Annotated in this window: 53 protein-coding genes (2 of these 53 running past the window's edge); 8 read left to right on the top strand and 45 right to left on the bottom strand. The window is 67.7% G+C overall.

All coding sequences use genetic code 11. From position 1 onward, the window contains the following. The 8 genes from era to rpoE form a co-directional block, all read right to left on the bottom strand. Nucleotides 1–532: the 5' portion of a GTPase Era gene (gene era / locus HOP52_RS08990; RefSeq protein WP_238977040.1), read on the bottom strand. The gene continues 368 nt to the left of window position 1, outside the view; 532 of the gene's 900 nt are visible here — the first part of the coding sequence; the start codon lies at nt 530–532; its stop codon lies off the left edge, out of view. Continuing rightward, nucleotides 529–1,236, bottom strand: coding sequence for a ribonuclease III (rnc, locus tag HOP52_RS08985; protein WP_238977039.1), 708 nt, complete (start codon nt 1,234–1,236; stop codon nt 529–531). Before rnc ends, era begins: the two co-directional genes overlap by 4 nt. A gap of 123 nt (nt 1,237–1,359) precedes the next feature. Further along, nucleotides 1,360–2,163 (bottom strand): signal peptidase I, encoded by an 804-nt coding sequence (gene lepB / locus HOP52_RS08980; RefSeq protein ID WP_238977038.1) that lies wholly within the window; start codon nt 2,161–2,163, stop codon nt 1,360–1,362. Nucleotides 2,164–2,177: 14 nt separating this feature from the next. Further along, nucleotides 2,178–3,995, bottom strand: a complete 1,818-nt coding sequence (lepA, locus tag HOP52_RS08975; RefSeq protein ID WP_238977037.1) for a translation elongation factor 4 — start codon at nt 3,993–3,995, stop codon at nt 2,178–2,180. A 212-nt stretch (nt 3,996–4,207) separates the two neighbouring features. After that, nucleotides 4,208–5,617: a DegQ family serine endoprotease gene (locus tag HOP52_RS08970; RefSeq protein WP_238977036.1), complete on the bottom strand. Its 1,410-nt coding sequence runs from the start codon at nt 5,615–5,617 to the stop codon at nt 4,208–4,210. A 115-nt stretch (nt 5,618–5,732) separates the two neighbouring features. Further along, nucleotides 5,733–6,710, bottom strand: coding sequence for a MucB/RseB C-terminal domain-containing protein (locus HOP52_RS08965; RefSeq protein ID WP_238977035.1), 978 nt, complete (start codon nt 6,708–6,710; stop codon nt 5,733–5,735). Then, the gene (locus HOP52_RS08960; protein WP_238977034.1) at nt 6,710–7,432 is read right to left on the bottom strand and encodes a sigma-E factor negative regulatory protein; all 723 of its coding nucleotides are present in this window, start codon (nt 7,430–7,432) and stop codon (nt 6,710–6,712) included. The genes HOP52_RS08965 and HOP52_RS08960 overlap by 1 nt, the downstream gene beginning before the upstream one ends. Nucleotides 7,433–7,600: 168 nt before the next feature. Continuing rightward, on the bottom strand, nt 7,601–8,215 hold the full coding sequence (rpoE, locus tag HOP52_RS08955; RefSeq protein WP_238977033.1) for an RNA polymerase sigma factor RpoE: 615 nt from the start codon (nt 8,213–8,215) through the stop codon (nt 7,601–7,603). A gap of 314 nt (nt 8,216–8,529) precedes the next feature. On the opposite strand from rpoE, the gene HOP52_RS08950 reads away from it, so the two are divergent. Then, nucleotides 8,530–9,603, top strand: coding sequence for a 3-deoxy-7-phosphoheptulonate synthase (locus HOP52_RS08950; protein ID WP_238977032.1), 1,074 nt, complete (start codon nt 8,530–8,532; stop codon nt 9,601–9,603). 73 nt (nt 9,604–9,676) lie between these two features. Here HOP52_RS08950 and dinG read toward each other — a convergent pair whose 3' ends face one another. Next, nucleotides 9,677–11,812 (bottom strand): ATP-dependent DNA helicase DinG, encoded by a 2,136-nt coding sequence (gene dinG / locus HOP52_RS08945; RefSeq protein ID WP_238977031.1) that lies wholly within the window; start codon nt 11,810–11,812, stop codon nt 9,677–9,679. 284 nt (nt 11,813–12,096) lie between these two features. After that, the gene (gene rhlB, locus HOP52_RS08940) at nt 12,097–13,371 is read right to left on the bottom strand and encodes an ATP-dependent RNA helicase RhlB (protein WP_238977030.1); all 1,275 of its coding nucleotides are present in this window, start codon (nt 13,369–13,371) and stop codon (nt 12,097–12,099) included. 147 nt (nt 13,372–13,518) lie between these two features. Between rhlB and HOP52_RS08935 the strand changes: the two genes are divergently transcribed. Both HOP52_RS08935 and xthA read left to right on the top strand, forming a co-directional pair. Then, entirely contained in the window at nt 13,519–13,770 is a 252-nt protein-coding gene (locus HOP52_RS08935; RefSeq protein ID WP_238977029.1) for a hypothetical protein, read from the top strand. Then, a complete protein-coding gene (gene xthA, locus HOP52_RS08930; protein ID WP_238977028.1) occupies nt 13,770–14,597 on the top strand; it encodes an exodeoxyribonuclease III in 828 nt (275 codons plus the stop codon). The genes HOP52_RS08935 and xthA overlap by 1 nt, the downstream gene beginning before the upstream one ends. A gap of 100 nt (nt 14,598–14,697) precedes the next feature. Here xthA and HOP52_RS08925 read toward each other — a convergent pair whose 3' ends face one another. The 7 genes from HOP52_RS08925 to HOP52_RS08895 form a co-directional block, all read right to left on the bottom strand. After that, nucleotides 14,698–15,078, bottom strand: coding sequence for a DUF6746 family protein (locus tag HOP52_RS08925; protein ID WP_238977027.1), 381 nt, complete (start codon nt 15,076–15,078; stop codon nt 14,698–14,700). Nucleotides 15,079–15,203: 125 nt separating this feature from the next. Next, complete coding sequence (locus tag HOP52_RS08920; RefSeq protein WP_238977026.1) at nt 15,204–16,337, bottom strand: tetratricopeptide repeat protein; 1,134 nt, start codon at nt 16,335–16,337, stop codon at nt 15,204–15,206. 4 nt (nt 16,338–16,341) lie between these two features. Further along, on the bottom strand, nt 16,342–17,079 hold the full coding sequence (locus tag HOP52_RS08915; protein WP_238977025.1) for an energy transducer TonB: 738 nt from the start codon (nt 17,077–17,079) through the stop codon (nt 16,342–16,344). Continuing rightward, nucleotides 17,076–17,483, bottom strand: coding sequence for an ExbD/TolR family protein (locus tag HOP52_RS08910; protein ID WP_238977024.1), 408 nt, complete (start codon nt 17,481–17,483; stop codon nt 17,076–17,078). The genes HOP52_RS08915 and HOP52_RS08910 overlap by 4 nt, the downstream gene beginning before the upstream one ends. Continuing rightward, nucleotides 17,476–18,009: a MotA/TolQ/ExbB proton channel family protein gene (locus HOP52_RS08905; RefSeq protein WP_238977023.1), complete on the bottom strand. Its 534-nt coding sequence runs from the start codon at nt 18,007–18,009 to the stop codon at nt 17,476–17,478. Before HOP52_RS08905 ends, HOP52_RS08910 begins: the two co-directional genes overlap by 8 nt. Next, nucleotides 17,993–19,366: a MotA/TolQ/ExbB proton channel family protein gene (locus HOP52_RS08900; RefSeq protein WP_238977022.1), complete on the bottom strand. Its 1,374-nt coding sequence runs from the start codon at nt 19,364–19,366 to the stop codon at nt 17,993–17,995. Before HOP52_RS08900 ends, HOP52_RS08905 begins: the two co-directional genes overlap by 17 nt. After that, nucleotides 19,363–20,145 carry a DUF3450 domain-containing protein gene (locus tag HOP52_RS08895; RefSeq protein ID WP_238977021.1) on the bottom strand — a complete coding sequence of 261 codons (783 nt, stop codon included), beginning with the start codon at nt 20,143–20,145 and terminating at the stop codon, nt 19,363–19,365. Before HOP52_RS08895 ends, HOP52_RS08900 begins: the two co-directional genes overlap by 4 nt. Before the next feature lie 249 nt (nt 20,146–20,394). Between HOP52_RS08895 and HOP52_RS08890 the strand changes: the two genes are divergently transcribed. Further along, entirely contained in the window at nt 20,395–22,521 is a 2,127-nt protein-coding gene (locus tag HOP52_RS08890) for a TonB-dependent receptor domain-containing protein (RefSeq protein WP_238977020.1), read from the top strand. Nucleotides 22,522–22,690: 169 nt separating this feature from the next. Continuing rightward, a complete protein-coding gene (locus tag HOP52_RS08885) occupies nt 22,691–23,155 on the top strand; it encodes a hypothetical protein (protein WP_238977019.1) in 465 nt (154 codons plus the stop codon). A gap of 9 nt (nt 23,156–23,164) precedes the next feature. Here the strand turns inward: HOP52_RS08885 and HOP52_RS08880 are convergent, their stop codons facing one another. From HOP52_RS08880 to HOP52_RS08850, 7 genes are all read right to left on the bottom strand, one after another. Further along, a complete protein-coding gene (locus HOP52_RS08880) occupies nt 23,165–24,058 on the bottom strand; it encodes a DUF7281 domain-containing protein (protein ID WP_238977018.1) in 894 nt (297 codons plus the stop codon). Further along, entirely contained in the window at nt 24,055–25,311 is a 1,257-nt protein-coding gene (locus HOP52_RS08875; protein WP_238977017.1) for a hypothetical protein, read from the bottom strand. Before HOP52_RS08875 ends, HOP52_RS08880 begins: the two co-directional genes overlap by 4 nt. Next, on the bottom strand, nt 25,308–25,934 hold the full coding sequence (locus HOP52_RS08870) for a condensin complex protein MksE (protein WP_422677702.1): 627 nt from the start codon (nt 25,932–25,934) through the stop codon (nt 25,308–25,310). Before HOP52_RS08870 ends, HOP52_RS08875 begins: the two co-directional genes overlap by 4 nt. A gap of 26 nt (nt 25,935–25,960) precedes the next feature. Continuing rightward, complete coding sequence (locus HOP52_RS08865) at nt 25,961–29,641, bottom strand: ATP-binding protein (protein ID WP_238977015.1); 3,681 nt, start codon at nt 29,639–29,641, stop codon at nt 25,961–25,963. 203 nt (nt 29,642–29,844) lie between these two features. Continuing rightward, a complete protein-coding gene (locus tag HOP52_RS08860; RefSeq protein ID WP_238977014.1) occupies nt 29,845–30,456 on the bottom strand; it encodes a superoxide dismutase in 612 nt (203 codons plus the stop codon). A gap of 212 nt (nt 30,457–30,668) precedes the next feature. Beyond that, nucleotides 30,669–31,595 (bottom strand): electron transfer flavoprotein subunit alpha/FixB family protein, encoded by a 927-nt coding sequence (locus HOP52_RS08855; RefSeq protein ID WP_238977013.1) that lies wholly within the window; start codon nt 31,593–31,595, stop codon nt 30,669–30,671. Continuing rightward, nucleotides 31,592–32,344 carry an electron transfer flavoprotein subunit beta/FixA family protein gene (locus tag HOP52_RS08850; RefSeq protein ID WP_238977012.1) on the bottom strand — a complete coding sequence of 251 codons (753 nt, stop codon included), beginning with the start codon at nt 32,342–32,344 and terminating at the stop codon, nt 31,592–31,594. The genes HOP52_RS08855 and HOP52_RS08850 overlap by 4 nt, the downstream gene beginning before the upstream one ends. Before the next feature lie 363 nt (nt 32,345–32,707). Between HOP52_RS08850 and HOP52_RS08845 the strand changes: the two genes are divergently transcribed. After that, complete coding sequence (locus HOP52_RS08845) at nt 32,708–34,393, top strand: electron transfer flavoprotein-ubiquinone oxidoreductase (RefSeq protein WP_238977011.1); 1,686 nt, start codon at nt 32,708–32,710, stop codon at nt 34,391–34,393. Between the two features lie 47 nt (nt 34,394–34,440). On the opposite strand, the gene HOP52_RS08840 is transcribed toward HOP52_RS08845, so the two are convergent. The 18 genes from HOP52_RS08840 to HOP52_RS08755 all read right to left on the bottom strand — a co-directional run bounded on the left by HOP52_RS08840 (nt 34,441) and on the right by HOP52_RS08755 (nt 50,395). After that, complete coding sequence (locus tag HOP52_RS08840; protein ID WP_238977010.1) at nt 34,441–35,562, bottom strand: DegT/DnrJ/EryC1/StrS family aminotransferase; 1,122 nt, start codon at nt 35,560–35,562, stop codon at nt 34,441–34,443. Nucleotides 35,563–35,575: 13 nt separating this feature from the next. Next, on the bottom strand, nt 35,576–36,535 hold the full coding sequence (locus HOP52_RS08835; RefSeq protein WP_238977009.1) for a Gfo/Idh/MocA family oxidoreductase: 960 nt from the start codon (nt 36,533–36,535) through the stop codon (nt 35,576–35,578). A 54-nt stretch (nt 36,536–36,589) separates the two neighbouring features. Beyond that, on the bottom strand, nt 36,590–37,423 hold the full coding sequence (locus tag HOP52_RS08830; RefSeq protein WP_238977008.1) for a sulfurtransferase: 834 nt from the start codon (nt 37,421–37,423) through the stop codon (nt 36,590–36,592). Nucleotides 37,424–37,455: 32 nt separating this feature from the next. Continuing rightward, a complete protein-coding gene (locus HOP52_RS08825; protein WP_238977007.1) occupies nt 37,456–39,672 on the bottom strand; it encodes an ATP-dependent helicase in 2,217 nt (738 codons plus the stop codon). Further along, nucleotides 39,669–40,223 (bottom strand): DUF1285 domain-containing protein, encoded by a 555-nt coding sequence (locus HOP52_RS08820; RefSeq protein WP_238977006.1) that lies wholly within the window; start codon nt 40,221–40,223, stop codon nt 39,669–39,671. The genes HOP52_RS08825 and HOP52_RS08820 overlap by 4 nt, the downstream gene beginning before the upstream one ends. 35 nt (nt 40,224–40,258) lie before the next feature. Beyond that, a complete protein-coding gene (locus tag HOP52_RS08815) occupies nt 40,259–41,104 on the bottom strand; it encodes a TatD family hydrolase (RefSeq protein ID WP_238977005.1) in 846 nt (281 codons plus the stop codon). A gap of 49 nt (nt 41,105–41,153) precedes the next feature. After that, the gene (locus HOP52_RS08810; protein ID WP_238977004.1) at nt 41,154–41,489 is read right to left on the bottom strand and encodes a PilZ domain-containing protein; all 336 of its coding nucleotides are present in this window, start codon (nt 41,487–41,489) and stop codon (nt 41,154–41,156) included. A 26-nt stretch (nt 41,490–41,515) separates the two neighbouring features. Continuing rightward, on the bottom strand, nt 41,516–42,532 hold the full coding sequence (locus HOP52_RS08805) for a DNA polymerase III subunit delta' (protein ID WP_238977003.1): 1,017 nt from the start codon (nt 42,530–42,532) through the stop codon (nt 41,516–41,518). Continuing rightward, the gene (gene tmk / locus HOP52_RS08800) at nt 42,523–43,176 is read right to left on the bottom strand and encodes a dTMP kinase (RefSeq protein ID WP_238977002.1); all 654 of its coding nucleotides are present in this window, start codon (nt 43,174–43,176) and stop codon (nt 42,523–42,525) included. Before tmk ends, HOP52_RS08805 begins: the two co-directional genes overlap by 10 nt. A 10-nt stretch (nt 43,177–43,186) precedes the next feature. Beyond that, a complete protein-coding gene (gene mltG / locus HOP52_RS08795) occupies nt 43,187–44,194 on the bottom strand; it encodes an endolytic transglycosylase MltG (protein ID WP_238977001.1) in 1,008 nt (335 codons plus the stop codon). Between the two features lie 12 nt (nt 44,195–44,206). Continuing rightward, entirely contained in the window at nt 44,207–45,034 is an 828-nt protein-coding gene (gene pabC / locus HOP52_RS08790) for an aminodeoxychorismate lyase (RefSeq protein WP_238977000.1), read from the bottom strand. Then, nucleotides 45,034–46,272, bottom strand: coding sequence for a beta-ketoacyl-ACP synthase II (gene fabF / locus HOP52_RS08785; protein WP_422677701.1), 1,239 nt, complete (start codon nt 46,270–46,272; stop codon nt 45,034–45,036). The genes pabC and fabF overlap by 1 nt, the downstream gene beginning before the upstream one ends. Before the next feature lie 186 nt (nt 46,273–46,458). Next, nucleotides 46,459–46,692 (bottom strand): acyl carrier protein, encoded by a 234-nt coding sequence (gene acpP / locus HOP52_RS08780; RefSeq protein ID WP_008956801.1) that lies wholly within the window; start codon nt 46,690–46,692, stop codon nt 46,459–46,461. Between the two features lie 123 nt (nt 46,693–46,815). Then, on the bottom strand, nt 46,816–47,559 hold the full coding sequence (gene fabG / locus HOP52_RS08775; protein ID WP_238976998.1) for a 3-oxoacyl-ACP reductase FabG: 744 nt from the start codon (nt 47,557–47,559) through the stop codon (nt 46,816–46,818). Between the two features lie 49 nt (nt 47,560–47,608). Continuing rightward, the gene (gene fabD, locus HOP52_RS08770) at nt 47,609–48,562 is read right to left on the bottom strand and encodes an ACP S-malonyltransferase (protein WP_238976997.1); all 954 of its coding nucleotides are present in this window, start codon (nt 48,560–48,562) and stop codon (nt 47,609–47,611) included. A gap of 1 nt (nt 48,563) precedes the next feature. Further along, nucleotides 48,564–49,628, bottom strand: coding sequence for a phosphate acyltransferase PlsX (gene plsX, locus HOP52_RS08765; protein WP_238976996.1), 1,065 nt, complete (start codon nt 49,626–49,628; stop codon nt 48,564–48,566). Nucleotides 49,629–49,664: 36 nt separating this feature from the next. Beyond that, a complete protein-coding gene (gene rpmF, locus HOP52_RS08760) occupies nt 49,665–49,835 on the bottom strand; it encodes a 50S ribosomal protein L32 (RefSeq protein WP_021820795.1) in 171 nt (56 codons plus the stop codon). A 32-nt stretch (nt 49,836–49,867) separates the two neighbouring features. Continuing rightward, complete coding sequence (locus HOP52_RS08755) at nt 49,868–50,395, bottom strand: YceD family protein (RefSeq protein WP_238976995.1); 528 nt, start codon at nt 50,393–50,395, stop codon at nt 49,868–49,870. A gap of 142 nt (nt 50,396–50,537) precedes the next feature. Between HOP52_RS08755 and HOP52_RS08750 the strand changes: the two genes are divergently transcribed. Further along, a complete protein-coding gene (locus tag HOP52_RS08750) occupies nt 50,538–51,122 on the top strand; it encodes a Maf family protein (protein ID WP_238976994.1) in 585 nt (194 codons plus the stop codon). 14 nt (nt 51,123–51,136) lie between these two features. On the opposite strand, the gene sppA is transcribed toward HOP52_RS08750, so the two are convergent. The 3 genes from sppA to HOP52_RS08735 form a co-directional block, all read right to left on the bottom strand. Beyond that, nucleotides 51,137–52,219 (bottom strand): signal peptide peptidase SppA, encoded by a 1,083-nt coding sequence (gene sppA, locus HOP52_RS08745; protein WP_238976993.1) that lies wholly within the window; start codon nt 52,217–52,219, stop codon nt 51,137–51,139. Between the two features lie 70 nt (nt 52,220–52,289). Next, nucleotides 52,290–52,940 carry an HAD family hydrolase gene (locus tag HOP52_RS08740; protein ID WP_238976992.1) on the bottom strand — a complete coding sequence of 217 codons (651 nt, stop codon included), beginning with the start codon at nt 52,938–52,940 and terminating at the stop codon, nt 52,290–52,292. Between the two features lie 25 nt (nt 52,941–52,965). Beyond that, complete coding sequence (locus HOP52_RS08735; RefSeq protein WP_238976991.1) at nt 52,966–53,913, bottom strand: RluA family pseudouridine synthase; 948 nt, start codon at nt 53,911–53,913, stop codon at nt 52,966–52,968. Between the two features lie 635 nt (nt 53,914–54,548). Here HOP52_RS08735 and rne point away from each other — a divergent pair. Then, nucleotides 54,549–56,415: the 5' portion of a ribonuclease E gene (rne, locus tag HOP52_RS08730; protein WP_238976990.1), read on the top strand. 1,337 nt of this gene lie beyond the right edge of the window; 1,867 of the gene's 3,204 nt are visible here — the first part of the coding sequence; its start codon is at nt 54,549–54,551; its stop codon lies off the right edge, out of view.

Raw genomic sequence — 56,415 nt, 5'->3', positions numbered from 1 at the left:
GAACGCCCTCTGGCAGGTGCTTGGCCACCTCGGTCTCGAGCTCCGGCACGTTGCTGCCGTGCTTGGCAGAAATCGGAATGATGGCGGCAAAGTCGCGCCGGGCACCCACGTCGGCCAGCCAGGGCAGCAGGCTGGCCTTGTCCTGCAGGCGGTCGACTTTGTTGACCGCCAGGATCACCGGCGCCTTCACGTGTTCGAGGCGCTGCAGCACGACCTGGTCCTCATCGCTCCAGCGGGTGCGGTCGATGATGAAGACCACGCAGTCCACGTCGCGCAGGGCCTGGGTCGCCGCCTGATTCATGAAGCGGTTGATCGCCTTGCTGCGATCCTTGGACATGATGTGGATACCGGGGGTGTCGACGTAGATGAACTGCGCCTCCCCCTCGGTCTTGATGCCCATCACCTGGTGGCGGGTGGTCTGGGGGCGCCGCGAGGTGATCGAGATCTTCTGGCCGAGGATGCGATTCATCAGGGTCGACTTGCCCACGTTGGGACGGCCGACAATGGCCACAAAGCCGCAGGTCTGGGTCATGAGCTACGCCCCTCCCGGGGTTCGAGCTGGGCCAGCGCCGTCTGGGCGGCCTGCTGTTCGGCATGGCGACGGCTGGAGCCGGTGCCCAGGGTGTGGGTCTCGAGCAGCTCGACGTGACACTCCACGGTGAAGGTCTGGTCGTGGGCTTCGCCTTCCACCGTGACCACCTCGTAGCGCGGCAGCGGCACCTGTCGCGACTGCAGGAACTCCTGCAGCCGCGTCTTGGGATCCTTCTGGGTGTCCTGCAGGTCGATCGCCTCCAGCCGCTCGGCGTACCAGGCCAACACCCGGGCCCGCGCGGTCTGCATACCGGCATCCAGGTAGATGGCGCCGATCACCGCCTCGACGGCATCGGCCAGGATCGATTCGCGGCGATGCCCGCCGCTCTTCATCTCGCCGGAGCCCAGGCGCAGGCACTCGCCGAAGGCCATCTCGCGAGCCAGTTCGGCCAGGGTCTGGCCGCGCACCAGCCGCGCGCGCAGCCGCGATAGGTGGCCCTCACGCGCCTCGGGGAAGCGCTGGTAGAGTGCCTCGGCGATCACGAAGTTGACGATCGAGTCACCGAGAAACTCGAGCCGTTCATTGTTTTGCCCGCCATAGCTGCGATGGGTCATGGCCAGCTCCAGCAGCACGATATCGCCGAACGTGTGGCCGATGCGCCGACTGAAGGCATCAAGGATGCGGGCGTTGGAAGAGTTGCTCACGAAGCTCCTGCTTGTTGACTAGCGACGATCAATTGGGTTGGCGGCGGCCCGGAAAAACGGACGACCCGTGCGGCGGGGACAGTCGTCACCCGCCGCACGCCGGTGCCTCGAGGCGGCCCGGCGTCAGTGGATACGACGGACTTCGGAAAAGCTCGGCAGGCCGCCGTCCCACTGCATCCATACGGCGAAGGCGCGACCGACGATATTCTCCTCCGGCACGAAGCCCCAGTAGCGGCTGTCGTTGGAGTGGTCTCGATTGTCGCCCAGGGTGAAGTAGTGCCCTTCCGGCACCACCAGTTCCCGCACCCGCGGGCCGGGGTCACGGGGATTATTGTAGATCCGGTGGCTCCGCTCGCCCAGCAGCTCCTCCAGCAGCAGCTCGCCCCGCGCACCGTCGGGGGACTCCTCCAGCAGCCGCTTGGGCACCGGTTCGCCGTTGACGTAGAGCTGCTTGTCTTCGTAGCGCAGGGTGTCGCCCGGCAGACCCACCACGCGCTTGATGAAGTTCACCGAGGGCTCGTTGGGAAAGCGGAACACCATCACATCGCCGCGCTGGGGCTCACCCAGCTCGACGAAACGGGTATGGGTCACCGGCAGGCGCAGGCCGTAGGCATACTTGTTGACCAGGATGAAGTCGCCCACTTCCAGGGTCGGGCGCATGGAGCCCGAGGGAATCTGGAAAGGCTCGACCAGAAAGCTTCTCAGCAGCAGCACCACCAGCAGCACCGGGAAGAAGGAGCGCGCATAGTCGACCGGCCACGGCTCCTTGAGCACCTTGGCCTTTGCCTCCGGGCCGAGTCCCTCGGTAGTAGCCGCCTCGGCGGCGGCCAGACGGCGGCGACGTGCCGGCCGCCACCAGACCAGATCCATGAGCCAGATGAGGCCGGACACCACCACGGCCACCACCAGCAGAAGAGAGAAATCCATGTTGTCGTCGACCCCTAGTCATTCACCTTGAGTACGGCCAGGAACGCATCCTGCGGAATCTCCACCCGGCCGACCTGCTTCATGCGCTTCTTGCCCGCTTTCTGCTTCTCGAGCAGCTTCTTCTTGCGGGTGACATCGCCGCCATAGCACTTGGCGGTGACGTTCTTGCGCAGCGCCTTGACGGTGGAGCGCGCCACCACCTGGCCGCCGATGGCCGCCTGGATCGCCACGTCGAACATCTGGCGCGGGATCAGCTCCTTCATCTTCTCGACCAGCACGCGCCCCCGGCTGTGGGCGTGGTCGCGGTGAATGATCACGGCCAGAGCATCGACCTTGTCACCGTTGATCAGCACGTCGAGGCGCACCAGCTTGGCCGCCTGGAAGCGCTCGAAGTTGTACTCCAGCGACGCATACCCCTTGGAGATGGACTTCAGCCGGTCGAAGAAGTCCATCACCACCTCGGACATCGGCAGCTCGTAGGTAAGCTGGATCTGGCTGCCGAGGAACTGCATGTCGAGCTGGCTGCCACGCCGCTGCTCGCACTCGGTGATGACGTTGCCGACGAACTCCTGGGGCACCAGGATGCTGGCCCGCACGATGGGCTCGCGCATCTCCTCCACGTCGGCCATGTCGGGCAGCTTGGAGGGGTTGGCCACGTACTTCACGTCGCCGTTCTTCATCGCCAGCTCATAGACCACCGTCGGCGCCGTGGTGAGCAGGTCCAGGTCGTACTCGCGCTCGAGCCGCTCCTGGATGATCTCCATGTGCAAGGTGCCGAGGAAGCCAACCCGGAAGCCGAACCCCAGGGCGTCGGAGTTCTCCGGCTCGTACTCCAGCGAGGCGTCGTTGAGCGCCAGCTTCTCCAGGGCGTCGCGGAAGTCTTCATAGTCGTCGGCGCTGACCGGGAACATGCCGGCATAGACCTGGGGCTTGACCTTCTGGAAGCCGGGCAGACGCTCGACGTCCGGGGTCTTGGCGTGGGTGATGGTATCGCCCACCGGAGCCCCCTGGATCTCCTTGATGCCGGCGACGATGAACCCCACCTCGCCGGCCCGCAGGACACCGGTCTCCTTGCGCAGCGGCGTGAAGATGCCCACTTCGTTGGCCTGCCAGTCGCGACCGGTGGACTTGATGCGAATCTTCTCGCCCTTCTTGAGGGTGCCGTCGAACAGCCGCACCAGCGAGACCACCCCCAGGTAGTTGTCGAACCAGGAGTCGATGATCAGCGCCTGAAGCGGCGCTTGCGGGTCGCCCTTGGGCGGCGGAATATCGCGCACCAGGCGCTCGAGCAAGGCATCGATGCCCAGCCCGCTCTTGGCCGACACCTGGCAGGCATCGGTGGCGTCCAGCCCGATGATCTCCTCGATCTCATGGGCGACCTTGTCGGGGTCGGCCTGGGGCAGGTCCATCTTGTTGAGCACCGGCAGCACCTCGAGGCCCTGCTCGATGGCGGTGTAGCAGTTGGCTACCGACTGCGCCTCGACCCCCTGGCCGGCATCCACCACCAGCAGCGCACCCTCGCAGGCGTAGAGCGAGCGCGAGACCTCGTAGGAGAAATCGACGTGGCCGGGGGTGTCGATGAAGTTGAGCTGATAGGTATTGCCGTCCTGGGCATGGTAATCCAGGGTGACCGACTGGGCCTTGATGGTGATGCCGCGCTCACGCTCGAGGTCCATGGAGTCGAGCACCTGCTCCTTGAGCTCGCGCTCGGAGAGGCCGCCGCAGGTCTGGATCAGGCGATCGGCCAGGGTCGACTTGCCGTGATCGATGTGGGCGATGATCGAGAAGTTACGAATATGCTTCAGCTTGTCGTTGCGTGCGTCGTTGCTCATCTAGCCCGGTCCGGTGTTCGTCGCGGGCGGAAGCGGCGACATCGTCCGCGCCCGGCCACGTCGTATGAATTCAATGGCGGGTATTGTACCGGCATGGCGGGGGGTTGGACAGCGCGGCCGCCAGAAGCGGCCGCGCCATAGGCGCCCCACGCGGGGAGTGAGAGGCGCCGGGGCAGGTCAGCGAATGGGGGCAAGGCCCTCGGGGAGCCGCGCTATTCCCCCAGTCTCAGCGCCACGAACAGCGAGCGGCCATCGCGGTAGAGACGCACCGGCAGCGCGCGCTCAGCCGACAGCGTCTTGGCCAGCTCGGCCAGCTGTGCCGGGCTCTCCACCCGCTGGTGATCGATACTGACGATGATGTCGCCCGGGCGGATCCCGGCCTCGGCTGCCGCCCCCTGGCTCTCGACCTGGCGCACCTGCACGCCCGACTCGATGCCCAGCCGCTCGCGCTCGGCGGCCTCGAGTTCGGCCACTACCATGCCCAGGCGCTCGTAGCCGCTAGGCTCAGTGGGGCGCTCGGCGCGCTCCCCCGTTTCGGGCCAGTCGGCAATGGTCACCGTCTCGGTGGTCCGCTCTCCGTCACGCATCAGGGTCAGCTCGACGGCATTGCCGGGCACCACGCGACCGATCAGGCGCGGCAGGGTGCTGGAGCGTTCGACCTCTTCACCGTCAACCTCGAGAATGATATCGCCGGCCCGCAGGCCATCGCGAGCGGCCGGCCCTTCCGGGTCGAGGTCGGCGATCAGCGCCCCACTGGGGCTGTCCATGCCGAACGACTCGGCCAGATCACGGGAGACCGGCTGGATCATCACCCCCAGCCAGCCGCGGCGCACCCGTCCGTCGTCGCGGATCTGGTCGGCCACCCCCATGGCCACGTTGATGGGAATGGCAAAGGAGAGCCCCATGAAGCCGCCGCTGCGGGTGAAGATCTGGGCATTGATACCGACCACTTCCCCGTCGAGATTGAACAGCGGCCCGCCCGAGTTGCCCGGGTTGATGGCCACGTCGGTCTGGATGAAGGGCACATAGGCGTCACGCGGCAGCGTGCGGTTGATGGCGCTGATGATCCCGGCGGTCACCGAGTGCTCGAAGCCGAAGGGAGAACCGATGGCGGCAACCCATTCGCCGACCTTCAGCTCGTCGGAGTCGCCGATCGCCAGGGTCGGCAGATCATCCGCCTCCACCTTGAGCAGGGCCACGTCGGTCTGGCTGTCGGCGCCAATCAGCTCGGCCTCCAGCTCGCGCCGGTCGGCAAGGCGCACGATAATCTCGTCGGCGCCTTCGACCACATGGGCGTTGGTCAGGATGTAGCCATCGGCGCTGATGATGAAGCCTGAGCCCAGCGACTGGCGCTCCTCGCTGCGGCCACCGCCGCCCGGCGGCTGCGGAAACCGATCGCCGAAGAAGTGGCGGAAGATATCGGGAATCTCCTGCCCCCCGAACCCCTGGAAGGGATCGCGCCGCTCCACCACCCGGGTCGACGCGATGTTGACCACCCCCGGGGCGGCCTGCTCGACCAGTTCGGTGAAGTCCGGCAGGTCGCGGGCCATGGCCGACTGCCAGGCCATCATCAGCGCGGCCATGACCGCCCAGAGGGAAAGGTGTCGCATCATTGGCTTCATGAAATGCTCCTGCGTCCGCTTGCTTGTTCTCGACATGTGGTGATCTGGCATGAACGGCTCACTCGCACTGATCGGCAGCGCCACCGTAGCGGCGCACCCCCTCCTCTCGTATCGACTATTGGGCGACGTCCTCCCATATCAGGTTCTCGGCAACCTGCACCAGCACCCGCGGCGGCAGCTCGCCCATGACCACCAGCTGCATCAGCTGGTCTTCCAGCGTCAGGTGACGCACCACGGCCAGTGAGATCCCCAGCCGATGCAGGCCGGGTATCAGCCGTTCGCGCCCCTCCTCGAGCGGCTCGACAAACAGGCTCAGGGTGGAGAGGCCATCGCTGTAGATGCGATGCCCAACCCGGTCACTGTGCCAGCGGCTGCGGGTATCGACGGGCTGGGCGATGAAGCCCTCGGGCAGCCAGCCCGGCTGCCACGGCAGCACAGGCGGTTCCCGGCGGGCATCGAGCACCACGCTGCCCTCATAGAGGCGCGGCTGCTCGAGTTCGGTCAGCTGGAAGGTTTCCACCACCCGCCCCTGCTCGTCGATCAGCTCCTGCTTCATCGGCAGGGCGGTCTGCTGATCGAGCCAGAGCCGATGACCGAAGCGCAGGTTGTCCAGGGGCTCGATGTCCAGCCGCACCACCCGCCGGCTCGCGATGCGCTCCTCACCGCCCAGCGTGAGGCGATAGTGCTGATCGAGATGCCGGGCGATCCCTTCCGGCGAGGCAGGCACCTCGCCTTCACCGTCGGACCAGCTCAGCCGGCCGATCCGTCCACGGCGCTCGAAGACCACTGCCGGCCCATCGAGGAAGCGCGCCACTTCGCGCTCGACGCCGTCCTGAATATCGTGAGACAGCGCCAGGGTACGGACACCGTCGATGCCGATCCGCACGGCGCGGGCCTGAAACACATAGCAGTGGTTGGCCCAGAGACTGCGTTCGAACCACGCCTGGGCCGTCTTCGGCGCCGGCCAGTCGGCCAGCTGTTGACAGTCGAAATGCTCATCCTCCTCGGTGGCCACCGCCCCGGCGGCGGCCATGAGGGGCAGACCTACCAGGGCCAGCAGCACCAGACGCCACCCTGTGCGCCGGGCGGCCATTAGCGCTGCCCCAGTGTCTCGCTACCGGATGCGCGCAGCAGCGGCATCCAGGCATCGCCGCTGGGATAGGCGGCTCCCTCGGCGTGGCGGTCAAGGTAGGACTGCAACAGCCGCGCCTGTTCCTGGTCGGCACGCAGCGACTGGCGCGGGTTGGGTGCCATGAACAGCGGACCGTCGAAGCCGGCACCGACCGGCATGATACCGGAGGGCCTGCCGCCGCTGGGGGCAAACAGCGGCGAGCTGGACGCGGCCAGCTGCCCGCCGCCGCCAAAGGCGGAAGACTCCGGCATGCGCTGATCCGCCGCCGGCGCTGACGATGCGTCACCGCCGCCGGCCACCTCGGACGGACTACCCGCGAACTGTCCATCCCCAAAATAGCCGCTGCCGTTGTAGAACTGCACGCCGGTGATCACCATCAGCGACACCGCGGCCGCAATGCCCGCACTGCGGGCAAACGATGGCGCACGGGTCGCCCGACGCACCCCGGTCTCTGCCACCGGCGCCGGCTCCTCTTCGAGGCGCGCCATGATACCGGCAGAGAGATCCGTGCTGACATCGATGTCATGATCCCGTCGCATCAGGCTGCGCATCAGGTGGTAGCGCCGCCAGGCGTCGGCCGCATCGGGCTCGTCTTCCAGAGACTTCAGCACCCGACGCAGCTCGAGATCATCACCTTCGTTGTCCATCAGGGCAGAAAGCGATTCCCGTGCGTTCTGACTCATTTTTTCACACCCTCTACTCTCAAGGCGCCCGCCTTGCATTCAATGTAATCCCGGCATTCCCCGCTGCGGCTGGGTCCTGGTGGGAATGCCGACACACTCCTCGTACATCGGTCACAGCTTCTGACGCCAACGGCGCCCGACAGTTCAGCACCGTGGCGAAAACCCTGCTTAGCTCCCGCCTTCAGTTACCGACTCGCGGGTTCTATGGGTGGTGACCAGGGGCTGAATATGCTGATCGACCGCCTCTCGTGCGCGAAAGATCCGCGAGCGCACCGTCCCCACCGGACACTGCATGATATTGGCAATATCCTCGTAGGAGAGCCCGTCGAGTTCGCGCAGGGTTATCGCCGTGCGCAGATCGTCGGGCAGATTCTCGATGGCCTCGAACACCGCCGCCTCGAGCTGATCGCGCGCCATGGCGGCCTCGGGTGTCTCGATATCGGCCAGCCGTCCGCTGTGGTCGACCACCTCGGCATCGACGATATCCAGGTCGCTGCCGGGGGGGCGGCGCCCCCGGGAGACCAGGTGATTCTTGGCGGTATTGATGGCAATACGATACATCCAGGTGTAGAAGGCGCTTTCCGCCCGAAACTTGCCCAGCGCCCGATAGGCCTTGATGAACGCCTCCTGGGCCACATCCTGCACCTCGGCATGATCCTGCACATAGCGCCCGATCAGGCCAATGATCTTGTGCTGATACTTCCTGACCAGCAGGTCGAAAGCACGATTATCCCCCTGCTGGGCGCGCTCCACGAGCTGCTGATCGGTTTCCCGGTTGCCCATTCACACCCTCCCCGACCGGGAGAGCCCCTGTTGAATGGCGGGTAAGTGAAACGTCGAAACGGTGTCTGAATGCATGGTGTCAACCTGGTGCCAGTCGGCAGCTGATATCCCTAAAAATGGTGTACCTGTCGAAGACAGGCCAGTGTTCCTGTTTCTTGCCCGTGCATCAAGCCGGCTACCCCGAGCGCGCCGGGGCCCGCGTTGTGACAGGATGCGCCGCACGCGGGTTCCCGCGGCAATTGATTTTTTCCTGGCCCCGGGGTGATAGTAGGATATCGTCCTTGCCTTCAACGCTTCACGATACAGGTATCACAATGTCCGATCAGCAGGTCAGCAACCTCAATGTCCTCTCCCAGGATGTCCTGATCACCCCCGAGACGCTCAAGCAGGAAATTCCGCTAAGCGAAGCCGCAGAACGCACCGTGATCGAAGGGCGCGAGACGATCCAGAACATCCTCGACGGCTCCGACCCGCGGCTGCTGGTGGTGATCGGGCCCTGCTCCATTCATGACGTGGATGCGGCCCTGGACTATGCGCGCCGCCTTCGGCGCCTGGCCGATGAGGTCAAGGATAGTGTATTCGTGGTGATGCGGGTCTACTTCGAGAAACCCCGTACCACCGTGGGCTGGAAGGGGCTGATCAACGACCCCCATCTGAACGGCTCCTTCGAGATCGAGGAAGGCCTGCACATCGCCCGCCGGCTGCTGGTGGAGCTCTCCGAGCTGGGCCTGCCGCTGGCCACCGAGGCGCTGGACCCGATCTCGCCGCAGTACCTGCAGGACTGCATCAGCTGGTCGGCCATCGGCGCTCGCACCACCGAATCCCAGACCCACCGCGAGATGTCCTCGGGCCTCTCCAGCCCCGTGGGCTTCAAGAACGGCACCGACGGCAGCCTCGACGTGGCGATCAACGCCCTGCAGTCGGTGTCGCATCCGCATAACTTCCTGGGCATCAACCAGAGCGGCCAGGTGGCGATCATCCGCACCCGCGGCAACCGCTATGCCCACGTGGTGCTGCGCGGCGGCAACGGCAAGCCCAACTACGACAGCGTCAGCGTGGCGCTGGCCGAGCAGGAGCTGCGCAAGGCCGGCATCCAGGCCAACATCATGATCGACTGCTCCCACGCCAACTCCAACAAGGACCCGGGGCTGCAGCCGCTGGTGATGGAGAACGTCACCAACCAGATCCTCGAAGGCAACCAGTCGATCATGGGCCTGATGGTGGAGTCCAATATCGGCTGGGGCAACCAGAAGATCACCGACGACCACAGCCAGATGCAGTACGGCGTCTCCGTCACCGACGCCTGCATCGACTGGGATACCACCGAGGAGGCCATGAAGCGAATGGCCCAGAAGCTCGCCCCGGTGCTGCCCAAGCGCAAGGCGTGACCGCTCGCTCCCGTCGGTAGTGCATCGGGCCCGCCAACGGCGGGCCCGATGCATTGGGACCTCGTCCAGCTGCCTAGCCGCCGTCGATCTCGCGAACGAAGGGCGGCAAGGCATCGAGCAGCGCCCGCCCGTAGCGGCGCGTCAAGACGCGGCGATCCAGCAGGGTGATCCGCCCCCGGTCGGCCTCCTTGCGAATCAGCCGACCGCAGGCCTGCACCAGCTTGATCGAGGCGTCCGGTACGCTGATCCGCATGAAGGGGTTGCCCCCCTGGCTCTCGATCCACTCGGCCAGGGTCGCCCCCACCGGGTCGTCGGGCACCGCGAACGGCAGGCGGGTAATCACCACGTGGGTCAGGTAGTCGCCGGGCAGGTCGATGCCCTCGGCGAAGCTGGCCAGGCCGAAGATGATGCTGCCTTCCCCTTCGTCCACCCGCCCCCGGTGGCGCTCGATCAGCTCGCGCTTGGGCAGCCGATCCTGGGCCAGCACCCGCTGACGACAGGCCGGCGACAGCGCCTTCTCCACCGCACGCAGCTGCGCCCGCGACGAAAACAGCACCAGCACCGCCTCATCCTCACCGAGCGATTCGACGAAGTCGACGATGGCCCGCTCGTGCCCATCGCGGTCGGCGGGATCGCAGGCCTCGCGGGGCACGCTGAGCACCGCCCGAGAGTAGTCGAAGGGGCTTGGCAGGCGCTGGTAGCGATAGCGATTGGCCAGCCCGGCACGCTCCTGGAGCCGCTCGAAGCGACCCAGCGCGGTCAGGGTGGCCGAGGTGACCACCGCCCCGTAGCAGCCCCCCCACAGGGTCTTGGCCAGGGTCGGCGCCGCCGAGACCGGGCTGGCGGCAAAGGTCAGCTCCGGCTCACCGCTGATACGCTCCAGCATCAGCCAGCGGGCCTGCGGGGCCTCGCCCCCCTCGTCCTGGGCGGCGTAGGCCTGCCACAGGGCGTGGGCTTCCAGGGCCCTGCCGTGCAGCAGCGCCACCAGCGGCAGCCAGGCTTCGGCCTGCTCCCGGGCAAGCCCGGTGTGCTTGTCCGGGTCGAGGCTCTCGCGCAGGATATCGCTCATGCTCTCCAGGGTCCGCGCCAGCTCGGCGAACCCCACCAGCAGGGTCGCGGCGTGGTCGCGCAGCGCCTCGGGCACCCGCCCCATCGCGAAGCGATGCTGGCGGCTCTCCTCGTCCTCGCCCAGCCCCTGGGGGCAGCCGGCCAGCTGATGCCCCAGGGCGAAGGCCTCGCCCAGCCGGGGCTCCAGTGCCCCGACGGTCTCGGGCAGGGTTGCCAGCAGGCGCGCCAGGGCCGGCTGCACCGCCAGCGCCTGGTTTAGCTCGGTCAGCGACTTCTTCAGGCTGCCCAGCCAACGCAGCGCCCCCGCCACGCCAACCCGGTGGGTGAAGTGATTGAGCGCCTTGTCGGGCAGGTGGTGCCCTTCGTCGAAGATATAGATGCAGTCGCCGGGAGGCGGCAGCACCACCCCGCCGCCCAGCGAGAGGTCGGCCAGCACCAGGTCGTGATTGGCGACGATGATGTCGGCACTCTCCAGGTCTCGCCTGGCACGAAAAAAGGCGCAGGCGGCAAAGTGGCCGCAGCGACGATTGGTGCACTGGCGATGGTCGATGGTCAGGCGCCGCCAATCGGTATCCGGGACGGCCTCGGGCCAGCTTTCGCGATCCCCTTCCCAGCGGCCGCTGCCGTATGCCTCGGCCATCTCGGTCACCAGGGCCTTGAAGCCATCGCCGGCCTCCTGCACCAGGCTCTGCTCGAACAGCGACAGGGTGGGATTACCGGTGACACCGTCGAGGGCCTGCTCGAGACGCGCCACGCACAGGTAGCGCCCGCGCCCCTTGGCCAGGGCGTAGGCAAAGTCCAGGCCGCTATGGGCCTTGAGCGATGGGAGGTCCTGGTGCAGCACCTGCTCCTGCAGCGCCACGGTGGCGGTGGCGATCACCAGCCGCTTGCCACGCGCCTTGGCCACCGGCAGCGCCGCCAGCAGGTAGGCCAGGGTCTTGCCGGTGCCGGTGCCCGCCTCGAGCACGCAGACGTGCTCGTCGGAGAGGCGCTTGCCGGCGTCATCGGCCTCGATGGCGCTGAGCGTCCGGGCGATCTCGGCGATCATCAGCCGCTGGCCGTAGCGCGGCGTCAGCCCCTGGGCCTCCAGTACGCGGCGGTAGGCGGCCTGTATCTCGCCCTTGAGGGCCTCGTCCAGCATGGCCTCACTCTCTAGAGAACTTAAGGGGAATGGCTTACCTGAGGGAGCCGGGGACAGGTTGAAGAGGAGGTCTTTTGCCATGGGTGAGGAGCACTGCTCCGAACGGGCTGGCCATGGATGGCCAGCCCCGGTCCTGCAAGCGGAGCAGGATGCGAGAGCGAAGCAGGGCAAAAGTAGCGCCCAGGGAAGGGTTCACAGCGCCTCCTCGTAAACCTGTCGACGGCTCCGAAGCCACCAGCAACGCCCAGATGCTCCCCAGTCAGCCGCCGCTGGGGAACAAGGCGTTACAGCAGCCCCTCGGGCGGATGCTCGCAGGGCAGCTTGTCGTTGATGTAGCGCTCGATCTCCGGCAGCGAGAAGGCGTCCTCCTCACCGACGAAACTGATCGACACCCCGGCGGCCCCGGCACGGCCGGTACGCCCGATACGGTGGACGTAGTCCTCCGGGTCTTCCGGCAGGGTGTAGTTGATCACATGGCTGACATCCTCGATATGGATGCCACGGCCGGCGACATCGGTGGCCACCAGCACCTGGATCTCGCCCTCGCGGAAGCTCTCCAGGGTCTTAATGCGCTGGGCCTGGGGGACGTCGCCGGAGAGCATGGCGGCGTTGATGCCGGCCTTCTTCAGCAGCTCATCGAGCTTGCGCACCAGGTCGCGGCGATTGCCGAAGACCATCACCCGGTCGAAGCTCTCCTGCTGCAGCAGATTCACCAGCAGGCGCTGCTTGTCCTCGTCGCTGACCAGGTAGACCCGCTGATCGATATTGGCGGAGTTCTCCACCGTGACTTCGATCTCGACATGGGTCGGCTGATGGGTCCACTGGCTGGCCAGGTTGAGGATGTCCTGGGAGAAGGTGGCCGAGAACAGGAAGGTCTGGCGCTCCTCCTTCTTGGGCGTATGGCGGATGATGCGCTTGACGTCGGGAATGAACCCCATCGACAGCATGCGGTCCGCCTCGTCGAGCACCAGCACCTCGACCTGGGTCAGGTCCACGTCGCGCTTCTCGTGGAAGTCGAGCAGCCGCCCCGGGGTCGCTACCAGGATATCGAGCTTCTTGCCCAGGTTGTCGCGCTGCTTTTGATAGTCCATGCCGCCGACCACGCTGGCCACGTTGAGGTCGGTGAAGCGCGCCAACGCCTTGGCGTCCTTCTCGATCTGCAGCGCCAGCTCGCGGGTCGGCGCCACGATCAGCGCCCGCGGGGCCCCGGGCTTCTGGCCGTCGGGCGCCTCCTCCTCGAGGAAGTAGGCCAGAATCGAGATCAAGAAGGCGGCCGTCTTGCCGGTACCGGTCTGCGCCTTGCCGACCACGTCGCCGCCCAGCAGGGTGTGGGTCAGCGCCTCCGCCTGGATCGGGGTGCAGTACTCAAACCCCAGGGCATGAATGGCCCGCATCAGCGGCAGCGGCAGGTCAAAGTCGTGAAAACGCCACTTGCCCGCCTCGACAGGCACCTGAAACTGGCGCAGATCCCAGTTCGACTGGCGGCGCCGCGGCTTGCGACGACGACGCTTGGGCTTGCGGTTCTGGGCCGGGGCTGTGGTCTGTTCCGACTCGCTCATAGGCTGTATGTCTGTCCGTAGCAGTGGATGGGAAGCCTCGTTCAGTCGGCCATTGTAACAGCCTCCGGCGACGAGGGCGCGCCTGCCGCATCGGGCTGGTAGAATAGGGCGCAATCCGCCATTCCATACCCGAGGGAGTTCGGCCCGATGACACGCCGCAAGAAGACCCGCTCGCTGGCCGACAAGGTGACCATCCGCACCGGCCGGCGCAAGGACTATAAACAGTGGCGCCACGAGAACCCCGACCAGGTGACCTCGTCGCGCCGCTTCACCCAGAAGAAACGCCAGCAGCGCAAGCTGCAGGCCGCCCGCAAGCAGGCCCGCCAGGAAGAGGGCCAGCCGATCGCCATTCATCCCGATGGCCCGGCCCCGTCCGAGTCCGAGGAGTCGACGGAGTGATGCGCCTGGTCTCCTTCAACATCAACGGTATCCGCGCCCGCCCGCATCAGCTCGAGGCCCTGACCCGGAGCCACCGGCCGGCGGTGATCGGCCTGCAGGAAACCAAGGTCCAGGACAGCGAGTTCCCCCGTGAGGCCGTCGAGGCGCTGGGCTATCGGGTAGTCTTCCATGGCCAGAAGGGCCACTACGGGGTGGCGCTGATGGTCGACACCGCCCAGTGCGGCGAGCCCGAGGCGGTCCACTACGGCTTCCCCGACGACACCGAGGAAGCCCAGCGGCGCATGATCGGCGTCCGCCTGCGCGGCAATGACGGCCAGCCGCTGACGGTGTGGAACGGCTACTTTCCCCAGGGCGAGAACCTGGCCCACCCCACCAAGTTCCCCCACAAGCGGCAGTTCTACTCGCAGCTGGCGCGGCTGCTGGAGGAGAGGCACCGTCCGGATGAGCGCCTGGCGATAATGGGCGACTTCAATATCTCCCCCGAGGACCGCGATATCGGCATCGGCGAGGCCAACCGCAAGCGCTGGCTGCGCGAAGGCAAGACCAGCTTCCAGCCGGAAGAGCGCGAGTGGCTCGAGGGCATCAAGCGCTGGGGGCTCGTCGACAGCTACCGGCTGCGCTACCCCGAGGTCGACGACCGCTTCAGCTGGTTCGACTATCGCTCCAAAGGCTTCGACCGCGAGCCCCGGCGCGGCCTGCGCATCGACTACATCCTGGTCAGCGAGTCGCTGGCGGCCAAGGTCCAGGACGCCGGCATCGACTACGACCTGCGCGGCATGGAGAAGCCCTCCGACCACGCCCCGGTGTGGACCGAACTGGCGATCTGAGCCCCCACCACTCGACTCGGCGTAACGCAACAGACGAAACCCAGCGCGGCCGCCTCCGGGGCGGCCGCGCTGCACTCTGGCGCTTTTCTCTGGGTTCGCGTTATCGAATCACGGTCCAGGCAGTCTTCAGGTAGGCCTCACCATTGGCCCTGACGCCGTCGACATCACCGGTTTCGGACGCAATATGCACCTCTTCCAGGGTATCGGCCAGGGCCGCCAGGTCAGTGTGGAGCTTCTCCAGCGCCACTTCCAGCGTGTAGGTCAACTCATGGACGGCATTGAGGTCATCCATGCTGAGCGTCTCCTGCTCCAGGATCGCGGCCAGGTGGGCATTGTGGGAGGTGAAATTGGCCACCGCCTGCACCAGCGTCTCCGAGGGCAGGGCTTCGAAGTGATCGATACGCGAATGCTCATCGGCCAAGGCGAAAGGCGCGGCGGCGAGCAGGCCCGAAAAGGCAATAGCGATCAGCGGCTTGTGCATGTGTCATCCCCTACTGTTCATGGAGTATCAAAGCGATGGAAAGCGGCAGCCCAAGGCCGCCAAGGCGATATAACGCTACCAATGAACAGAGTTAATGTAAACGATTATCATTGCACCCAATCAACTCAAGGGACCGGGGTCAGGTTTTGGTGCCAGACATTCGGTTCTTTCTCAACCGAGCGCAGCGCCGCAAGCCAGCGTTCGGCCTGCTCGGCGCCTAACGCCTTCGCGGTCTCCAGCGCGCTCTCGGCCACTTCGTCTCGCCCCCAGCCATGGGCAAGCTGGCCGAGGCGCAGCCAGTCCTCGGCGGCCTGGCTGCGCCGCGCCATGGCCTCCCAGGCGGCGAGTGCCCGGTCGCGGTCACGGGCGGCCTGCCAGGCCCGGGCCAGCAGCCGGCGATGTTCCAGGCTGTCGTCGAGCGCCTGCTCCTCCAGCGCGGCCTGGAGATACTCCGCGGCCCGCGCCGGCGTTCCCGCCACGAGGTGTAGCTCGATGCGCTGCCGCAGATCCGCCTCGCCGGCCAGCACCCCCAGGCGCCAGCCGGCTTCCCATAGCGCCGTGGCTCGCTCGGGATCGCCCAGCCGCTGGGCCAGCGCCGCGGCGCGGCGCCAGGCCTGGGGATCGGACGCCGCATCCAGCCCTGCCTCCAGGCGCGCCAAGGCGTCTCCCCCGCGATCGACTCGCTGGTAGACCGCTGCCGCCAGGGCCTGGCGCCCGGCATCCGGGGCGTCGTCCACCGCCAGCGCCCGGTCGACCCAGCGCGCGGCTTCCTGCCAGCGCTCCAGCTCCGCCAGGGCGCGCCCCAGCCGCCAGCGGTCATCGGCGCCGCCCGCATGACGCTCGTGCCACTCCAGTAGCAGCGCCACGGCCGCCTCCCGTTGCCCCGCCGCCAGGCGCAATCCTGCCTCCTCCTTCAGCCAGCGGTCGCGCTGAGACGACGGGGCCTCTTGAACGCGGCGGGCCTGGGCCAGGTGATCGGCGGCCACTTCGCGCCGCCCCGCCCTGGCCTCGGCCCCGGCCGCCAGCTGGCGATACAGGGCGCTGGCCCAGCGATCGGCGGCATTACCCCCCTCCAGGCGCCCGGCCTGGGCGCGAGCGCGCTCACCGACCCGGTCGTGTTCACCCTGCTGCAGCTCACGCTGCATCCGCTCCAGGTCGGCGATGATATCGCCGGGCAGCGCCGGGGGGGCGGCCGCCACCGACCCGGCCAGAAGCAGCCAGGCGGCGGCAAACAGCGTGACGACAAGATGGCGGTTCATGGTGTCACCTCAGTTGGAATTCCAGGCGCTGCCGGGCCCGGCGCACTCCCGAGGCGGGCTCGAACTGCCAGCGGGCCACGGCCTGCTCAGCGGCCGAATCGAAGACATTGCGCGGCTGCGACTCGACGACGCGAATGGATGAGCGATCGACGCTGCCATCGGGGCGGATCAGGAACTGCAGCTCGACATGTCCTTCCAACCCGCGCCGCTGGGCTCGCGCCGGGTACTCCGGCGGCACCCGGCTGGTCGGGGCGATCTCGCCGACATCCACCGGCCCCGACTCGGCCGGAGCCGCCTGATCGGTCGTCGGCCCCTCCTGGGCGGCACTGGGCGCCGACGGTGACGGGCTCGGCTCGGCAGCAGGCTCGGGGGGCGGTTCCGGAGCGGGCTCGGGGGGCGGCTCAGGCCGCGCCTCGCTGAGCTCCGGCAGGCGGCTGTCGAGTTCGGGCGACTCCATCTCCTCCGGCGGCAGCTCGGGCTCCGGCATGGCGATCGGGCTCTCCAGCGGGGGCAATGGCTCGGGCCGCGGTGGCGGACTGGCTTCAACCTGGGGCGGTGGTTCGGGGCTGGGTTCGGCCACTTCTTCCTGCACCGGTTCGGGAGCCTCGACCATGCTCATGCTCATGCTGACGTCGAGCACGTCGAACTCCTCCTCCGGTGGCGTCACCAGCAGCGCCAGCAGCCAGAACAGCAGCAGCGCCAGGGCCACCCCACCCAGCGTGGAAAAGGGAATACGCGTCACGACCGACTCCGGCTGGCCGCCACCGCGACCTGCGCCACGCCGGCCTCGCGAATGCGGTCCATCACCTCGATCAGCAAGCCCGTCGTGGAATCGCGATCGGCCTGGATCACCACCGAGCCGTCATTGCTCACCAGGCCGGCCACCTCGTCACCCACCCGGTGCAGGTCGATGGGCTGGCCATCCACCCAGACAGCGCCCTCGGGGGTGATCGCCACCATCACCTGCGCCTCCGGCTGCGGGCTCGCCGCGCTGGACTCAGGGCGCTGGATCTCGATCCCGCTCTCCTTGATGAAGCTGGTGGTCACGATAAAGAAGATCAGCATGATGAAGACCACGTCCAGCATCGGCGTCAAGTTGACCTCGCCGGCATCGCCGGCGTCACTGCCGCTGCGGCGTCTACGCATGGGATTCCTCCACGGCGCGGGCCAGGCGGTCGTGCAGCCGCTGATCCTCGCGTCGAATGATTTGCTCCAGACGGCTGGTAAAGAGTAGCCCCACCACCGCCACGGCCATGCCGGTGAGCGTCGGCAGGGTCGCCCGCGCCACGCCATCGGCCATGGAGCGGGCCTGGCTGGTATCGCTCAGCGCCAGGCTGTCGAACACCGCGATCATGCCGGTGACCGTGCCCAGCAGGCCCAGCAGCGGACACAGCGCCACCAGCAGCTTGAGCCAGGGCAGCGGACGGCGCAGCCGGGCGATCAGCGCCCGCGTCCAGGCCTCGCGCAGCGTCAAGGCGCTCCAGCTCAGGTGATCGGGGCGTGCCGTCCAGCGATCGATCAGCTGGCGGCGGGCGCGACGATAGGTGATGCGAAAGTACCAGACCCGCTCCAGCGCCAGGCTGAACAGCAGCATGGCCACCAGGGCGATGACCACCAGGATCGCCCCTCCCGCCTCGACCAGGCGCTCCAGAGGCTCAAGCCAGAGCGGCATCACGGGCCTCGCTCCCCAGGGGTGCCTTTGCCGGCGAGCTGCGCCGCTCGAGCTGCTCGGCGAGGGCCGCGCTGGCCTGCCCTTCCATCAGCCCCGCCAGATAGCGACTGCGACCGGCCAGGGCGGTATGGGCGAACAGCAGCGGTACCGCGGTGATCAACCCCAGCACGGTGGTCACCAGCGCCTGGCTGATGCCGCCGGCCATCAGCTGAGGGTCGCCGGTGCCGAACACGGTGATCGCCTGGAAGGTAACGATCATGCCGGTGACGGTCCCCAGCAGCCCGAGCAGCGGCGCGACGGCGGCCAGCAGCTTGACCAACGGCTGGCCGCGCTCGAGTCTTGGCAGTTCGGCCAGCACCGCCTCGTCGAGCCGAGCCTCCAGCGCTTCGGGCACCGGATTGGCATCGAGCGAGCGAAAGCGCTGCAAGACTCGCCCGAGCGGATTGTCATCCCGCAGCCGGCTCAGATCGCGCACCTGGCGGCGCATGGTCAGGCTGACGCGCAGCAGATAACCGTACTGCAGCAGCGCCACCAGCAGCCCGATGCCGCCCAGGGTGACCACCACGTAGCCCACGGCACCGCCCTGATGAAAGCGCTCGATCAGGCTCGGTCGCTGGGCCAACGCCGAAATGACCTGGCCACGGGTCGGGTCGAGGGCCAGCGTGCGCGATTCTCCGCCGTGGAAGGCCACCAGGCTGGCGGCCACATCGGGCGGCGTGCGCTCGACCACCGACAGCGTCTGGTCGTCGGCACCTCGACGCAGCAGCTCACCGTCGGTAAAGGCTGCGAAATCACCCAGTCGAATCACCTCGCGGGATGCAATCTGACCATCGGCGGCAGCCACCGGCGCCTCGAAGCGCACCGCTCTGCCGGTATCGACGGTGAGTGCCATCAGGCGGTCGACGAACGCCTCCAGCTGGCCAAGCTCGAGCACCTCGGCATCGTTCAGCCGCGGCGGTAGCTCGGCCCCGGCCAGCGTGAGCCAGCTGTCACCCAGGGTATCGCGCAGCTCACCGCTGTGGCGGACGAGCGAAGCCAGCACGGCTTCGAGATCGTCGCCCTGCTCCTGGCGGCGGGCTTCGAGCTCGGCCTGGCGCTCGCTCAAGGCCTGCGCCTCGGCCTGCAGCTCGGCATTCAGGGCTTCCGCCTGCTCATGGGCGGCGCGAGCCTCCTCGAGGGCGGCTTCCAGCGCATCGCGATCCTCGAGCAGTTCGGTCAGTCGCGCCCGATCGCGAGCCTCGGCGGCCTCGCGCTCGGCGCGCAGCGAACTCAGCGGCTCAGACTGGGCCTGCGCCAAGACCGGCACCGCCAGAAAAGCGGCAATCAGCACCACAATCAGGAGTCTCAGCGATCTCATGTGTCGCCCTCCCCGGCCGGCTCGAGCAGCGGCGAGATGGGCAGCGTGAGCAGCTCCGGAGCACGCTGGTCACGCGCGATGCGCAGCCCGCTGCGCACCTCCCGGCGCTGGGCCTCGCCAAGCGATGCCCATGCCTGGGACGCCTCTTGCCAGACACCGCCGTCGCGGCCGTCAGGGGTCAGGTAATAGAAACCGACGCGCCCCAGTCGCAGAAAATCCACCTCACGGCGCTCCTCACCCTCACCGAGATAGCCGCGCCAGGCGTCGAACTCGCGGCCGTAGGCCAGCTCGGCTCGCCATGCACCGACGATGCGCTCCCAGCGCTCGGCGGTGGAAAGCTCCCCACTCTGGGCATTCAAACTGGCCACTCGCGCCTGGCGCGCTTCGCGCAGGAACGGCATGTCATTGTCGATCCATTGGCCGAGCCGCTCGACCAGGCGCTGCTGGAGCAGCGGCAGGGCTTCACGGGTTTGCTCCAGGGTATCCAGCGCCGCCTCGCGACGGTCGAGCGTCTCGGCCAGGCGCGCGTTGCGCGGGGCGAGCCCGGCGTTCTCCTGCGTCAGACGACGCGCGCCGCGCTCCAACTCGCGCAACTCCTCGAGCATGGCGCGCGACTCATCATCGGCGGCATCGATGCGCGACTGCAGCTCGGCCTGGCTGCGCTGCGCCTCTCTCGCCTCCTGCTGAAGCGTGCTATCGCCAAGCGCCGGCAGCGCCACCAGCGCACCGCTGAGCAGCAGCCAGCCAAGGCGTCGGAATTGAGTCGGGGTGTCACACACGTGGCTTCTCCAGGACCCGCCTCCTCGGCAGGTGTTGTCGACGACTCGCGTCGCCTCGATGTTTCGCACTCTTGCCACCGGCCTTGCCCCAGCGGGGCGCGGCACAGGCATCGAATACAAATGATTATCTATTGCATATCAAGGTGGATCGCTATAGGGTACCACTATAAAAACAAATGACAATCTCTATCGTTTGCATAAGAAACTCTTTCACATCAAGAGACTTCACATCAGAGACAAGGGACTTTCATGATGCCTCACTTGCACCATGCGCTGCGGCGCACCCCGCTGGTCGCCGCCCTCTCCGCCGTTATGGCACTGCCCGCCCAAGCCGAGGAGCTGGACACCCTGGTGATCTCGGCCAGCGGCTTCGAGCAGACCATCGAACTGGCCCCGGCGAGCATCTCGATCATCACGCGAGAGGAGCTCGAGGAGCGCCACGTCACCAACCTGGCCGAGGCTGTACGCGGCATCGAGGGGGTCAACAGCCGCCCGCTGGACGCCCGTTCCGGCAAGACCGGCAATCAGACCGTGAGCCTGCGCGGGCTGCCCAGCGAGTACACCCTGGTGCTGATCGACGGAGTGCGCCAGAACGTCTCGGCCACGGTGGCACCCAACGCCTTCAACGACTCTCAGTCGACCTTCATCCCGCCGATTGCTGCCATCGAGCGTATCGAAGTGGTCCGCGGCCCCATGTCGACGCTGTACGGCTCCGATGCCATCGGCGGGGTGATCAACATCATCACCCGCCGGCCCGGCAACGAATGGCGTGGCGCGGGCTCCATCGCCACCGAGCACTTTTCCGACGCCGACTTCGGTGGCACCACGATCACCGAGGGCTACGTCAGCGGCCCGATCTCCGAGCACCTGGGCCTTCAGCTCTACGGTCGCCTGCTGGAGCGCGCGGCGTCCTCCATCGACATTCCCGGCACCGAGCCCAGCCTGACCGATAACCGCACCATGGGCCAGAATCCTACCAAGGCCAACGTCGAGACTTTCGGCGGCGAGCTGGTGCTGACGCCCCATGATAGCCATGACATCAGCCTGCGCTTTGATACCACGCAACAAACCCTGAATAACCGATTCGGCCAGGTGGGCCGCTTTACCGGTACCGGCAACGCGCCGGAGGATTTCGAACGCGGCTACTCACGTGAGCTGGTCTTTGAGCGCGATCAGTTCCGCTTGAGCCATCGCGGCGATTTTGCGTTCGGTCAGTTGGACACCTCCCTGACCCGGGATATCGTCGAAACCAAGGGACGCACCATCAATGCCGGCGCGGTACCCGATGCCGACCGCTTCGGCACGGCGCGCCAGCTCAAGCTGACCACCGATATCCTCGACACCCGGCTGACCAACGTCTTCGGCGATCACCTGGTCACCCTGGGCGGTCAGTATCTGGACGCCACCTTCAAGGACGGCTTCCTGCCGGAGGATGTCACCCGCGACCAGTACAGCCTCTTTGCCGAGAACGAGTGGCAGGCCACCCAGCGCCTGGCACTGACCGGCGGGCTGCGCTATGACAAGTATGCCGGCATCAGCGGCGAGTTCACCCCCCGCGCCTACGCGGTGTTCGAGGCCACCGACGAGTGGACCCTCAAGGGTGGCGCCGGCCAGGGCTTCCGCGCCCCGCTGATGGAGCAGACCTTCGACGGCATCGTGGGCTTCGGCGACGGCGGCAGCGTGCCGCTGTTCGGCGACCCCGACCTCAAACCTGAGCGCAGCACCAACTACGAGGTGTCGGCCCGCTATGACAACCGCCGGGGCTTCATGACCCAGGTCACTGCCTTCCATAACACCCTGAAGGACAAGATCGAGCGCGCCACCGGCGCCAGCGATCGCACCAACGACAATATCGGTGAGTCGCGCATCCAGGGCATCGAACTGGCCTCCTCCTATGCCTTCACCGATACCGTCACCCTATCGGGCAACTACACCTATACCGACAGCGAGCTGAAGGAGGGCGCCACCGCGGCCAGCCTGGTCGGCGACCCCCTGGTCAGCGTGCCGGAGCATATGCTCAACCTGCGCCTCGACTGGCAGGCCACCCCGCAGCTCAACGCCTTCCTGGGTGCCGAGTATCGCAGCAGCGCCTTCCGCCCGCGCAACTTCCACGAGCCGCAGAACGGTGGCAGATCCCAGGGCGCCTATGATGCGCTGGGCGACTTCAGGAGCACTACGATGGTCAACCTGGGAGGTCGCTACCGGGTCAGCGAGCATGTCTCGGTCAACGGCGTGGTCAACAACCTGCTCGACCGCGACTTCAAGGACTATCGTCCCTATGTGCGCGAAGACAACGGCAACATCGCCTACAGCAATGTCTACAACAACCTCTATGGGCCTCGCTCTCTGATGGTGTCACTCAACGTGGACTTCTGACGCCACCTTTACCGGAACTGTATCGATCGCTTTGAGCCAGCCCCGCGCTGGCTCTTTTTCGCGGACCCCCATCAGTGCACCCTGGACGAGCGCGGGTTGCGTCGCCGCAGACGCTGTTCGAGGAGAGAAGCCGACGAGCGTGGGTGGGAGTCACGCTTTAGCATTTGACATGACCGCCACCGAACACCAGAATGAAAATCAGTCTCATCTTGATGACTTATGGTGCCCTATGAACACGGAACGCTCCCAGCTCTATTACACCTGTGTCTTTCTTCACGTCTCCTTCCAGGCCATCCAGAACTCGGTGGCAACCTCTCCAAGGAGAGATGACACGCCCTGCTGGCTCGATGCTCAAACGCTGCGGATGCTGCTCAGTGAATTGCAGCGTTGCCGCCAGGAGGCGGCGCCTTTCAATGAGGTCTGCCAGGCGCTGGATACTGCGATCTACCACTGCGGCCTGTTGATGGCACAGTGCCCCGCCGCCCTCAACCGCCAACTCTGCCAGCACCACCTCGAAGCCATCATGGCGCCGCTCAAGGAAGCCACCTCACAGCTTTCCGGCACTGCCAACCGCGCATCAGCCAGACGTGCATCATCGCCCAGCCAGCGGCTGCGTGGCTGGCTGGGGTGGTAAGAGGTGCCCCTAAGCGCCGACCACATCTCGTCCCAGCGATACCCTTACCAGCCGTTCGGCGAACCACTGCTGGCGAAGTCCCCGCTGCTCATCGAGAATGAGCGCCAGATGCTCTCGTAAGGGGTGGCCATCTGGCAGCGTATCCCGGTGGTCGCGCAATCCCGCCTGTGCCGTCATCTGCGCGGCCGGCAGGTGATCGGGGGTGGCGTGCTGTTCAAGCCACTCCCGGGGCGGCAGCAGCAGATGGGTGGCCCGGCTGGCGAGGGCGAATCCCACCCCGGAAGCGTCGAAATCGCCCAGGTAGCAGTGCGGTTTCGCCGTTGCCGCCCAGGCCTCGGCCAGGGCGGCGAACCCCCCGCCGTAGTGCGTGTCGCCACGATAGACCACCAGCGGATTCCGCCAGCGGGCGCCAGCCACACTGTCGGGGTCGAAGGCGTAGAAGCCGTCGAGGTTTTCCACCTGGATCAGCGCATCAAAGGCCCCCAGGTCGAGCGAGCGCCGGTCGAGGTCGCGATACTCGCGAGTCTCGGCGACCAGGCCGGGCCGCGGTGCGCCGGCAGCCAGGCTCACCAGCACCCGCCTGGCGCGGGGGCTTTCACGCACGCTCTTGGCTTCGAGACTTCCCCGACCGGCCTGTTCGCCGCTGGTCAGGCCGCTGAGGTCAACGTCGATCGCCGGCTGACCCAGCGCGGCCAGGGTGTCATCGATCTGGGTGAGCAGCTCGCGGTCAAAGCGCAGCGCCTTGGTGGAGCGGCGGACACCAAGCTCAATGTCATGCTCGGCGCACCAGGCCTCGATCTCCGCCACAACCTTGCCGCTGCGCGGCTTTTCCACCCCGGGCGCGCGGCGCAGCCGCTCCCGAATCCCGCGCAGCAGCTTGTAGGCGCCGGGCGAGAGGCTCATGCCGGCAGCGCCAGCTGCAGATGAACGTCATGGATCAGACGCAGATGGTTGAAAGGGCTCGCCTGGCTCTCCTCCTGGTGCAGACGAAAGGCGCACTGCTCGCCTCTCGGCAGCCCCTGAAATTCGGCGATCACCTGGAACAGCCAGATCTCGTCGGTCCACGCCATGTCGCTGGCCCGCAGGTAGGCCAGGGCGCTCAGCGCCTCGCCGTCGTGGTCGATCACGGTCAGGTAGAAGCGCTCCACGTCCTGCTTGAGCGCCTGCTGACGGGCGGCCACCAGGCTCGCCTCCTGGGCCTCGGCAGGGCCCGCAGCGGTGACCGTCTGCGGCTTGTGCGGCGGCGCGGGCAGGCGGTGGAGCAGCTCGGTGAGGACCTTGACGTCCAGGTGGCGATCCAGCGCCGGTGCCGCGGCGGCGGTCAGGGGCGTAGCGCGGTTGACCAGTGCCGGTACCTCGCTGCGCCGAGCGTAGTTGCCGGGCACGAAGCCGGGGTGCTCGCGCAGGAAGGCGGCCATGCCCGCCACCAAGCGACTGCGCGACTGCTGCTGACGGAAGCGTGCCATCAGCTCGATGAGCCGCCGCTGCACCTCGCGCAGGCCAGTGTAGTGCTGGCTGAGCTGCTGCTGGAGCTGGCTGATCAGCAGCTTGCGCAGGGCGCCGTCGCTGCCCACCAGCTCGATCAGTTCGTCGAAGTCGATCAGCGCCAGGCCGTCGAGCAGGCGCACGATCTGCTTCTGGGCACGGTCGTTCTCGCGGATCTTGTCGTTCAGGCGGCTGACGAAGCCGAAGTCGCTGTTGAGGCGTTGCCAGAGGCTGTCGATGGCATCGGCGAAGCGCCCGTTGAGGTCGTCCACCTCCTGGCGCAGGCGCAGCAGGTGCTGCTCCTGGCGCCAGTGCTCGCCCAGGTCGCGGGCCTCGCGGTAACTCTGCACCAGGCTGCGCAGCAGTTCCAGGGTCTCCGCCACGTCGGCATTGACGTGACGGCGGCTCTCGTCGGCGAGCATCTCGGCGATCAGCTCGCGCACCTTGGGGGCGAGCTTCACGCCGCCCTGCTCGTCCGGCCGCCACAGGATCCGCGCCGCCAGCAGCTTGCGCAGGGCCGCCTCGCTCAACGCCGCCAGCGGCACCTCGTCCCGGGTGTAGCCGGCCATCAGCGCCTCGGCGTGCTTGCCAAGCAGCGCCAGTCGCTCGGCGCCGGTGCTGACCAGGCGGCTCTCCAGGGCATGGGGATCATGCGTATCGGCCCCGATCACAGCAGCGCCTCCTGGGTGGCGGCCCCCTCCTCCTCGACGGGCAGGTTCTCCTCGTCGCGGATGAAGCGCACCAGGTCGATCAGGTAGTCGATCTTGCCGGTGACCAGGTAGACCTGGCGCTCGGCATGGGGCTGGAGCAGGTAGCCGTGCTCTCTGAGGCGCTTGAAGACCTGCTTGATCTGGGCGTCGAGCTGCTCGCTCTGGGAACCGAAGAAGCCGTCGGTGGCCAGCCGCTCCAGGCGCTCGCGCAGGCTCTGGTTGTCCTCGCACCTGGCGCTGATCTCGGCGGGTTTGAGCACGTCGCCGGGGGCGATCAGGGCGTCGCGCCCCAGCGCCTCCTGCACCAGCTGCAGCCACTCCAGCAGCGGCAGCAGGCTGTTGACGGTGTCGCCGAGCTGGCGGGAGAGCTGCTCCCGGGCATCGTCGCTCAGCTGGCGCCAGGCCAGGAAATAGACGCTGCCTTCGGGGTTGGCGGCCAGCCGACGATTGAGCGGGCGCAGGTAGGTGTCGATCTGCTCGCGGGTCGCTTCATCCTCCAGGTGACGAAAGGCGCTCTCGTCGCTCACCGCGCAGATGAACTCCCCGGCCAGCAGGCGCTCCAGCAGTGGGCCCAACGCCACCATGGCGTGCTCGACCATTGAGCGTTCGATCATGCGGACACCTCCTCGGCGCTACGCGCCTGCAGCCGCTCGGCCAGGCGGCTCAGGCGCGGCTCGATGCGCTTGAGACGGCGGCAGTTGGGGTCGGCCTCGTCGCGGTCGATCAAGTAGCGATTGTGGAACAGCAGCAGCACGTCCGACTCCGGGTTGGGAAAGGCACCGACGATATGGATGCGGTTGCTGTCGCAGGCATCGAAGAGCTTCTCGACGTTGTGGTAGGCCAGGGTGCCGATCTCGTCGATGGGCCAGTGGATGGCGATCTGGGCCTGGCCGCGCAGCAGCCGCGTGAAGGCGAGCAGGAACTTGCACAGAATCAGATAGGCCATGCCGTGGCTGGAGGACTCCAGCAGCTGGCGGTCGTTCTTGATCACCAGATCGGTGCCGCCTTCGTTGAGGTGCAGCTCCAGGCGCAGCAGGCTTTCGAAGCTGTACTGCTGGTCGCTGCGCAACAGCTCCACCACGTCGGCCAGGGCATCGAGGTAGTCGTCGCTGGGCAGCGGCTGCCCCGATTCCCGCCACTCCCGGTAGCGCTGGGCGAACAGCTTGAGCGGCTCCCAGAAGCCCAGCTCGTCGATGGTGGACTGGATCTTCACCTCGGCCTTGCCGATGCCTTCCAGCTTCAGGTCGTCGGCGACCTCCTCGGAGAGGCGGCGGCTCTGGGCGCTGATGCGGCGGTTGAGGTCGCGAAAGACGGTGAAGAACTTGTCCAGATCATCGCTGAGATTGCGCCCCTGCTGCACCAGCTGCAGCTGCTGGTCCTCCAGCAGTTGCAGCATGCCGCGCAGCAGCGGCAGCAGCCGCCGCGGTGAGTCGCCGGTCAACTTGCCGCGCTCGGCTTCCAGGGCGTCGACGAAGCCGCTACTGGCTCCCTTGATCAGCTCGCCCTCCACCTGCTCGCAGCCCTTGCGCAGGGTCTCCAGCTCGCGGCTGCGGCCGATCAACGCCTGGCGGGCGCGCTCGATGCGCTCGTGCACATCGCCGGGGGCTTCGCTGAGCGGCTCGGCCGCCGGGCTGAGCGCCAGGCTCTCCACCTGGGTCAGCAGCGGCGCGAGGGCGTCCATCACCTCCTGCTCGGCGTGGCGCTTGGCCTTCAGCTCGCTGACCGCCTGCTGATGGGCCGACTTGGCCGCCTGGAAGTCGCCACGCAGCTGCTCGCGCTCGCGCTCGGCCGCCTGACGCTCGCGGGTCAGCGTCGCCTCCTTCTCCACCAGCCGCGGCTTGCGCTCGCCCCACTCGACGCGCATGAAGCGCCGATAGGCCGCCAGCTCCTCCTGGCGGGCCGCGGTGAGGCGCATGCGCTCCTCCAGCGCCGCCAGTCGTGACTTGGTCTCTTTGAGGGTGACCGGATCGACCCCTTGCGCCTCCAGCTCCTGGTTGAAGGCGGCTTCCAGCTCCTCCCGCTGGCGTCGATGCTCCGCCTTCAGGTCGCCAAGCTGGCGTTTGTGCTGGCGGATCTGCTCATCCAGGCTATCCAGCTGGCTCTGAGCGTCGGCCTTCAGCTCGAGCAGCTGCGCCTGATGCGTGTCGGCAAGCGCTTCGAGCGCCTCGCGCTTTTCATCGCGCAGCGCCTGCTGCAACGCCTCCTGTTCGGCCAGCGCCGCCTCACCGTCGGCCCGCCGCGCCTGCTGCTGCCTGGCATGGCGCTCCTGCTGCTGACGGCGTGCCTCCAGGGCGTACTCCACCTCCGTATCGGCGCGCTTGAGGGCGATGCGCGCCTGCCCCAGGGTAGTCTCGGCGCCCTGCACCCGCTCGTGGTGGGCCCTGAGGCGTTTTTCGGCGGCCTGAACGTCCGCTTCGGCACGGGTCAGGGCCACCTCGGCCGCCTCGATGGCGGCCAGCAGGCCCGCCTCATCCTGGGCATAGTCGGGCAGCGCGATCGCGGCCAGGTCGAGGGCCACGCCGAAGAGGTCGTCGCTGGGCGTGTCCTTGACCTGGGGCGCCAGGTCGCGGCGCTCCAGCAGCTCGGGGGCGATCACCTTGCCCAGCGTCTGCTCCCACCCCGGGCGGTGGTAGCGCAGGAAGTGGCGCAGGCTCCCCTGGGCGGGGTCGCGCTGCTGATAAAGAGCTGCGCAGCGGTGCTCCGCCCGTGAGCGCTGCTGCCGCGCCTGCTCGAGCTCTCGCTCGGCAGCGTCACGCTCGCCCTTCCAGGTCTCATGCTCGCGACGCAGCCCCTCCAGGGTGGTGGCGGCCGCACTGCGGTCGCTCTGGGCCTGATCCAGGCGCGCCTGCGCCAGCTCGGCCTCCTGGACCTCTTCGGGGGTCTGGGTGTGGGTCTGCTGCGCCTTGAGCTCGGCCAGGCGCTCGATGCCCTGCTCCAGACGCGCCTGGTAGCTGGCGTCCAGGTCACTCCGCTCGGCCTGATAGCGCGCCTCGAGGGTGCGCTGCGCCTCCCAGTGCCGCTCACGGCGGGCCTCCTTCTCGTCGCCCAGGGCGTCGATGAGCGCCTGGGCTTCATCGGTCTGCCGGGCCAGGGTATCGGCCAGCTCACGCAGCCGCCCTTCCAGCTTCGCCTGGCTGGCCTGCACGGCCTGCTGCATGAATTCCAGGTGGTCGCGCAGCTGTTGATGCTGTTCACGCCACTGGGGCAGGGACTCGAGATCACGCTCCAGGGCCGGCATGTCCGCCTCGGCGTACTGCTCGTACTGGCGCTGCAGGTCATTCAGGTCGCGCTGGGTATGATCCAGCTCGCTACTCAGCTCGCTCGTGCGGTCGTTGAGGGCGTCCCGGGCCTGCTCGTAGTCGCGCTCGCGCGCCTGGAACTCGCACTGGTGCCGGTTCAGCTGCGACGCCAGATCGGCCAGGGTGCGCTCGCCGCGATGGCGGTCGGCCTCCAGCTGGGGTCTCAACTGCCACAGCGTGGTCTCGAGATCGGCGATCTCCCGATCCACCTCCCCCAGACGCCCCAGCGCCTGCTGCAGGGGCTCCAGCCGCATCGACTGGCGCATCTGCGCGATCCACTCACGGGCCTTGGTGTTGCGGATCCGGGTCACCGGCAGCTCGACGCCATCCTCCTCGAAGATCGCCGCCAGCATGGTCTTGAGGGTGTCCATCTTGCCCTCCTTGGCGTGCACCGCCGAGACCAGTTTCTCGATATGGCGAATGCGTCGCTCGGGCTTGACCAGGCTGAACTGGGCGGCGATCTGGCGCAGCTTGAGGCCGTCACGGCTGTTGCCCCGGGGCTGGGAGGCGCCAAACTGGGTAAAGTCGTTCTGGATCACCGAGCGGTACTCGGAGGTGGCGCCCAGCTTGGCCGACACGCTGATCCCTTCGCGACGCAGCCCGTTGGCCCACTGGGCGTAGTCCAGGGCCGCGACCCCGGCATCGCTCTCTACCAGGTAATCCTCGGGCCGGTAGGGCGAGCCGACGAAGCGATACTCCACTCCCCCCTCGCTCTTGCGGGTCAGCACCGCCTGGCAGACGTTGCCCGCTTCACGGCGATACTCGTAGACCAGGTAGCTGTTGCGATGCGGCAGGTAGAAGGCATCGAACTTCATCCGTGTCTTGGGCACCACCTTGTTGGGCAGCTCGCCATAAAACACCGGCACCAGGCGCTGCAGAGTGGTCTTGCCCGAGGCATTGGTGCCGCAGATATTGGTGTGGCCGTCCACACTGAGCTCGACCACCCCCTCGAGATGGCCGTGAATCATCACGATGCGTAGCAGGTGAGCCATGCCGCGTCCTTGATCCGTTGACGTTCGAAGCGCCTATCTTGCCAGAGAGCGGGCGCAGCGGCATTCACTCGTCGGACCCGGCCGCGACGGCGACATGCTGGGCACCCCCTCCGTTCCCACCAATGCTCGTCCCCGCAAACGATATCGCCGCGACCCTTAGGCCGCGGCGATATCGAGTGCCGAGATGGGATTGGCCTACGCCATCAGGAGACTGCGGCCTGGTAGCGCCGCTCCACGTCATCCCAGTTGATCACATTGAAGAAGGCGGCCACGTAGTCCGGGCGCTTGTTCTGGTACTTCAGGTAGTAGGCATGTTCCCAGACATCCAGGCCCAGCACCGGGGTATTGCCGTGCATCAGCGGGCTGTCCTGGTTGAGGGTGTTCTCCACCACCAGGGTCTTTTCCGGGGTGACGCTGAGCCAGGCCCAGCCACTGCCGAAGCGGCCCAACGCCGCCTTGGTGAAGGCATCCTTGAAGGCGTCGAAGCCACCCAGCTCGCTGTCGATGGCCTGGGCCACCTTGCCCTGGGGCTGGCCGCCGCCTTTCGGCGACATCATCTGCCAGAACTTGGAGTGATTGGAGTGGCCGCCACCGTTGTTGATGACCGCCTGGCGCTTATCCTCGGGCACCCGGTCGAGGTTGGCGAGCAGCTCGTCCACCGGCATCTCCTCGAGGCCGGTTCCCTCCAGGGCGCCGTTGAGGTTGTTGACATAGGTCTGATGGTGGCGGCCGTGGTGAATTTCCATGGTCGTGGCGTCGATATACGGCTCCAGCGCATCGAAAGCATAGGGAAGGTCGGGCAGTGTATGCGGCATAGTGACTCCTCCATGAAGGGTGGCAAAGGGGGCTTGCCCCCGACTTCATTCCCAAGGATGGCAGAACATCGATTGTCACGCTAATAGAAATCGTTATCAACTTATATAGCCTTCGGCAATATGCCTCCCCTACCCAATGCCACACGGCCAAACGACAGCGGGCCGACCCTGTGAGGGCCGGCCCGCTGTCGTTGGTGACGCCGGGTCGATTGTTAGAGCTTCTGCTCGAGTTCCGGCAGCGCCTCGAACAAGTCGGCGACGAGGCCATAGTCCGCGACCTGGAAAATCGGCGCCTCCTCGTCCTTGTTGATCGCGACGATCACCTTGGAGTCCTTCATGCCCGCCAGGTGCTGGATGGCACCCGAGATACCCACGGCGATGTAGAGCTCCGGGGCGACGATCTTGCCGGTCTGGCCCACCTGCATGTCGTTGGGCACGAAGCCGGCGTCCACCGCGGCACGCGACGCACCGATGGCCGCGCCCAGCTTGTCGGCGATGCCCTCGAGCAGCTTGAAGTTCTCTCCGTTGCCCATGCCGCGGCCGCCGGAGATCACCACCTTGGCCGCCCCCAGCTCGGGACGATCGGACTGGGCCAGCTCCTCCTTGATGAAGGTGGACTGGGCGTTGTCGGCGACGAACTCGACGGCTTCCACGCTGGCGGAGCCGCCCTCGCCTACCGCATCGAAACCGGTGGGGCGCACGGTGATCACCTTGAGGGCGTCCTCGCTCTGCACGGTGGCGATGGCGTTGCCCGCGTAGATCGGGCGCTTGAAAGTGTCCGGAGACTCGACGGCGATGATCTCGGAGATCTGCGAGACGTCCTTGAGCGCGGCCACCCGGGGCAGCACGTTCTTGCCGGTGGTGGAAGCGGCCGCCAGCACGTGGCTGTAGTCGCCGGCCAACTCCGCGATCAGCGCCGCGGTGGGCTCGGCCAGCAGGTGAGCGTAGGCGGCGTGGTCGGCCAGGCGCACCTTGGCCACGCCGTCGAGCTTGGCCGCGGCCTCGGCCACGGCGGCGACGTTCTCGCCGGCCACCAGGACGTCGATGTCGCCGCCGATGGCCTGCGCCGCCGCGACCACGTGAGCGGTGGCGCCAGCCAGGGCGCCGTCGTGATGTTCGGCGAGTACCAGAATGCTCATGAAATCACCTTGGCTTCGTTCTTGAGTTTGTCCACGAGCTCGTCCACGGAGCCCACCTTGATGCCACCCTGGCGCTCGGCCGGCGGCTCGACCTTGAGCAGCTTGACCTTGGAGGCCACCTCGACGCCGAGGTCGGACGGGCTCTTGACGTCCATCGGCTTCTTCTTGGCCTTCATGATGTCGGGCAGCTTGGCGTAGCGCGGCTCGTTGAGGCGCAGGTCGGTGGTGACGATGGCCGGCAGCGTGAGTTCGATGGTCTGCAGGCCGCCGTCGATCTCGCGAGTCACCTGAGCCTTGTCATTCTCGATCACCACCTCGGAGGCAAAGGTGCCCTGGGGCAGGCCGGTCAGGGCAGCGAGCATCTGGCCGGTCTGGTTGTTGTCGGTGTCGATGGCCTGCTTGCCCAGGATCACCAGACCCGGCTGCTCGGCCTCGACCACCTTGGCCAGCGCCTTGGCGGCGCCCAGCGACTCGACACGCTCGTCGGTCTCGACATGAATGGCACGGTCGGCGCCCAGCGCCAGAGCGGTGCGCAGCTGCTCCTGGGCGGCCTTGGGGCCGATGGTCACGGCGACAATCTCGGTGGCCACGCCTTTTTCCTTCAGGCGCACCGCCTCTTCCACGGCGATCTCGCAGAAGGGGTTCATGGCCATCTTGACGTTGGTGAGGTCGACGTCGGAGTTGTCCGGCTTGACCCGGATCTTGACGTTGTAGTCGATGACGCGTTTGACCGCGACGAGTACTTTCATGGTGTCCTCGCTTGGTTCAGTCTAGGAACCGTCTGGTTAGGGAGCGCCGATCCGCCCGGTTCGCACCGGGCTTGCCGGCGTTTCCTTAGAACCGGCTGACAGGCCCTTATGTGTTTCATGCAAGCGTTTGATAGGCGCCGCAGCCCAAAACCCTTCCAATGTGCCACAAGCTGGCCCGCGGCAACAATCCCGGTCGGTCGAGCTTCAGGCGGCTCCCACCGCACATTGCCCATCGTAGGGGTGACCTGAGTCGTCTATTATGCCTATCATGGAGAATATCGAGAAGCAAACGACCGTTTAAAATTCTTTCGACGTTGGTGGTAGACCGTCGCCATAGCGTCGATGACGAGGGGGAGCAACCGGATGTCAGAGCAAGTAGAGCGTGATTCGATGGAATTCGACGTGGTCATCGTCGGTGCCGGGCCTGCGGGCCTGTCGGCGGCCTGCCGCCTTATGCAGCAGGCGGGTGAGGCCGAGCAGGAGCTCTCGGTGTGCGTGGTGGAGAAGGGCTCCGAAGTGGGCGCCCACATCCTCTCCGGGGCGGTCTTCGAGCCCCGCGCCCTGGCCGAACTCTTCCCCGACTGGGAAGAGCGTGGCGCCCCGCTGACCACGCCGGCGACCCGCGACGAGGTCTACCTGCTCAAGGATGCCGAAAAGGCCCAGAAGCTGCCCAACGCCCTGGTGCCCAAGTCCATGCACAACACCGGCGGCGATCTCACACGCTACGTGATCAGCGCCGGCAACCTGTGCCGCTGGCTGGCCGAGCAGGCCGAGAGTCTCGGCGTCGAGATCTTCCCCGGCTTTGCCGCCCAGGAGACGATCGTCGAGGAGGGCGTGGTCAAGGGTATCCTGATCGGGGATATGGGCGTGGCCGCCGATGGGACGCCCAAGGACGGCCATATGCCGGGCATGGAACTGCGCGCCAAGTACACCCTCTTCGCCGAGGGCTGCCGCGGCCACCTGGGCAAGCGGCTGATCGACCAGTTCAAGCTCGACGAGGGCAAGGACCCGCAGCACTACGGCATCGGCCTGAAGGAGCTGTGGGACATCCCCGCCGAGAAGCACGAGCCCGGCCTGGTGCTGCACGGTTCCGGCTGGCCGCTGGACAAGAAGACCCACGGCGGCTGGTTCCTCTACCACGCCGAAAACCAACAGGTGGTAGTGGGCCTGATCATGGATCTCTCCTATCAGAATCCGTGGCTCTCGCCCTTCGACGAATTCCAGCGCATGAAGCACCATCCGGTGCTCAAGCAACACCTGGAAGGCGCCAAGCGCGTTGCCTACGGCGCCCGGGCCATCACCAAGGGCGGGCTCAACTGCCTGCCCAAGATGACCTTCCCCGGCGGCCTGCTGATCGGCTGCGACGCCGGCACCCTTAATTTCGCCAAGATCAAGGGCCTGCATACCGCCATGAAGTCCGGCCTGGTGGCGGCCGAGGCGGTCTTCGAGGCGCTGAGCGATCGTGACGAAACGGGGGGCGGTGACGAGGGCGGCGCCGAGCTCACCGCCTTTACCGAGAAGTGGGAGGCCAGCTGGGCCTACGCCGAACTCAAGGAGAGCGCCAGCTTCGGCCCGGCGATCCACAAGTACGGCACCGTGGGCGGCGGGGCCTACAACTTCGTCAACCAGCTGCTGGGCGGCAAGCTGCCCAACATCCACGACACCACCCCGGACCACGCAACGCTCAAGCCGGCCAGCGAGTTCGAGAAGATCGACTATCCCAAGCCCGACGGCAAGCTCTCCTTCGACAAGCTCTCCTCGGTGTTCCTGTCGAATACCAACCACGAGGAGGACCAGCCCTGCCACCTGAAGCTGGCCGACCCGGAGCTGCCGATCCGCGACAACCTGCCGACATACGCCGAACCGGCCCAGCGCTACTGCCCGGCGGGGGTCTATGAGGTCGTGGAAGACGACGAGGGCAAGCCGCAGTTCCAGATCAACTTCCAGAACTGCGTGCACTGCAAGACCTGTGACATCAAGGACCCGGCACAGAACATCACCTGGGTGGCGCCGGAGGGCGGCGGCGGGCCGAACTACCCCAATATGTAAGACCCCGCTCGCCAGCTCGGGGCCTGCAACCGCAGGCCCCGTCCTGTTCAGGCGGCGCCTGTCCCCCCACCTTCCCCCTCACCTGCCAGGGCCGCGGCCAGCGCCTCCACCACCCGCTCCTGCTGCTCGGCCTCCAGATAGGGGTGCATGGGCAGGCTGAGGATCGCCTCGCAGACGGCATCGGTCACCGGTAGCCGGCTGTCCGGTTCCGCCAGCGCCGGCTGGCGGTTGAGCGGCACCGGGTAGTGCACGGCGGTGGGAATGCCGGCCTCGGCAAGCCGCTGCTGCACCGCCTCGCGGTTCGCCACGCGAATGCTGTACTGGGCATAGACGCTGGTGTTGCCGGGGGCGAGCACTGGCGCGGCGGCGATCCCCGCCTGCCCGAGCAGCCGGTCGTAGCGCTGGGCCGCCGCCTGGCGCAGCGCCACCTCCTCGTCGAAGAGATCCAGCTTGGCCAGCAGCACGGCGGCCTGCAGGGTGTCCAGCCGGCTGTTCATGCCCAGGCGCACGTGGTGGTAGCGCTTCGCCTCGCCGTGCCGTGCCACCAGGCGAATTGCCTCGGCCAGCTCGGGGTCGTCGGTGAACAGGGCGCCGCCGTCTCCGTAGGCTCCCAGGGGCTTGCTGGGAAAAAAGCTGGTGGTCGCGACTCGGCTCAGGCTGCCCGAGCGCCAGCCGTGCTGGGTGGCGCCGAAACTCTGGGCGGCGTCTTCCACCACCGCCAGGCCGTGGCGGCTGGCCACCTCGCCAATGGCCGCCATGTCGGCGCACTGCCCGAACATCGACACCGGCATGATGGCCCGCGTGCGCGGCGTAATGGCCGCCTCCAGCAGCGCCGGGTCGAGCAGGTAGGTGTGCGGATCGATGTCCACGTAGACGGGCCTGGCGCCAACCAGCGCCACGCTCTCCGCCGAGGCGACGAAGGTGAAGCCGGGCACGATTACCTCGTCGCCCGGGCCGATATCGAGCGCCATCAGGGCGATCTGCAATGCATCGGTGCCGTTGGCACAGCCGATGCAGTGAGCCACGCCGACATAGTCGGCCAGGCGCTGCTCGAGCGCCTCCACCTCGGGACCCAGGACGTAGCGGCCGTGGGCCAGCACTCGGGCAATGGCCGCATCGAGCTGCGGCTTGATGCGCGCCTGCTGGGCGGCCAGGTCGATGAACTGCATGGGTCTCGCCTCCCTATACACTGGTTGCCAGGCCGAGTTCCAGCATCCGCGGGTGCCCCTCGCCCCGGCGCGGTGACTCGGGCGTGGCCGCACGAATCGCCGTCACGGTTTCCAGGCAGTGGCGCACGGTGTCGATATCGAAGCCACGCCCCGACAGGATCTCGCGATAGCTGACGGTGTGCAGGTCGGTGAAACCGGTGGAGAACTCGAACTGCTCCTCATCGCAGGTGATGCTGCGATAGGTCGACTGGCGCCCGCGCACCGAATCCGGCAGGTCCTGCTCATCGATAGACAGGAACCAGCGCACCCGCGCCTTCTCGTACTCCAGGTAGCCGGCGGCCTTGTGGTCGTCGCTGTAGTGCAGCACCTGGTGTTCGAGCTCGCCGAAGATCTGATGCAGCATGTCGAAGAAGTGGATGCCGATCTCGGCCACCACCCCGAACGACTTGCGGGGGTCCCCCTTCCAACTGGCCAGGTACCAGGGGCCACGAGCGGTGATATAGGTGAGCTCGACCTCATACTTGGTGTCGCGCTGCTCGGCGATCACCTTGTCGCGCAGCTCATGGATCGCCGGATGATGGCGCAGCTGCATGATGCTGTAGACCTGGCGACCGGTCTCCTGCTCCACCAGGCGCAGCTCGTCGAGCTGTTCGGACGTGGGCACCAACGGCTTCTCGCAGATCACGTCGCAGCCCAGCTGCAGGCCGGCGACGATATGGGCGCTGTGCAGGTGGTTGGGGGAACAGACCACCATGTAGTCCAGCGCCCCCTCGCCCTTGCGCCGCAGCCGCCAGGCGTGTTCGAGGAAATACTCGAATTCGGTGAAAAAAGCGCAGTTGGTCGAGATGGAGTCGATGATGCCCACCGAGTCGTTGATGTCATAGGCCGCTACCAGCGAGTGGCCGGTCTCCTTGATGGCCTGCATATGACGCGGCGCAATATAGCCGGCGGCGCCGATCAGCGCGAAATTCATGTCCCTCTCCCTTGGCCGTTGCGGGGTTGTCATCCTCGTAATAAGGGGTCAAGCCTACTTCGCTTGGTCGCCGCGCGCCACTGGGCGCGCCGGGTCGCGAATCCACTCGCTCCAGGAGCCGGGATAAAGGCGCGGCAGGGGGCGACCGGCGACGGCATAGGCCAGGATGTTATGGCAGGCGGTGACCCCGGAGCCGCAGTAGGCGATGATCTCCGCCGCCTCCGGCAGTTCGGCATCCAGCGTAGCCGGCGACTTGAAGCGGCCATCCTCATCCAGGTTGGCGGCGCTGGGCCGACAGCGGGCGCCGGGAATATGTCCCGCCACCGGATCGATGGGCTCGACCTCGCCGCGAAAACGCTCGGGGCTGCGGGCATCGACTTTCAGCTCGCGCCCGGAAAAGACCCGATCGGCATCGACCCAAGCGGTCTCGGCGAAGCGCGGCCGCCAGGCGCTGGGCGCAGTAGTGTTCTTGCTCCCTAGCGGCAGCTCGCCGCCATGCGCCTGCCAGGCACGCAGGCCACCGTCCAGCACCCGCACATCGGGATGCCCGGCCCAGCAGGCCAGCATCCACCAGGCTCGGGCTGCGGCCAGCTGGCCGCCCATGTCGTCATAGACCACCACCGGAAGCTCGGGAGTAATGCCGAGACGCTGTAGCACGGCAGTGAACGCCTCGCGAGTCGGCAGCGGGTGGCGTCCGCCCTCCCCCGGCGCACCGGCCAGGTCGCGATCCAGGTCCAGGTGCAGGCTGCCGGGCACATGCCCGGCCTGCCACAGCCGCCGTCCGGCATCCGGCTCGCCGAGCCGCGCCCGACAGTCCAGCACCCGGGGCGGACGCGCGCTCCGCAGGGCCTCGGCCAGCTGCGCCGCGCTCATCAGCACTTGCGACATCGTCACTCTCCTCTTCACAAGAATTGCCCGGCTCAGGGCTTTACTGGCGAGGGGGCGTCACTCAGCCGCTCAATGGGGGCGCGCTTCGCCAGCAGGCGCCGGCGACCGGACTGCCGGAAGCACACCTCGATCACCGGGTCGGCCGGGTCCCCCTCCACCACGGCGACCTCACCTTCGCCAAATACCGCATGGCGCAGGCGCTGGCCGGGGCGGTACTCCTCGAGTGGCGCCTCCCCGACGGCCCCGGGCGCCGCCTCGGCCACCAGCGGCCTGAGCGGCAGCTCGCGGCCCAGCGCCTGCAGGTAGCCGGCGACCCGGGCTGGCGCACCCACCGCCAGCGGCGCCTGGGGATCGCCCTCCCCGTCCAGGCGCGCCGCCACCCGCAGACAGTCCTGCCAGGCCGTCTCGCCGATAAAGCGGCTCGGACGGTGCTCGCCGCCGTCGTGCAGGATCAGCAGGCGCTCGCGGGCACGAGTGATGGCCACGTAGAACAGCCTTCGCTCCTCCTCGAGCCGGTCGGCGGTCAGCGGGTTGTCACGGCCGTAGTGGGGGAAATCCTCCTCATTGACGCCCCCCAGGGCCACCAGCGGCCACTCCAGCCCCTTGGCGCCGTGCACGGTGGTGATCAGTACCCCGTCGGCATGGTTCTCCACCGGGCGCTCCAGCAGTTCGATGAAGGCCTCGATATCGCTGAGTTCAGCGGCCTGCTCGACCAGCACATCGAGCAGGCGCACGTCCTCCTCCCCCTTCTCGCGACGGGCGGCGGCCCGCTTGAGCACCTTCTCGGCGTCCAGGCTGTCGACCACGTGGGTCAGCAGCCGTACCGGCGACCAGCCCGCCAGCCGCGGCAGCTCGCAGAGCAGCGCCCAGCGACGCGACAGGTTGCGCCGCTGGATCGGCTTGAGGCCCGCCAGCAGGGGGTCATGGCGCTCGGGGAAGGTCTGGGTATCGGCCAGCCGCCGGGCCAGGGCCGCCAGGCGTTCACGGGCCACGAAAGGGGTCGGCTGTTCCAGCAGCCGCTGCAGCAGCGCCGGGTCGCGCAGCAGCCCGGGGCTCAGCGCCAGGCGCAGGTAGCCGGCCAGGGCCTGCACCAGCGGCAGTCGGAATACGAAGCGATCCTCCCGCGAGAGACGAAAAGGAATGCCGGCCTGCAGCAGCTGCAGCTGAAACACCACCGACAGCGCCCAGCTGCGCACCAGCAGGCAGACCTCGTCGAGATGCCGCCCCGCCCGCTGCCAGGCGGCCAGCTCGGCGAGCAGCGCCCCGGGGCCGCGGTCCACCGCCAGCGAGGTGAAGGGGGTACCGGGGGCCGCCAGACACAGCTGGTCGGGCCGACGACGGTTGGCCGCGATGGCGTGGTTGGCCGCCAACGCCAGGGCATGACCGTGGCGAAAGGTGGTGGAGAGCGGGTAGTCGGTGGCCGGACCGAAGGTGGCGGAGAAGTGCTCGCGCATGGTGTCGGGATGGGCGCCGCGCCACTCGTAGATGCACTGATTGGCATCGCCCACCGCCATCACCGCGGCGTCGCGTCCGGCCAGGGTGGCCAGCAGGCGCAGCTGGGCCTGATTGATGTCCTGATACTCGTCGATGATCACTTGGTCGAGAAAGCCCTGCACGCGGCCGGTCAGTGCGGGGTCGGCCTCCAGGGCGCGCAGCGGGCGATAGAGCAGGTCCGAATAGGTCATCAGGCCGTGCTCGGCAAGCAGCTCCTCGAGGCGCTGGAAGGCGTCCACGAAGTGGCGTGTCTCCTCGGCGAAATCGAGGCGCTGATAGAGTGCCGCCGGCGACGCCATCTCGGCCTTCACCAGGCCACAGAAGTGGGCCAGGGCATCGAGGGTGTCGGCTTCCAGGGCGTTCTCGCGGCGCTCCGGGTCATCACCCAGCACCTCCAGGGAGGCCTGGCGCAGCAGGCGCTCCACCTGCCAGTCGGCCGACAGCAGCCGGCGCGGCGACAGCGCTCCCCAGCGCGTCAGGCTCCCGGTCAGGCGATGCCCAAGCGAATGGAAGGTGCGCACGTCGGGCAGCCGCTGGCCGGGCGGCGCCAGCGCGGCCAGCCGGGCCTGGAAGTCCTCGCGGGCCGAGCGGTTGAACATCAGCACCAGGATGCGCGCCGCCGGCACGCCCCGCTCGAGCAGCTGCAGCACCCGCGCCACCAGGGTGGTGGTCTTGCCGGAGCCGGCCACCGCGGCGACCCGGGCATGGCCGTCGCCATGCTCGACCACGGCCCGCTGCTCGGCGGTGAGCCTCACGATGCCTCGGCGGGCAGCTCGCCGAGCGGCTGCCAGACCCCGGCGCTGATCAGCCCCAGCGCGAGGCGGCCGTCATCGCCCCGGCGCTGCTCGGCGGCCTCGATCAGCCGATAGTAGACATTGCGCCCCAGCCGCGCGGCGAGCCCGAAGCGCACCGGCACCTCGGGCACCGGCACACCCTCGGGGGTCTCGGTAACCCGCAGGCGATGCTCGCCGTCCAGGCTCAGGCGGTCACCGACATTGGTAGTCAACCACCAGCGGCCATGCGCATCCGGTTCGGCATCCACGACCACGAAGGGGTGGTCGATGACGCGAATGCGCTGCTTCTCGGCCGGGGTGACCAGATAGACATGGCCGTCGTCGTCACGGCGCAGGATGGTGGACAGCAGCCGCACCAGGCGTGGCCGGGCGATCACGCCCCCTTCGTGGACCCAGCGGCCGTCGGCTTCGATTACCAGGTCCATCTCACCCACCCGCTCGGGGTGCCAGCGGTCCACGGGGGGGATCTCGCCCGTCGGGTCAACATGCTCGATCAGCAGGTCCAGGTTCATGGCGGCGGTCTCCGACACGGCGCGTTGCTATCAGTCTATACCAGGCCCGCCTGGGCCAGCGCCTCGCGCACCTCGGCGGGGGCCTCCGGCGCGGCGGCACGAAACAGGCGATAGAAGTTGGCGGTGGTCTGCATCGCCACCTCATCGACGCTGATGTCCCGCTCGGCGGCGATGCATTCGGCCACCTCCACCACCCAGGCCGGCTCATTGGGCTTGCCGCGGTGGGGGACCGGTGCCAGGTAGGGGCTGTCGGTCTCGATCAGCAGCCGATCCAGCGGCACGCGCCGGGCCACCTCGCGCAATGACTCGGCGTTGCGGAAGGTGACGATCCCCGACAGCGAGATGAAGAAACCGTGACGCACCGCCTCCCGGGCCATGTCCAGGTCCTCGGTGAAGCAGTGCAGCACACCGCCGATGGCCGGGTCGGTGTGCTCGCGGATCAGCGCCAGGGTCTCCTCGCGGGCCTCGCGGGTATGCACGATGACCGGCAGTTCCAGCTCGGTGGCGGCGATCAACTGGCGGCGGAAGCGCTCGAGCTGCACCTCCCGGGGCGGCACCGTCTGGGGCGACTTCTCCAGGTAATGGTAGTCGAGGCCGCACTCGCCGATGGCCACGACCCCGAAGCGCTCGGCGGCCTCCTTGATCGACTCGACGCTCGGCTCCTCGGCCACGCGATGCAGCGGGTGCACCCCGGCGGAGATCACCACGTCCTGGTGGGCGCGGGCGATGGCGGCGATCCCCGGGAGCTCCTCCAGGGTCACGGCGATGGCCAGGAACTGGTGCACGCCGCGCTCACGGGCGGCGGCGAGGGTCGCGGCGAGATCCCCGTCGTGGGTCCTGGGGTCGAGGCGGTCGAGATGGCAGTGGGAATCGACAAACATGCAGAATCAGGGCTCAAGGGTTAATGACAGGGGAAGCGGCTGGTGCCGTTCAGAGGGTGTAGGTCGGCGTCCCGGTGTTCAGCTGGCCGGCCAGCAGGGTTTCGATACGGTCGCGAACCGCCTGATCCTCGGGGCTGAAGTGGATGCCGATTCCCGGCACCCGACGGCCGGCCACGCCATCCGGCGAAACCCATACCACCTGGCCGGTCACCGGCACCCGCTCCTGGTCGCCGGGTAGGGTCAGCAGCAGGTACACCTCCTGGCCCAGCTCATAGCGTTCGCGGGTGGGCACGAAGATACCGCCCCGCTCCAGTAGCGGCATATAGGCGGAGAGCAGGGTCTGCTCGTCCTGGATGGTCAGCGACAACGCTTTCTGTGCAGCCATGGCGTTCTCCTCCCGTCACTCCGGCGTCAGGAACGCAGCAGAGCGGACCAGCGAACCAGCCAGGCCTCGAGGACCAGCTGGGGATTGGGGTTGCCGCCGGCAGCCAGCAGCCGGCGCTGTTCGCGCGCATAGTCCAGCAGGCGGAACCAGTCGCGCACCCGGGCGTTCTTGACCGCCTGCCGGTAGAGGGGTAACAGGTCGGCGTTGCGTACCCGTTCGCCGTCGCCGGACAGCCCCAGGCGGATCAGGTCCTCCAGCCAGGCGATACCGTACCACAGGATCGCCTCGGTGGACTGGCGATCCAGTCGCGCCGCCTCGGCCACCGGCTCGGCGCCGCGCACCAGGGCGTCGAAGGTCTCGTGAAGCTGCTGGCGCAGGGCCCGCGCCGGCGGAGCGGCCAGCTCGGTGGCCAGCAGCGGCAGACCGCCCGAGACCCGCCACCAGAAACGCGCCTCCTCCTCGCCGCCCAGCCGCTCGGCCAGCCAGCCGAGGCTGGGCTCGGCCTGGGGCTGCGGCAGGCTCCAGTGCTGGCAGCGGGAGCGGATGGTCGCCAGCAGGCGCGAGGGTACATCGGCCAGCAGCACGAACTGGGTCTTCTCGCCCGGCTCTTCCAGACTCTTGAGCAGGGCGTTGGCGGCCGCCACGTTCATGGCCTCCGCCGGGGCGATGACGATCACCCGGTGGCCGCCCTGCTGGGCGGTCTGGGCGACGAAGGCGTTGACCCCGCGAATCGGGTCGATGCGAATCTGGCGCTTGCCCTCTTCCGGCGAGACCCGCAGCAGATCCGGATGGTAGCCGGCGGCCAGCATGCGACAGGCGTGGCACTGCCCGCAGGCGACCTCCCCCGGGGCAAGGCACAGCAGACGGGCGATCAGCGCCTCGGCGAACTGCTGCTTGCCGACTCCGTGGGGACCGGAGAGCAACAGCGCATGGGGCAGCCGGCCGCTGCCGCTCAGGCTCAGGAACCGCTGCCACAGCGGCCGCTGCCAGGGCAGCGGGCCTGGCAGCTCAGGGGACGGCGCATCGGGTGTGGCTACAGCCATGGCGTCACCCGCTGCTCGAGACAGGCCTCGAGGCGCGCCTGGACGCTGGCAAGCGGCGCATCGGCATCGATCACGGCGATACGCTCGGGGTCGGCCTCGGCCCGGGCCAGGTAGGCCCGGCGCACCGCCTCGAAGAAGTCCCGCCGCTCCTGCTCGAAGCGGTCGCGAACGCCGCCGCTGGTGGTCAGGCGGCCCTCCAGTCGCCGCTGGGCGGCGGCCACCGGCATGTCCAGCAGCAGCGTCAGGTCGGGGGCGAGGCCCTGCTGTACGAAGGCTTCCAGCTCGGCGATCCGCGCCGCCTCGATGCCGCGTCCCCCGCCCTGGTAGGCGAAGGTGGCATCGGTGAAGCGGTCGCACAGCACCCAGGCGCCCCGCGCCAGGGCCGGGCGGATACGCTCGGCCAGGTGCTGGGCCCGGGCGGCGAAGATCAGCAGCAGTTCGGCGTCGTCGGCCAGCGGCTCATCCTGGGCGGGGTCGAGCAGCAGCCCGCGGATCGCCTCGGCGCGGGGCGTGCCGCCGGGCTCGCGGGTACGCACCACCTCGAGACCCCGCGCTTCCAGCCATTCGGCGACCCGCTCCAGATTGGTGGACTTACCGACCCCCTCGCCGCCTTCCAGGGTGATAAAGCGTCCGCGCTCGGCCATCTGCGTCTCCTTACTGGCGATTGCGGATATACCGGTTCACGGCATTGTTGTGCTCGCGCAGGGTCCGCGAAAAATGATGGGTGCCGTCGCCGCGGGAGACGAAGTAGAGCGTCTCGCCCGGCAGCGGGTCGACCGCCGCCTCCAGCGAGGCGCGCCCCGGCATGGCGATCGGGGTGGGCGGCATGCCATCGATCACGTAGGTGTTGTAGGGCGTCGCTTCGCGCAGGTCGGCGCGGGTGATGCGGCCATCATAGCGCTCGCCCATGCCGTAGATCACCGTGGGGTCGGTCTGCAGGCGCATGCCCTGCTCCATGCGCCGCTTGAAGACGCCGGCGATCTCGCGCCGCTCCTCCGGAGCGCCGGTCTCGCGCTCGATCAGCGAGGCCATGATCAGCGCCTCATAGGGAGTGTCGATGGTCAGATCGTCGCTGCGCCCTTCCCACACCTCCTCGAGGATGCGCTCCATGCGCGATAGCGCCTGCTGGAGGATCTCCAGGTCGCTCATGCCCTTGTGGTAGCGATAGGTGTCGGGGAAGAACCAGCCCTCGGGATGCTCCCCCTCGCGCCCCAGCAGCGCCATCACCTCGTCGTCATCCAGGCCCGCCGTGCGGCTCTCGAGCTTGGGCGCCGCGTCCAGCGCGGCCCGCATCTGGCGAAAGGTCCAGCCCTCGGGAATCGTCAGCGGGTAGGTGACCACCCGGTCGCTGCCCAGCAGGGCGATCAAGTCGCGCCCGCTCATCCCGGGCTCGAGCATGTACTCGCCGGCGCGAAGCCGGGGGATCGACTCGGGCTCGATGCGGGTCAGCAGGCGAAACGCCCAGTCGTCGCGAATGATCTCGCGCTTCGCCAGATCCGCCACGACCCGGTTGTAGCCGGCGCCGCGCGGCACTTCGTAGAGGGTCTCCTCCTCTACCGCGATCGGCGCCTGCAGGCGGCTTTCCCAGTAGCGGTAGCCGGCGAAGGCCGCCACACCGGCCACCACGACCAGCACCGTCAGGATCTTGACTAGACGCAGCATGCGTTGTCCTCGTTAACTTGCCATGCTGGGCGAATAACCCAGCAGCCTATGCGCTTCGGCCTGCAGGGAGCGGTGCGCCTCCCCCGGTGCCCAGCGCTTGAGTTCGCTGCCCCGGGCGTCGTCGAGCCGGGCCAGCGGCCAGACCCCCTGCAGCGAATTGCCCAGCCAGGCCGCCTCGGCGTCGAGCAGCACCTCGGGGCCCGCGTCCACCTCGGCGATGGGCAGCGCCTCGAGCAGGGCGGCGCGCAGCGTGCCGGCCACGCCGCAGCGGTCGAGACGCGGGGTTTCCAGCCGCCCGTCCCGCCGCCAGAACAGGTTCATGCAGGTGGCCTCCACCAGCCAGCCGTCGCTGTCGCACAGCAGCCCCTCGGCCACCTCGGGGTCCTGCCACTCTTGGCGGGCGAGGACATTCTCGAGGCGGTTGAGGTGCTTGAGCCCGGCCAGGGCGGGCTGGAGGCCGAGGCGCAGCCGGCATAGCCGAACCCGCACCCCCGCTCGCCAGCGATGCGGCTGCGGGCTGAAGGGCGCGGCCTGCCAGCGCAGCCGCGGTGACGGCTCCGCCGGCGGCAGGTAGCCACGCCCGCCGCTGCCGCGGGTCAGGATCAGCTTGAGGACCCGCAGGCCCTCACCCGCCTGTCCGGGCAGGCTGTCCAGCCGATCCCGCGCGGGCATCGGCAGCCCCAGCGCTCGGCAGCCCCGGGCGAGGCGGGCCAGGTGGGCCTCCCACAGCAGCGCCTCACCGTCGCGCACCAGCACGGTCTCGAACAGGCCGTCGCCATAGGCCAGGCCGCGGTCGTCCAGGGGTACCGCGCCCTCTTCCGGCAGCCGCGACTCGCTCATCACACCTTGGTGAAGACCAGGGTGCCGTTGGTGCCGCCGAAACCGAAGGAGTTGGAAAGTGCCACCTCGACCTTCATGTCACGGGCGGTATGCGGCACGTAGTCGAGTTCACAGCCCTCCTGGGGATTGTCCAGGTTGATGGTCGGCGGTGCCACCTGGTCGCGGATGGCGAGCACCGAGAACACCGCTTCCACGGCGCCGGCGGCGCCCAGCAGGTGGCCGATCATCGACTTGGTGGAGCTGACCGCCACCGACTTGGCCGCCTCGCCCATCACCGCCTGGACGGCGCGGCTCTCAGCCAGGTCGCCGGCCGGTGTGGAGGTGCCGTGAGCGTTGATGTAGTCGATGGCCGATGCCTCGATACCGGCATCGCGAACGGCATTGCGCATGGAGAGCGCCGCGCCGCTGCCGTCGACCGGCGGCGCGGTCATGTGGAAGGCGTCATCGCTCATGCCGAAGCCGGCCAGCTCGGCATAGATGGTCGCGCCCCGGGCCTTGGCATGCTCATACTCCTCCAGCACCAGCACGCCGGCGCCGTCGGAGAGCACGAAGCCGTCGCGGTCGCGGTCCCAGGGACGGCTGGCCGCCTCCGGTGCCTCGTTGCGGGTCGACAGCGCCCGGGCGGCGGAGAAACCGCCGAGGCCCAGCGGCGTGGTGGCCATCTCGGCACCGCCACAGAGCATCACGTCGGCATCGCCATAGGCGATGGTGCGGGCGCTGTAGCCGATATTGTGGGTGCCGGTGGTGCAGGCCGTGGTGATGGCGATATTGGGTCCGCGGAAACCGTGCAGGATCGCCAGGTTGCCGGAAATCATGTTGATGATCGAGCCGGGCACGAAGAACGGCGAGACGCGCCGCGCCCCGCCCTTGTTCAGCGCATTGTGGTTATGCTCGATCATCGGCAACCCGCCGATCCCGGAGCCGATCGCCACACCGATGCGCTCGGCATTTTCCTCGGTGCATTCGATGCCGGCATCACTGATGGCCTGGGCGCCCGCCGCCACGCCATACTGAATGAACAGATCCATCTTGCGGGCCTCTTTGGGGTTGAGGTAAGGGCTGATATCGAAGCCCTTGACCGACCCCCCGAAGCGGGTATTGAAGCCGCTGGCATCGAAATGCTCGATTGGGGCAATGCCGCTTTTGCCGGCCAGGATATTGGCCCAGCTTTCCTTGACGGTGTTGCCCACCGGCGTAACCAGACCCAGCCCGGTCACCACAACTCTACGAGCCATCAGCACTCCTCCAGACAACCTTGGTGACACGACCCGTTTGCTGGGCCGCCGTTGCGCGCATTATAACGAACATCGCCCCGTATGGGGCAGTCGCAGCCCACAAAGCGAAAAAGCCGCCCTGGCGTCAGGACGGCTTTCCACGGCCCTGTAGCAGGGCCTCTCGCTCAGCAAGCAGCAACTGCCACGCCTTTACTGATGGGCGTTGACGTAGTCAATGGCTTCCTGAACGGTAGTGATCTTCTCGGCTTCTTCATCGGGAATCTCGGTATCGAATTCCTCTTCGAGCGCCATGACCAGCTCGACAGTGTCCAGGGAATCAGCGCCCAGGTCCTCGGTGAAGGAGGAGCTATTCTGGATGTCCTCTTCCTTGACGTTCAGGCGCTCGGCCACAACCTTCTTCACGCGCTCTTCGATGGTGCTCATTATGACGTACTCCAGTCGTTCACGTTAGCCGTTCTGATGACCAGCCGGGTGGTCCGCAACCTCAAGCTGCGGGGTAGTTTATAGACGCCCCCCTGTCGGCGCAACCGCCGACAAACAAGGGCTTCAACGCATGTTCATGCCGCCGTTGACCTGCAGGGTCTCGCCGGTAATGTAGCCGGCGCTCTCGCCGGTCAGAAAGCCGACGGCGGCCGCGATTTCCTCGGGCTCGCCCAGCCGCGACAGCGGAATCTGGGTCAGCAGCGCCTTGTGCTGCTCCTCGGGCAGCGACCGGGTCATGTCGGTGGCGATGAAACCCGGCGCCACCGAGTTGACGGTGATCGCACGTGTCGCCACCTCGCGGGCCAGCGCCCGGGTGAAGCCCTCCATGCCGGCCTTGGCGGCAGCATAGTTGCTCTGCCCCAGGTTGCCCATGGTGGCCACCACCGAGCTGATGTTGACGATGCGCCCGAAGCGGGCCCGGGTCATGCCGCGCAGACAGGTCTTGGTGACGCGATAGACCGACTTCAGATTGGTGTCGAGTACCGAATCCCACTCCTCTTCCTTCATCCGCATCAGCAGGTTGTCGCGGGTGATACCGGCATTGTTGACCAGAATGGTCGGGGCGCCGAACTCCTCGCTGACCGCCTTGACCAGCGCGTCCACGCTGGCCTGATCCGTCACATCCAGGGCACGCCCGGCCCCCTCGATGCCGCTGGCACGCAGGTCCTCGTCGATCCTTGCGGCGCCGGCTTCGGTGGTGGCCGTACCGATCACCACCCGTCCCTGGCGGCCCAGTTCATGGGCGATGGCGCGACCGATGCCGCGACTGGCGCCTGTCACCAGGGCGATTCTGCGTTCGCTCGTCATAGCTGTTCCCGATATGCATGCTGTTTGAAGAGGGGTCGCCCCCGGCGACTCACTGACCGGCCTTCTCGCGAGCCAGCTCCAGGGCAGCCTCAAGGCTGTCGGGGTCATTGACCGCCAACCCCTTGGTGCCGCGGGCAATCCGCTTGCCAAGCCCGGTGAGCACCTTGCCCGGGCCACACTCGATGAACACCTCGGCGCCGTTTGCGGCCATCGCCTCCACGCAGGAGGTCCAGCGCACCGGCTGATAGAGCTGCTCCACCAGGCGGGTGCGCAGAGTCTCTACGTCGGCATGGGGCTGGGCGTCGACGTTCTGGTAGACCGTGTAGCGCGGCGACCGCATGTCGAGCGCGGCCATGGCCGCCTCGAGCCGCTCGGCGGCAGGACGCATCAGCGCGCAGTGCGAGGGCACCGAGACCGGCAGCGGCATGGCCCGCTTGGCGCCGGCCTCCTGACAGGCCGCCACGGCACGCTCCACGGCTGCCTTGCTGCCGGCGATCACCACCTGGCCCGGCGCATTATAGTTGACGGCAGAGACCACTTCATCCTGGGCAGTGTCGGCGCAGACCTTTTCCACCACTGCATCGTCGAGACCCAGAATCGCCGCCATGGCCCCCTGCCCCTTCGGCACCGCCTGCTGCATGGCCTCGCCGCGCAGTTTCACCAGGCGCACCCCGTCGGCGAAGCCCAGCACTCCGGCACACACCATGGCGCTGTACTCGCCCAGGCTATGCCCCGCCATGGCGCCGGGCCGGGGGCCCTCCAGCTCCTGCCAGACGCGCCAGATCGCCACGCTGGCGGTCAGCAGCGCCGGCTGGGTGCAGGCGGTGGCGTTGAGCGCCTCCTCGGGCCCCTCCTGGACGACCTGCCAGAGGTCATAGCCCAGGGCGTCGGCAGCCTCCTCGAAGGTGGTACGCACCACGCTGTAGCGCTCGGCCAGCTCACGCAGCATGCCAATCTGCTGGGAGCCCTGCCCGGGAAATACGAGGGCAAGGGGTTGAGTCATGTCATTCACCTTTACTCTTGTTGAGTGCTGTCCTGCCTGGTCTTGCCTGCCGTCGCGGCCTGGCCCCGAGCTCCTGGGCCAGTCGTGACGGGAGATCCTGGCTGACCTCGCGTGCGGCCCGTAGCACCGCGTAGGAAAAGCCGGTGGCATCCGCCCCGCCGTGGCTCTTGATCACGATGCCGGCCAGCCCCAGCAGGCTGGCGCCATTGTAGCGCACCGGGTCCAACTCCCCCTTCAGGCGCCGCAGCGCCGGCCGGGCCAGCAGCCCCACCAGGCGGCTGCTCCAGTGCGCCTCGAAGGTGGTCTGTACGCGCTCGATCAGCATCCGTGCCAGCCCCTCGCTGGCCTTCAGCACCGCGTTGCCGACGAAGCCATCGCAAACCACCACGTCCGCGGCACCGGCGAAGATACCATCGCCCTCGACGAACCCACAGTAGCGAAGCCCCGGCAGCTCGCGCAGCCAGGCATCGGCCTCGCGGACGCTGGCACTGCCCTTGGTCCCCTCGCTGCCCACGTTGAGCAGCGCTACCCGGGGAGCCTCCAGGCCGTCCACATGCCGCGCCATCACATCGCCCATGCGGGCGAAGTCGACCAGCCGTTCGGCGCCGACATCGACGTTGGCCCCCAGGTCCAGCAGATAGCAGAGCCCTTCGCCGCGCACGGGAATGGCGGTGCTGATCGCTGGACGCGGAATATCCGCCACCATGCCCAGCTCGCGGCGGGCCAGCGCCATCAGGGCGCCGGTATTGCCCGAGCTGACCCCGGCCACGGCATGCTTGCCGGCCAGGTGCCCGAGCATCTGCGCCATGCTGCTCCGCTCGCCGCGACGCAGCGCATCGGAGGGCCGCTGATCCTGACGGATCACATCGGCCGCGTGATGGACGGCCAGATGCGAACCTGCCGCGGCAAGGTGCCGCGGCAGACTCTCAAGCTCGATTTCCAGCAGGGAACGCGGGCCGAACAGATCGACTTCCAGTCCCGGCCATGCCTGCACCGCGACGGCTGAACCCTGAACCGCCGCGCGTGGACCGGCGTCGCCACCCATGGCATCGACGGCAATCCGCACGCTCAGGCACCGGGCCGCTTCGGCAAAGTGCCGAGCTTAGGCGTCGACGACCTTGCGGCCACGATAGAAGCCGTCGGGAGAGACGTGGTGGCGCAGGTGAGTGGTACCGGTTTCCTTGTCCTGGGACAGGGTCGGGGCGCTCAGGGCGTCGTGGCTACGACGCATGCCGCGCTTGGAACGGGTCTTGCGATTCTGTTGAACTGCCATGAGGTGTCACTCCAGAGTGAATCGAGGATAGGTCAGTTTTTGCCCTTGAGGCGGCGCAGCACCTCGAAGGGACTTGCGGGAGTCGGCTCCGAGGACTCGGCCTCCTCACCGCTGCTCAGCTGGTCGCGCGAAACCCGACACTGGGCCTCGTCGTGGTAAACCACCTGGGGCAGGCTGAGAATGAGCTCATCCTCGACCACCACCAGCAGGTTCAGCTGTTCGTTTTCCACCAGCACCGGCTCGTGGGTGCTCGGCAGCTCGGCCGCCAGCGCATCGCTGGTGACCATTCCCAGCAGGAAGTCGCTCTCGACGCGCTGGAACAAGGGCTCGAGGCAGCGCCGACAGGGCAGCTGCAGCTCGGCCTCCAGGCGACCGCGAATCTCGCGGCGCCCCTGGGCGTCGATGGCGAACGTCAGCCACACCCGGCAATCGCCGACCTGAGCGCCGACATGCTCAGCCAGGCGCTCGAACTGGTCGAGCGCCATCAGGCCTTCGAGGCGCTCGGCGCGGGCGGCGAGCTTGTACGGCTCGACCCGTTGGGGAAGTCGTGAAGTCAACATAGGCGCGCAATGATAGGCACTCCCCCCGCCCCTGTCAAAGCCGCCGTCACGGCGGGTTACAATGGCGGCACCAAGGGTCACGACGGCCCCACCCACAGGCTGAACACAGGCTAATCACAGCGACCACCACAAGGAGCACCGCATGCCCCGACTCGTCCTCGCTTCCGGCTCACGCTGGCGACGCCAGCTGCTCGACCGCCTGGGCCTGCCCTATACCTGGGCGAGCCCCGACATCGACGAGACGCCACGCCCGGGCGAATCGCCCGAGGCGCTGGTACACCGCCTGGCGCTGGCCAAGGCCAACCGCGTCGCCGCCGACCACCCCGAGCACCTGATCATCGGCTCCGACCAGGTGGCCCTGTTCGACGGCGAGATCCTCGGCAAGCCGGGCGATGCGGCCACCGCCCGTGCCAACCTGGCGCGCTTCTCGGGACAGCGGGTTCGCTTCCTCACCGGCCTGGCACTGGTGGATACCCGCGCCAACCGCCACTGGGTCGGCCACGAGCGCTACGATGTGGTATTCCGGCGGCTCGGCGAGGGCGAGATTGCCCGCTACGTCGAGCGCGAGCAGCCGCTGGACAGCGCCGGCAGCTTCCGCATGGAGGGACTGGGCATCGCCCTGTTCGACAAGCTCGAGGGCGATGACCCCAATACGCTGATCGGCCTGCCGCTGATCCGCCTGTGCGCCCTGCTGCGCGAAGCGGGGCTGGACCCGCTGGCTCCGTAAGGCGCAAGGCGCTGTCAGTTCAACTGATAGCGCACCGGCGAGCCGCTCGAGGGCACCCCCAGCCACTCCGCCGCAACCCGACCGAATCGGCGACTGAGGCGCTCGAAGGGATCGAGGCGCGGCGTGTAATCGTGCAGGCGCACCTCGCCCAGGCGCTCACGCGAGATGCCGTGGAGCGTGTCGATGCCGTCCACCAGCCCCAGCTCAAGGGCCTGCTCGCCGCTCCACACCAGCCCGGAATAGAGTCGGTCGTCCTCGGCCAGACGATCCCCTCGCCCATCGCGCACTGCCTCGATGAACTGGCGGTGGGTGGTGTCGAGGACCGACTGCCAGAATTGCCGCTGCTCCGGGGCCACCGAGGAGAAGGGATCGAGGAACGCCTTGTTGTCTCCGGCGGCGTAGACGCGGCGCTCCACGCCCAGCCGCTCGATGGCTTCCTCGAAGCCGAAACTGGCGAAGACCACCCCGATGGAGCCGACCAGGCTGGCCGGCGCGGCGACGATCTCGTCGGCCGCGGCGGCAATGTAGTAGGCGCCACTGGCGCCGACGTCCTCGATCACCGCAATGATCGGCTTGTCACCCTGCTCGCGCAGCCTGATCAGCTCGTCATAGATGCGCTGGGACTGCACCGGGCTGCCGCCGGGGCTATCGATATGCAGCACCACCGCCGCGGCGCGATCGGCCTCCCAGGCTCGCCTGACCCCCTCGATGATGCGCTCGGCGCTGGCCGGCGACTCCCCATCGATCACCCCGCGCACCTTGACCACCCCCAGGTGCTCGCGCTCGGGCTCACGGGAAACCTGGGTGCCGAAGATGCCGTAGAGCGTGGTGGCCAGCAAGGCCAGGATCAGCAGGGCGAAGAAGAAGCGGAAGAACAGCTTCCAGCGGCGGGTGCGGCGCTGCTCGACCAGCACACCGTCGATCCAGCGATCCAGCATCTGCTGCTGGGCCAGGCGCTGGCGCTCGCGCAGGGTCTCGGCGCTCTCCGGCTCGGGCGGCGGCGCCTGCTTAGCGGCCTGCTTCGCTTCCCTGGCCTCTTCGGGGCCCAGCTCCGGCCCCTGGGTCCAGCGGTCATCGCGCTTGTCATCATCGCTCATGGGCTTGGTGCACTCCTATTGCCGACCGACTCATCTGACCTGCTTTTCTGATCTGCTTTCGCGAGCTGGCTCAGCGATCGAGCCAGTCGAACAGCTCCTCCACCTCGCCGGCGGTGAACACCGGGCGACTCGCGGCAAGCCGCTGGGGCGCATGCACTCCCCAGGTCACCGCGACCCGATCCATCCCCAGGGCACGCGCCATCTCCAGGTCGTATTCGGTATCGCCAACCATGACCGACTCGCCGACGGCGACGCCAAGTTCGGCAAGCAGCTCTTCGAGCATCTGCGGATGCGGTTTCGAGCGGGTCTCGTCGGCAGTGCGGCTGGCATGGAACCAGCCGCCGCTGTCGCTCTCACGGAACACCCGATCCAGCCCGCGGCGACTCTTGCCGGTGGCCACCGCCAGGCGCCGATCATGACGCTCGCGCAGCCGTGCCACGCCGGCCTCTACCCCGGGAAAGAAGCGCATGGGCGTGGTGTCGCCCTGCACGAAATGGAAGGCATAGCGGCTGCGCAGCAGCTCCGCCCGCTCCGGGTCAATGCCAGGGCACAGGCGCTCAATGGCCTCGGGCAGACCCAGGCCGATGATATCGCGCACCGCCTCGTCGGCCAGCTCTCCCCAGCCGGCCTCACGGGACGCCGCCTGCATGCTGGAGACGATACGGGCGGCGGAATCCATCAGGGTGCCGTCCCAGTCGAAGATCATCAATCGATAGCGCATCAGGGCTCCGGTCGGTCGAGTGGGCTCATCGGGCCGCGCGGGCTCGGGCCAGCAGGGCCTCCAGGTCGTCGGGCAGCGGGGCGCGAATCTGCACCGGACGACCGCTGGTGGGCTCGGGAAAGGTCAGCGCTGCGGCATGCAGAAACAGCCGCGACAGCCCCAGCCGCCTGGCCAGACTCTCCCCCTCCCGCGAACCGTACTTATCGTCGCCCAGCAGCGGATGACCGGCATGGGCGGCATGCACGCGAATCTGATGGGTGCGCCCGGTCACCGGCTCGGCCGCCACCAGGGTGGCCTTCTCGAAGGTCTCACGCACCGCGAAACGGGTGCGTGCCACCTTGCCGGCGGCATCCACGCGCACCCGGCGCTCGCCGTTACCGGCGTCGTAGCGGTCGAGCCGGGCGCTGACGAAATCGCGCCGCGCCGGCCAGCGCCCGGCCACCAGTGCCAGATACTGCTTGTCCATCCGGTGCTGCTTGAGGGCGTCATTGAGGGCCAGCAGCGCCGGGCGCGACTTGGCCAGCAGCAGGCAGCCGGAGGTGTCGCGATCCAGGCGATGCACCAGTTCCAGAAAGTCGAGGTCCTCGCGCACCTGGCGCAGCGCCTCGATCAGGCCGATCTTGACCCCGCTGCCACCGTGCACGGCCAGACCCGCCGGCTTGTTGATCACCAGCCAGTCGCGCCCCTCCACCAGCACGCTGCCGGCCAGCAGGTTGCGCAGGCTGTCGCTGACCGCCCTGACCGCCTCGCGGGGTGCCAGCCTGAGGGGGGGAATACGCACCAGATCGCCCACCGCCAGTCGGGTATCCGCCTTGACGCGCTTCTTGTTGACCCGCACCTCACCCTTTCGCACGATGCGGTAGACGAGGGTTCGCGGCACGCCTTTCAGACGCGCCATCAGGAAGTTGTCGATGCGCTGACCCGCCTGGCCGTCGCCCACTTCCACCCACTGCACGTCGCGTCCTTCGGTCATGTGACTCCCGCTCGAGAAATCGTTGTGAATCGGCATTCTAACGCACTCCGGGGCGCCCTGCGCCAATTGCCGGTATGGGGTATTACTGCTATATTGCCAGCTCGCTCGGATGGATCCCTTCGGTCCCATGGCGCCTGCCCGACAGACACGCAGGCCGGAGCGACGAAATCGGGCCGCAACGACCCCCATAAAGAGGTCCTGCCGCCGACGAGTGACGCGATATCTGCAAGACTCAGAGTCAGGTGCAAGACAGCTGGGGCCAGTGCAACATCCGCTGGCCCGATACGAACAAGCAGTAACGCCACGCCCGGATCCCGGCCCGCCAACGCTCTGCTGGCGGGCGGTGGCCACGGGAATCGTTCAACATCGTGCCGGTGGCCGGCGTTGGCGAATCGATGAATGCCAGGTGTCTGGCGGTGACCGCAGGGCCGGATGGGCGAAGCCCCACCGAGACATGTCCTGCCTCCGCCACGTACTCAACATGATCATCTCGAGCCGGAGCTCTACTGGGCCGGCTCGAGCGGGCGCCATTGCGCATCCGTGACATGCGCTGAGCTACAAGCACGCAGCACCCAGAGGTTCGCCTTCGTCGTCGCCTTCGGGCGCCCGCCGGCGCGCCCAGTTTGCGAGACAACATGAAACGGATGCTCATCAACGCGACCCAGCCCGAAGAGCTGCGTGTCGCTCTGGTCGATGGACAGCGCCTCTACGACCTGGACATCGAATCCGGTGCCCGGGAACAGAAGAAGGCCAATATCTACCGCGGCAAGATCACCCGTGTAGAGCCCTCCCTCGAAGCCGCCTTCGTCGACTTCGGCGCCGATCGCCACGGCTTCCTGCCGCTCAAGGAGATCTCCCGCGAATACTTCCTGAAAGAGACCTCCGGTCGCCCCAGCATCAAGGAGGTGCTCAAGGAGGGCCAGGAAGTCATCGTTCAGGTCGATAAGGAGGAGCGCGGCAACAAGGGCGCCGCCCTCACCACCTTTATCAGCCTGGCCGGCCGCTTCCTGGTGCTGATGCCCAACAACCCCCGCGCCGGCGGCATCTCGCGGCGCATCGAGGGCGAAGAGCGCAGCCAGCTCAAGGAAGCCATGGGCCAGCTCACTGTGCCCGACAAGATGGGCGTGATCGTGCGTACCGCCGGCATCGGCCGCTCCACCGAAGAGCTGCAGTGGGACCTGGACTACCTGGTGCAGGTGTGGGAATCGATCACCGAGGAGGCCGGCAAGCGCCCGGCACCCTTCCTGATCTACCGCGAATCCAACGTCATCATTCGCGCCATGCGCGACTACCTGCGCCAGGACATCGGCGAGGTGCTGATCGACAGCGAGACAGTTCATCAGGAGGCGCTGGCCTTCATCCGCCAGGTGATGCCCTCCTACCAGCAGAAGATCAAGCTCTACGCCGACGAAGTCCCGCTCTTCTCGCGCTTCCAGATCGAGTCGCAGATCGAGACCGCCTACGAGCGCGAGGTGAAGCTCCCCTCCGGCGGCTCCATCGTCATCGACCACACCGAGGCGCTGGTCTCCATCGATATCAACTCGGCGCGGGCCACCCGCGGCAGCGATATCGAGGAGACCGCCCTGCAGACCAACCTGGAAGCCGCCGACGAGATCGCCCGCCAGCTGCGCCTGCGGGATATCGGCGGCCTGGTGGTCATCGACTTCATCGACATGAGCCCGGCGCGCAACCAGCGGGAGGTCGAGAACCGCATGCGCGACGCCCTCAAGCTGGATCGCGCCCGGGTGCAGATCGGCCGTATCTCGCGCTTCGGCCTGATGGAGATGTCCCGCCAGCGCCTGCGCCCGTCGCTGGGCGAGACCAGCGGCGTGGTCTGCCCGCGCTGCAACGGCCAGGGCACCATCCGCGATGTGCGCTCCCTGTCGCTCTCCATCATGCGCCTGATCGAAGAAGAGGCCATGAAGGAGCGCAGCGCCCAGATCCGCGCCATCCTGCCGGTGCCGGTGGCCACCTACCTGCTCAACGAGAAGCGGGCGGTGCTGGCCGAGATCGAGCGCCGCCAGGGGGTACAGGTGATCATGCTGCCCAACCCCGACATGGACACCCCTCACTACGACGTGCAGCGCCTGCGTGACGACCATGTCGAGGAAGAGGGTGGCGTGGAGAAATCCAGCTTCGAGCTCTCGGTCGATACCGAGGTGGGCAAGGAGCCGGACACCAGCGGCACCCGGCCGGTGCAGCGCGCCGAGGCGGCCGTCAAGACGGTCATCCACAACGAGCCGGCACCCAGCTCCCTGCAGCAGGAGCCTGCCAGCCCCGCCACCCCGCCGCCTGCGGCACCGGCGCCAGCGCCGGTTGCCGCGGGCGTGCTCGGCCGACTGGTCAAGGGCGTGGCCAAGTGGCTTGGCAGCGGCGAAGAGCAAGACACCGGCCGCGATCAGCCGCGTAAGCCGAGCGCCCCACAGCAGCCGACTTCCCGCAGCGCGACGGACGGCGAGGAGCGCGGCGGCAAAGGGCGCAGCCGCCGACCCCGCAGCGAAC

The organism is Billgrantia campisalis (assembly GCF_022341425.1).
Taxonomy (GTDB): Bacteria; Pseudomonadota; Gammaproteobacteria; order Pseudomonadales; family Halomonadaceae; genus Halomonas; species Halomonas campisalis.
The sequence above is the reverse complement of the archived record's forward strand: the minus strand, read 5'-3'. Positions and strand labels throughout refer to the sequence as shown.

What these genes read in the sequence shown, in the direction of transcription:
- HOP52_RS08740 (WP_238976992.1), bottom strand. Translation starts at nt 52,940, where the DNA reads ATGCGCTATCGATTGATGATCTTCGACTGGGACGGCACCCTGATGGAT.
- HOP52_RS08890 (WP_238977020.1), top strand. Translation starts at nt 20,395, where the DNA reads ATGATGCCTCACTTGCACCATGCGCTGCGGCGCACCCCGCTGGTCGCC.
- HOP52_RS08820 (WP_238977006.1), bottom strand. Translation starts at nt 40,223, where the DNA reads ATGAACCTGGACCTGCTGATCGAGCATGTTGACCCGACGGGCGAGATC.
- HOP52_RS08920 (WP_238977026.1), bottom strand. Translation starts at nt 16,337, where the DNA reads ATGAACCGCCATCTTGTCGTCACGCTGTTTGCCGCCGCCTGGCTGCTT.
- HOP52_RS08865 (WP_238977015.1), bottom strand. Translation starts at nt 29,641, where the DNA reads ATGGCTCACCTGCTACGCATCGTGATGATTCACGGCCATCTCGAGGGG.
- HOP52_RS08735 (WP_238976991.1), bottom strand. Translation starts at nt 53,913, where the DNA reads ATGACCGAAGGACGCGACGTGCAGTGGGTGGAAGTGGGCGACGGCCAG.
- HOP52_RS08960 (WP_238977034.1), bottom strand. Translation starts at nt 7,432, where the DNA reads ATGAGTCAGAACGCACGGGAATCGCTTTCTGCCCTGATGGACAACGAA.
- HOP52_RS08905 (WP_238977023.1), bottom strand. Translation starts at nt 18,009, where the DNA reads ATGCCGCTCTGGCTTGAGCCTCTGGAGCGCCTGGTCGAGGCGGGAGGG.
- HOP52_RS08885 (WP_238977019.1), top strand. Translation starts at nt 22,691, where the DNA reads ATGACCGCCACCGAACACCAGAATGAAAATCAGTCTCATCTTGATGAC.
- HOP52_RS08910 (WP_238977024.1), bottom strand. Translation starts at nt 17,483, where the DNA reads ATGCGTAGACGCCGCAGCGGCAGTGACGCCGGCGATGCCGGCGAGGTC.
- HOP52_RS08850 (WP_238977012.1), bottom strand. Translation starts at nt 32,344, where the DNA reads ATGAAAGTACTCGTCGCGGTCAAACGCGTCATCGACTACAACGTCAAG.
- sppA (WP_238976993.1), bottom strand. Translation starts at nt 52,219, where the DNA reads ATGAGCGATGATGACAAGCGCGATGACCGCTGGACCCAGGGGCCGGAG.
- HOP52_RS08925 (WP_238977027.1), bottom strand. Translation starts at nt 15,078, where the DNA reads ATGCACAAGCCGCTGATCGCTATTGCCTTTTCGGGCCTGCTCGCCGCC.
- xthA (WP_238977028.1), top strand. Translation starts at nt 13,770, where the DNA reads ATGCGCCTGGTCTCCTTCAACATCAACGGTATCCGCGCCCGCCCGCAT.
- HOP52_RS08880 (WP_238977018.1), bottom strand. Translation starts at nt 24,058, where the DNA reads ATGAGCCTCTCGCCCGGCGCCTACAAGCTGCTGCGCGGGATTCGGGAG.
- HOP52_RS08750 (WP_238976994.1), top strand. Translation starts at nt 50,538, where the DNA reads ATGCCCCGACTCGTCCTCGCTTCCGGCTCACGCTGGCGACGCCAGCTG.
- HOP52_RS08855 (WP_238977013.1), bottom strand. Translation starts at nt 31,595, where the DNA reads ATGAGCATTCTGGTACTCGCCGAACATCACGACGGCGCCCTGGCTGGC.
- HOP52_RS08950 (WP_238977032.1), top strand. Translation starts at nt 8,530, where the DNA reads ATGTCCGATCAGCAGGTCAGCAACCTCAATGTCCTCTCCCAGGATGTC.
- lepA (WP_238977037.1), bottom strand. Translation starts at nt 3,995, where the DNA reads ATGAGCAACGACGCACGCAACGACAAGCTGAAGCATATTCGTAACTTC.
- rhlB (WP_238977030.1), bottom strand. Translation starts at nt 13,371, where the DNA reads ATGAGCGAGTCGGAACAGACCACAGCCCCGGCCCAGAACCGCAAGCCC.
- rpoE (WP_238977033.1), bottom strand. Translation starts at nt 8,215, where the DNA reads ATGGGCAACCGGGAAACCGATCAGCAGCTCGTGGAGCGCGCCCAGCAG.
- HOP52_RS08935 (WP_238977029.1), top strand. Translation starts at nt 13,519, where the DNA reads ATGACACGCCGCAAGAAGACCCGCTCGCTGGCCGACAAGGTGACCATC.
- HOP52_RS08755 (WP_238976995.1), bottom strand. Translation starts at nt 50,395, where the DNA reads ATGTTGACTTCACGACTTCCCCAACGGGTCGAGCCGTACAAGCTCGCC.
- HOP52_RS08805 (WP_238977003.1), bottom strand. Translation starts at nt 42,532, where the DNA reads ATGGCTGTAGCCACACCCGATGCGCCGTCCCCTGAGCTGCCAGGCCCG.
- HOP52_RS08845 (WP_238977011.1), top strand. Translation starts at nt 32,708, where the DNA reads ATGTCAGAGCAAGTAGAGCGTGATTCGATGGAATTCGACGTGGTCATC.
- HOP52_RS08965 (WP_238977035.1), bottom strand. Translation starts at nt 6,710, where the DNA reads ATGGCCGCCCGGCGCACAGGGTGGCGTCTGGTGCTGCTGGCCCTGGTA.
- HOP52_RS08900 (WP_238977022.1), bottom strand. Translation starts at nt 19,366, where the DNA reads ATGAGATCGCTGAGACTCCTGATTGTGGTGCTGATTGCCGCTTTTCTG.
- fabG (WP_238976998.1), bottom strand. Translation starts at nt 47,559, where the DNA reads ATGACGAGCGAACGCAGAATCGCCCTGGTGACAGGCGCCAGTCGCGGC.
- HOP52_RS08860 (WP_238977014.1), bottom strand. Translation starts at nt 30,456, where the DNA reads ATGCCGCATACACTGCCCGACCTTCCCTATGCTTTCGATGCGCTGGAG.
- fabD (WP_238976997.1), bottom strand. Translation starts at nt 48,562, where the DNA reads ATGACTCAACCCCTTGCCCTCGTATTTCCCGGGCAGGGCTCCCAGCAG.
- HOP52_RS08835 (WP_238977009.1), bottom strand. Translation starts at nt 36,535, where the DNA reads ATGAATTTCGCGCTGATCGGCGCCGCCGGCTATATTGCGCCGCGTCAT.
- mltG (WP_238977001.1), bottom strand. Translation starts at nt 44,194, where the DNA reads ATGCTGCGTCTAGTCAAGATCCTGACGGTGCTGGTCGTGGTGGCCGGT.
- tmk (WP_238977002.1), bottom strand. Translation starts at nt 43,176, where the DNA reads ATGGCCGAGCGCGGACGCTTTATCACCCTGGAAGGCGGCGAGGGGGTC.
- pabC (WP_238977000.1), bottom strand. Translation starts at nt 45,034, where the DNA reads ATGAGCGAGTCGCGGCTGCCGGAAGAGGGCGCGGTACCCCTGGACGAC.
- HOP52_RS08970 (WP_238977036.1), bottom strand. Translation starts at nt 5,617, where the DNA reads ATGAAGCCAATGATGCGACACCTTTCCCTCTGGGCGGTCATGGCCGCG.
- acpP (WP_008956801.1), bottom strand. Translation starts at nt 46,692, where the DNA reads ATGAGCACCATCGAAGAGCGCGTGAAGAAGGTTGTGGCCGAGCGCCTG.
- HOP52_RS08830 (WP_238977008.1), bottom strand. Translation starts at nt 37,423, where the DNA reads ATGTCGCAAGTGCTGATGAGCGCGGCGCAGCTGGCCGAGGCCCTGCGG.
- rpmF (WP_021820795.1), bottom strand. Translation starts at nt 49,835, where the DNA reads ATGGCAGTTCAACAGAATCGCAAGACCCGTTCCAAGCGCGGCATGCGT.
- lepB (WP_238977038.1), bottom strand. Translation starts at nt 2,163, where the DNA reads ATGGATTTCTCTCTTCTGCTGGTGGTGGCCGTGGTGGTGTCCGGCCTC.
- HOP52_RS08810 (WP_238977004.1), bottom strand. Translation starts at nt 41,489, where the DNA reads ATGGCTGCACAGAAAGCGTTGTCGCTGACCATCCAGGACGAGCAGACC.
- HOP52_RS08815 (WP_238977005.1), bottom strand. Translation starts at nt 41,104, where the DNA reads ATGTTTGTCGATTCCCACTGCCATCTCGACCGCCTCGACCCCAGGACC.
- HOP52_RS08870 (WP_422677702.1), bottom strand. Translation starts at nt 25,934, where the DNA reads ATGGTGGCGTTGGGCCCACTGCTGGAGCGCCTGCTGGCCGGGGAGTTC.
- dinG (WP_238977031.1), bottom strand. Translation starts at nt 11,812, where the DNA reads ATGCTGGACGAGGCCCTCAAGGGCGAGATACAGGCCGCCTACCGCCGC.
- HOP52_RS08840 (WP_238977010.1), bottom strand. Translation starts at nt 35,562, where the DNA reads ATGCAGTTCATCGACCTGGCCGCCCAGCAGGCGCGCATCAAGCCGCAG.